Below are 57024 nucleotides of genomic sequence, written 5' to 3'. Positions count from 1 at the left end.
GCTGGTCCGGGCGCTGTCCGCCACGTCCATGGGGGCGTGAGGGCCGCCCAGCTCGGTCTTCACCCACCCCGGATGCGCGGAGTTGACCTTCACGTGGGTGTCCTTCAGCTCATCCGCCAGGTGCACCGTGAAGGCATTGAGCGCGGACTTCGAGGCGTTGTAGGCGAACGCCTTCGCGGCGGCGATGGGTGAGCCCTCCGCGGAGTGCAGCCCCAGCGAGCCGAGGATGCTCGAGACGTTGACGATGCGGCCCGCCGGGGCCTTCTTGAGAAGCGGCAGCAGCGTCTGCGTCAGCCGCACCACGGCGAAGAGGTTGGTCTCGAACGTCTCGCGCAGGATGTCCTCCGGGACGGTCGACGCGTTCCTCGCCAGGAGCTCTTCACGAATCAGCCCGGCGTTGTTCACGAGCACGTCCAGCCGGCCGTACTTTTCTTCGAGGTGCTTCTTCACGGACGCGTCGGTCTCCGGCCGCCGGGCATCGTAGAGCACGACCTCCGCCTTCACGCCGGCCGCACGAAGCTCCTCGAGCGCGGCCTGGCCCTTGCTCGGGTCGCGAGCGCCGATGACGACCTCGAAGCCGCTCTGCCCCAGCTCTCGCGCGGTCTGCAGCCCGATGCCACGGTTTCCACCCGTCACGAACGCAACCTTCTTCACGTCAGCCATCTCGACCTCCAGAGCGGAACGTCGTCCGCGATTTCTATACCGACCGGTATTGAATGCGGCCGTGGGCTGCTTTCGTCAAGTGAATTTCGTACCGTCCGGTATAGTTGTCGGAACATGGGACGACCCCGGAGCTTCGACGAAGAGGTGGCGCTGGACCGCGCGATGCGGCTGTTCTGGCGGCAGGGCTACGAGGGGACCTCCCTCGAGGACCTGACGTCGACGCTCGGAATCGCGAAGCCCAGCCTGTATGCGGCGTTCGGAAACAAGCGCTCGCTCTTCTCGAAGGCCGTGGAGCGCTACACCCGGGCAGTCAGGGAGAGTCTCCAGCGCGCGCTGGACGAGCCGAAGTCCGAGGACGTCGTCCGTCGCTTCCTCCGCCTCTACACCGAGCCCGGCCCCGACGCCCCGCCCGGGTGCTTCCTCGTCCAGGGCGCCCTGGCGTGCAGCCCCGAGTCGGCGGAAGTCCAACGGGAGGTCTCCGAGCGCCGGCAGGAAGCCGAAGTCCTGCTCGCCCAGCGGCTGGCTCGCGCCCAGAAGGAAGGCGACCTGCCGCCGGATGCGCGGCCGAACGACCTGGCGCGGTACGTGTGCACGGTCGCCCAGGGACTCTCCGTGCAGGCCGCTGGCGGCGCCACCGCCCCACAGCTGCGCCGCGTGGCGGAGCTCGCGCTCATGAACTGGAACGCGCTGGGGAGCCCCAAGCGCTAGTGCCGGGCGCCATCCCGATATAATTGACCGATTGGTCCGGAGTCGTTACACCTGTCCGCATGGCACGGACCAGGGAATTCGACCGAGAGGAAGCGCTCGACCGGGCGATGCACGTCTTCTGGGACAAGGGCTACGAGGCGACGTCGCTGAGCGACCTGCTCGACGCCATGGGCATCGCCCGGCAGAGCCTCTACGACACCTTCGGCGACAAGCATGCGCTGTTCCTGGAGGCGCTCGACCGCTACGAGACGCACCGGTTGGACCAGCTCCAGTCCTGCCTGGAGACCGCGCCCTCCGTGACGCGCGCGTTCCGCGACATGTTCGAGGGCCTCGTCGACGAGAGCGAGGCCGTGAAGCGCCGCGGCTGCATGGGCGTCAGCGCCGTGGTCGAGCTGGCGCCGCATGACCCGGAGCTCGCCAGGAGCATCGCCGCCCGGCAGCGCGGCCTCGAGGCCCTCTTCTTCCGGGCGCTCGAACGAGCCCGGGAAAAGGGAGAGCTGCCGCCGTCCAAGGACACCCGGGCCCTCGCGCGCTTCTTCGTGGGCGCCCTGCAGGGGCTGAGGGTCGCCGCCACGGCCGACCCGAAGTCCGCGGCCCTCCGCGACATGGCCCGAGTCACCTTGCAAGTCCTCGAATAGGACGCGCCCCTCGAGATGGGTGGCGCGTCTTCGGCCGGCTTATTTTAGACCAAATGGTCTGGAAAGGAAGCACGACATGGCAGGGAAGCTGGAAGGAAAGGTGGCGGTCATCACCGGAGGGACGAGCGGGATTGGCCTCGCGGCCGCGAGGCTGTTCCACGAGGAGGGCGCGCGCGTGCTCGTCACGGGGTCGAATCCCGTCACGGTGGAGAAGGCTCGCGCCGAGCTTCAGGGCATTGCCCAGGTGGTCCAGTCGGACGCCTCGGACGGTGCCCAGGTCCGCGCGCTGTTCGAGCACGTGAAGCGCGAGTTCGGAGGGCTGGACGTGCTGTTCCTGAACGCGGGCATCTCGAGGACCGCCCCCCTGGCCTCACTGGACGAGGCGATGTTCGACGAGGTCTTCCGCATCAACGTGAAGGGGCCATGGCTCGCGCTGGGCGCCGCCATCCCCGTGCTCCGCCGGGGCGGTGCCGTCGTCCTCAACACCTCGATGACGAACATCCTCGGCATGCCGGGGGGCAGCGCCTACGCCGCCTCGAAGGCCGCCCTGCGCTCGCTGGCGCGCACCGCCGCCGCCGAGCTCGTGGAGCACGGCGTGCGCGTCAACGCCGTCAGCCCGGGGCCGACGGACTCGGGCATCATCGCCAAGGGCGGGCGTCCACCGGACGCCGTCGCGGCCATCGAGCAGGCTCTCATCGCCAGGATTCCCCTGCGGCGCCTGGGCAGGCCCGAGGAGATTGCGCGCGCGGCGCTGTTCCTCGCCTCGGAGGACTCCTCCTTCATGACGGGCGAGGAAATCGTCGTCGACGGCGGAATGACACGCGTCTGACCTGGAGACGGTTGCGCCAGGCAATGAAGCTTCACGGTGGACGTCCGGCCGCGATAGTTTGGCGGCCAGGACAACCACCATGTTCCGAATCGAGACAGAGAAAGAGCTGCTGAGCGCATTCCGCTCGCGGGACCGCAAGCACGTGGAATTGCCCAGGGGCACCCGTCTTCCCCTCTTCGTCCGCGACTACCTCGCCTGGGTGGACCCGTATGGGGTTCGCGTCTTCCTGGTGTTCACCGCACCCGGCAGCACGCGCCTCACGGGTATCACCTTCCGGCGGGATCAGCAGGCAGACAAGAGCCTGCCGACCCGGGTGTGTGACTGGTGCCTCTCTCCTGGCGGGGGGGACCAGATTGGCCTGCTCACCACGGATGTCGATGCGAAGCGCCGGGTGGGCGTGAATCTCTGCCTGGACCTCCGCTGCCAGGAGAAGCTCGAGTCGGCGATGAACCTCGCCGGCCGGGACCTCGTGGACGCAACCCAGAGGGTGCTCGAGCGCATGTCCCGCTTCGCGAGCGAGGCGTTGGGAATGGAGGTCCGCTCGGAAACCTGAGTCGAAGACCCCGGTGCAAACCCACACACCGGGGCCTGACTTCATCCGCGGCGGGGCGTGTCTCTACCGCTCCGCCGGAGCGCCCTCGCCGCCGGCGGCCAGCCGGCACCCGGTGGGCACCGAGAAGCCGTTGGTCGGCGTGGTGCTGGCGGAGCCGCCGGAGACGGCGTTGGAGCCCAGGCCGAAGGCGGCGAAGGCCGTCCACAGCCGGCAGACATCCTCACCGTTGTGCAGGGCGGTGGCCGCCTGGATGATGCCGTCACGCACCTGGGTGAAGGTGGGGCTGCACGGCGTGTTCTTCAGGCCCTGGATGAAGTACTGCATGAAGCGCTGGTTACCCGCGCCACCCGTCGCGTTGTAGAGGTTGCTGTTCCACGCCCACTGCTGCACGAGCAACCAGTAGGCCTCCCACATCGCCTGGGTGAACACCGAGCCAACGCCGTGCGGCACGGCCATGCCGTTGATGCTGGCGTAGGTCCACGTGTTGACGGAGGAGCTGGTGCTGTAGCGCTGGGTGCGAATGCCCAGGCCGGTGGTGGCCTGGTTCAGCGCGTACGTGCCCATGCCGCGGCCCATGGGGCCCGTGTCCGTCGACCTCGCCGTGAACCAGAGCGCCAGGAAGTCGCTGATGCCCTCGCCCGGCTGCTGCCGGTTGGCGAGGCACGACACGTTGCTGGGGCCGCCGACGAGGCGGTTGGAGATGCCGTGGCCGTACTCGTGGACGACAATGCCCGAGTCCAGGTCTCCGTCCTTGTTCGGCGTCACCGTGTTCCACTTGTACATCTGCATGCGCGGCCGCTGACCGTCCGGCGGGGTGGAGAAGTTAGCGTTGTTGGTGCCGCCGCCGTCCTGCGCCTCCGCGCGCACGTCGTCGTTGCCCGCGCCGCCGCGGCCGTAGTTGTTCACCTGGAAGTTGCCGGACAGCTCGTCGAACCCGTACTGGTACTGGACGTCGTGGATGATGTTGTTCCAGTAGAACAGGTTGGTGACGGCCGCCGGGATGTACGTGGAGGGCGCGCCCGTGAGGCTGAGCGTGAAGCTGCAGTTGAGCGTGGTGCCGCACGCCGGCTGCGTCGTGGGCGGCAGGCCGTCGTTGTTGCTGTCCTCGTACGCGTGGACGTTGTTGCCGCGGGGAACGGTGAACTCGGCCCCGGCGACGCCGTTCGTGTCATGCCAGCCGTAGGGCGAGGCCAGCGCGTTGGCGGGGTTGGTGACCACCACGCGCCCGTCCGAGGGCGGCAGCGGCGAGGTGTGGTTGGGGCTCTCCACCGGCAACGGATAGACCTTGTACGTGTCGTCGGCCACCCAGTCGAAGCGCGTCCACACCTCGCCCGTCTGGGCGTCCACCGTCACGTCGTAGTCGTGCTGCTGGTCCGGGGTGTGGACCTGGAAGTGCCACACCAGGCGCGCCTCGCCGCGGCGCACCGGCAGCACCGCCAGCTCCGCGTCGATGGGCTCGCTCGAGAAGCCCGGCACCTCCAGGCGCGTGTGCTGCTTCACGCCGGGCTCCGACTTCAGCGCCCGGGGCACCTCCGCGAGCTGCACACCCAGATGCTTCGCCAGGCTCGCCACCGCGTCACCGGCGCCCAGGCGCGGCTCTACACTGGCGATGGCCGATTCGAGCGCGGGCAGGAAGTCGCTGTGCACGCCGAGGACGCGCCCGTCCCGGTCCACGTTGATTTGAAGCTGCGCGTTGTAGACGGGCAGCCCCTGGTACGACTGGCGCAGGTACAGGTTGGTGATGCCGCTGACCTTCGAGTAGACGCGGTCCGTCACCTCCAGGTGCGCCAGGTCCTCCAGCGCCAGCCCGAGCGCCTCGTGGTGCTTCTGGACGAAGTCCAGGCCGACGGCCAGCGCGTCGCCGCTGCTGGGGCCGGAGAGCGCGCCCAGGGGATTGGTGAGCGAGCGCACCAGCCCGCGCGACTCGTCCACCTCCACGAGCAGCTCCGGCACGCTCTGCCGCAGCGCCGCCTCGCCGGACTTCTGGCTCACGGAGAAGCCGAACCGGGCCTGCGCGTTGTACGTGTCGCGCGCGTCGTGGTTGCGGCCGCCACCGGACTCCTGGGTGACTGCCATTGCCGAGGGACCCGTGAGGGCTCCCATGAGAAACACCGCATGGAAGAGGCGCCTTCGGTAGGAACCAGTGGACATGTCGTGCTCCTGCGTTGCGGGGGACTGCCCCGGATGGGGGGGGCAGCCCTTCATAAACAAGGAAATCAGCTTTCACACGTAAATCATGAATGACGCGTTCACGGCTGATTTTTACGGCCGGAAGGGAACCCTCACGCACGCGGCCGTCGCGTCGCGGCATCCCATTGACGAGACGCGGCAATCCCGGGCCCGGACACGGACGCGCGGGGCGCCCATGCAACGAATGGGAGACGCCGGGCGTGCGGATTGCAGCCCTCGCGCGCATGACGTCCACCACCTCCCCTGCTCCGGCCGCGCCCACCGAAGCCCAACCCATCGAAGCAGCCGAGCGCCTGCCGCTGCTCGACACGCTGCGCGGCTTCGCGCTGTGCGGCGTCTTCATGGCCAACGTCTACCTCTGGTTCAGCGGGCGCATGTTCCTCTCCCGCGTCCAGTACGAGGCGGCCTACAAGGACCCGTCCTGGCTGGACAGCGTCAGCAACTACATGTTCAGCGTGCTGATTGGCGGCCGGTTCATCACCCTCTTCTCGTTCCTGTTCGGCCTGGGGTTCGCGGTGCAGCTCGGGCGCGCGGAGCGGCGCGGGGCTTCGGTGGTGCCGGTGTACGCACGGCGGCTCACGGTGATGTTGCTCCTGGGGCTCGCGCACCTGTTCCTGCTCTTCCAGGGCGACATCGTCAGCACCTACGCGCTGCTGGGCTTCACGCTGCTCGTGTTCCACCGTCGCGCGGACCGCACGCTGCTGCTGTGGGCGACGGCGCTCATCTTCCTCGCGCCCGTGCTGGAGAACGTGGCGCTGCGGCTGCCGCAATTGCTCGGCACACCGGGCGCCGAGGAGGCCGCGAAGGCGTCCGCGGAACGCGCCTCGGCGCTCCGGGCCCAGGTGCTGGAGGCGTTCATGCACGGCTCGTGGCCGGACACGGTGCGGGTCGGCGCGGCGTACTACCTGGGAGACCTGGGGCGAAACCTCAGCGTCTACTTCCCCGTCATCGTCGGCCGCTTCCTGCTGGGCCTGTGGGCGGGCCGCCGCCGCCTCTTCCACGACGCTTCCCAGCACCTGCCCTTCTTCCGCCGGCTGCTCGCGTGGGGCCTGGGGCTGGGGCTCCTCGCCAGCGGCCTGGGGGTGCTCGTCGGGCAGCTCTTCTCCCGCAAGGTCCTCCAGCCGGAGTCGGTGCCGTGGCTGCCGTTCGCCATGTCGCCGGTGCGCCACCTCGGGGAGATGGGAATCGCGGCGGCCTACGTCGCCATCATCACCCTGCTCTTCCAGCGCGAGGCGTGGCGGCGCTGCTTGTCGGTGCTGGCCCCGGTGGGCCACATGGCGCTGACGAACTACCTGCTGGAGTCGGTGCTGGGCGTGGCCCTCTTCTACGGGTACGGGCTGGGGTGGATGCACACGTTCGGCTCGGCGGCGCAGTTCGCGGTGGCCTTGGCGCTCTTCAGCCTCCAGGTCGTCTTCAGCCACCTGTGGCTGGCGCGCTTCCGCTTCGGCCCCGCCGAGTGGGTGACGCGCTCGCTCACGTATGGCCGGGCGCAGCCCATGCGCCGCGGCGCCGTGCCAGAGGACGGGGTGGTGAACGCCTGACCCACCTGTACTCACTGTGAGTCCGTACCGGGCGCCGCGGGGCTACTGGATGGTCAGGTTGAGGTGTTCCCCCGCGGTGACCGGCAGCTCCTGATCGCCGTTGGAGGCAGCGTCGGAGCCGATGGTCTCCAGCCGGAAGCGAATCCGGTCCACGTCGCGAATCGTCTGGTTGGGGATGACGAAGTTACGGGTCGACATCCCCGGGACGGTGCCCAGGCGGACCCGGCTCGTCCCGTTCATCACGTACACGAAGAGGTTGATGTCGACCATCTTGAGGTTGCGCACTTCGACCGTCGTATCCGGAGGCGGGGGCTTGGAGGGGTCCTCCGCCGTCTGGGCGCTGCTGCAGGAGACCGCGAGGACAAACAGGACGAGTGGGACGACCTGGGTTGCACGCATGGCACCTCTCCATCCGATGGAGGAGCCACGAGCCTAACAGCCCCCTCCGGTGGAAGCGGGCCGGGGCCGAGCGACTTGTCAGGACGTCATCAGGTCCGACGTCGGAGGAGCCAAACGAAAACCAGATTGAAGAGACGTCATGACCAGGCTGAACCAGATCATCGCTGTCGAGAAGGGCGTCAAGAACCGCTCGCAGCAGGAACTCACGCAGGCGCACCACGACCTGCAGAAACCGCAGCTCCTCGCCGGAATCTCGCGCACGTATCAGCCCCGTGACGAGGAGGGCGAGCGCTTTCCGCCCGAGTCCACGCGCGTCCAGGTGCGAACCGACGACGTGCTGAAGAAGACCCGCGAAATCCTCGCCCGGCTGTTCGATGTCACCGCCACCAAGGACCTCACCAACTGCCACGCCCGCGCGGACGTGAAGGTGGACGGCAGGGTGCTGCTCAAGGGGGCCCCCGCCACGTACCTGCTCTTCCTGGAGAAGCAGCTGGTGGACCTGCACACCTTCGTGCAGAAGCTCCCCACGCTGGACCCTTCGGAGAGCTGGGTGCCGGACCCCGCCCAGGGCCTGTGGGCGACCGAGCCGGTGCAGACGGCGAAGACGAAGAAGGTCCCTCGCAACCACGTGAAGTCCGAGGCCACGGAGAAGCACCCGGCCCAGGTGGAGGTGTATTACGAGGACATCGTCGTCGGTTACTGGAAGACGGTGAAGTTCTCCGGCGCCCTGCCCGCCATCCGCGTCAACGACATGCTGGAGCGCGTGGAGAAGCTGCAGCAGGCCGTGAAGTTCGCGCGCGAGGAGGCCAATGCCGTCGAGGTGGAGGAACTGAAGGCCGGCGACGCGCTGCTCGGCTATCTCTTCGGCCAGGCTTAAGGCCCTAAAAGTTTTCGGAGTACAAACTCAAGCTCAGCAGCAGACTCACGCGGAACGCTTCCGGATCGCCGTCAGTGCAGGTTCGAGTCCTGCCCCCGTCACCACTCCTGACGACGGGGTAGCCCAATGGGTAGAGGCACGCGACAGCCAGGAAGCGTGAGGCACCCCAGAATCAAGTTCTCACTCCAGACTCAGCATTCGCTGTCGCAGGTCCGATCAACCGTCTCCGCTCGCCCCCTCGAGATGCTGGTGCAATTCCAGCCCGCCGCTCCATCCGCCTTGCGCGGCGGTCGTTCAATCGCAGGACGCGAGGTCTCAACCTGAAGCGGGGACTTCAAACGTGCGGACCTCATCCATGGCAGCACCCCGAGCCCGGTCAGGAGGACACCCTGGCCGGGCTCACCATTTTTCGCAGCCCATGGCCGGCTGCCTGCCCGCACGAAAGGCGTGAATATCCGCACGGGCTGTCCGTCCAGGGGACGCAACACACCTCCCCCAAGGACCCACCCCATGCGCCATCCCTCCCCACGGGCGCACGCTGGCCTCGTGCTGGCTGCGACCCTGGTGCCCCTGTGCGTCTTCGCGGCCCCGCTGCGCCTCCAGCTCTCGAGCTTCGACAGCGCCGTGACGGACGTCCCCGACCTGAGCGCGCAGGCCGTGCAGAACCGCACCGCCTACGGGCTCACACAGGCCCTCGCGCTCGACCAGGGCCGGGCCACGCTGGTGGCTCCGGGCGCGCTGGAGGACGCGGACCTGCTGGTGGGAGGGAAGCTGGGGCGCAACGGGACGAAGTACCAGCTCATCTATGTCCTCCAGACGCGGCAGGAGCCGAAGCTGCGGACGCAGCTGTCCTACGAGTTCGTCAACCCGCGGCTCAGCGACCGGGGCGTCACGGTGATGGCACAGGACGTCATCTCCGAGGCCGTGAAGCTGGAGGAAGCCCGGAAGGCCCAGGCGGTGGCGCTGCAACCCATGCCCGCCCCCAAGCCCTCGGTGGCGCGCGCCCCTGCTGCGCCGCCTCCAGAGCCGGAGCGCGTGAGCAGCCCTCCCGCGCCCCAGGCGCCTCGTGAGCGTGAGCCCGTGGCGTCCCTGGCGCCGGAGGACCCGTCCGACACGTATGAGGCCCGGCAGCAGCCGCTCGTCGTCATCCACACCGGCCTGACGGGCCTCTATGTCCCCGGCTCGGGAGCAGCGGGCTTCGGCGCCGCGGTCGAACCGAAGTGGAACATCACCGACTCCCTCTCCGCGGGCTTCCGGTTCGACGCTGGCATCACGATGGGCGGCAGCATCGCGGCGCGGGGGACCACGTCGTTCTCGGCAGGGGCTTCAGCGGCGACGCTCGCCAAGGGCGAGTTCCTCCTCGGCCGCCGCGGGGTGCGCCCGTTCGTGGGCGTGGGCGCCGGCATGTACATGCTCGCGAATCAGAGCGTGGCCGCGAGCGTGGAGGGCGCCGGCCTCAACCAGTCCGGCGGCACGTTCTTCGGCGTGGCCCCGCAGCTCGGCGTCGACTTCGGCGGCGTCCGCCTCGGGCTGACGTACAACCACATCCTCGGCGCGGACGTCGTCGTCGAGCAGAACGTCAACGCGGGCATCGAGGCGGAGCGCATCCACCGCAACTACCTCCAGGTGGAGATTGCGTTCCGCGTCGCCAGGTTCGGCACGCCGCGGCGCCCCGTCGGCGCCAGCCGCTACTAGGGAGTCCCGGGGCGCCGTCCCAGCGGCAGCCGCACCGTGAAGAGCGCCCCCTGCCCCAGCTCGCTGCGCACGTCGATGGTGCCGCCCATGGCCTCGACAATCTGCCGGGAGATGTAGAGCCCCAGGCCCAGGCCGCCATAGTGGCGCTCGGAGACGCCCCGCTCGAAGCGGCCGAAGAGGCGCGGCAGTGTCTCGGCGGCGATGCCGATGCCCTCGTCGCGCACCCGCAAGCGGGCCTGGCCCTCGTCCAGGTCCACCTCGATGGAGACGGGCCTGCCGGCGCCGTACTTCGCCGCGTTGGAGAGGAGGTTCACCACCACCTGCTCCAGGCGGGAGCCGTCCCACTGCCCGCGCACCTCCGTCCCCAGCGACAGGTGCACCTCACATTCCGCCTGGGCGAACACCGCCTCCAGCCGCTCGTGGGCGTCCTTCACCACCTGCGCCAGGTCCACCTCCGACAGCTCCAGCGCGAGCTTGCCCAGCGACAGCCGGCTCACGTCCAGCAGGCTGTCCACCAGCGAGGCGAGCCGGTCCACCTGCCGCGAGGCCGCCGCCATCCTCGCGCGGACCTTGTCGGCCACCCCCTCCTCCACGGCCCGCTGGATGAGCGAGTGCTGCAGGCGCAGCGACGTGAGCGGCGTCTTCAGCTCATGGCTCGCCACCGAGAGGAACTCGTCGCGCAGGCGGACCGCCGCCTGGGCGGCCCGGTACAGCTCCGCGCGCTCCAGCGCCTGGGCGCACTGCCGCGTGAGCGCCACCAGGAAGGCCTTCTCCTGCGGACGGAAGGCCCGTGACTCCGTCCAGCGCAGCGCGATGAGCCCGAGCACCCGGTGCTCCGTCGCCAGCGGCAGCAGGGCCCGCGCACCCTCGCCGAGCTCCTCGGCGGTGGCGTCCACCTCCGGCACGCTGGCCATGTACTCCTCGCGAGTGGAGCACCACAGGGGCACCCGGTCCCGCACCACCGCGGCCAGCCCCGCGGACTGCTCCAGCACCCTCGGCTTCATGGTGGCGATGAGCACGTCGTTGTAGCCGAAGTGCCGCACCCAGCGCAGCGTGCCGTCCCGTAGCTGCAGGAAGGCGCCCCGCTGGGCCTGCGTGGACTGGAGCCCCTCGTGGATGATGACTTCCGCCATCTCCTCCTCCGACGCGGCCCGCGACAGCGCGGCGGTGATGCCCTGCAGCCGCTCGGTGCGCGCCTGGGCCTCCTTCGACTCCCGGAACAGGAGGGCATTGTCCAGGCAGAGGCTCGCGCGGCGGGCGAGCTCGCGCGCCAGCTCCAGGTCCCGTGCCCCGTAGCGCCGGGGGCCCGATTCGATGGTGAGCGAGAAGGCTCCCAGCACCCGCCCTCGCGCCTGGAGCGGCACGCTGAGGCTGGAGCGCAGGCCCAGCTTCCGGCTCAGGGCCAGGTGCTCCTCACCGCGCGCGAGCGCCGGCAGGGCCTCGTCCGGAATCTCCGGCAGGCAGCGGGGCTCTCCCGTCCGCAGCACCTCGGCGATGCCGCCGTGGGCGCTCACGTCGATGGGCCAGCGGCGGGCAATCTCGAAGGCCAGCGCCACCTTCTCCGGGTCCCTGTGCACCACCACCCGCCGCTCCACGGTGCCCCGCTCCGTGAGCATGTCCACCGCGCACCAGTCCGCCAGCTGCGGCACCGCGAGCTCCGCGAGGCGCTGGAGCACCGTCCCCTCGTCCAGCGAGGACGCCAGCACCTCGCCGGCCCGGGCGAGGAAGGCGAAGCGGTCCTCGGCCTCCTTGCGCTCCGTCAGGTCCTGGAAGCTCGCGGCCCGGTAGGTGACGTGGCCGTGCTCGTCCTTCAGCGCCACCCCGTCCACGAGGATGGGGACGCGGCTGCCGTCCCTGCGCACGTGGACGTTCTCATAGGTGTGGTGGCCCAGCTCGATGGTCCGCTCCAGCTCGGCGCGGTAGCTGGCGAAGGAGTCGGGGGCGACAATCTCCTGGACGTGCACGCCGATGAGCTGCTCGGGGCTGTCGTACCCGTGCATGCGCGCGAAGGCGGGGTTGGCCGCGTTGATGCGCCAGGTCTCCGGGTCCGTGCTCGCGATGCCCCAGCCCGCATGGTGGAAGAGCTGGTCCCACCGCGCCAGCTGCTCCGCGTTGCGCTTCAAGTCCCTCGCGAGCGACTCGGCGCGCTGGCGGGCGCGCACCTGCTCCGTCACTTCCACGGAGAAGTTGATGAGACCGTCCACCTTCCCCCGGGCGTCCCACGTGGGCTGGTAGGTGAGGTTGAAGAAGGCCTCCTCCAGTTCGCCGGTGCCATGGCGGTCCAGCAGCACCGCGAACTCCGTGCCCACGAAGGGCTCCCCCGTCTCCAGCACGCGGCGCAGCGCCGACATCACCGTGGGCTGAGAGAGGACCTCCGGCGCCACTTCCGACAGGGTGCTGCCGAGTGGAACGCGGCGGCCGATGAGCTTCTCGTAGAGGGGGTTGGCGAACTCGAAGACGAAGTCGGGACCGCGGGTGATGGCGATGGCCGCCGACGACTGCTGCATGAAGATGCGGTGCAGGTGCTCCTGGTGGGAGCGCTCCAAGAGCTCGCGCTCCCGGGCCTGGAACAGCACGGCCTGGCGGCGGATGTCCTGGCGGGCGCGATACAGCTCGATGAAGACGGACACCTTCGCGCACAGCACCTGGGGCACGAAGGGCTTGGTGAGGAAGTCCACCGCGCCGGAGCCGTAGGCCGCGAGCACCTCCTGCTGCGTCCAGGTGTGCGCGGTGATGAAGATGATGGGCACCTCGCGGGAGCGCTCGCGCTGTTTGATGAGCGCGGCCGTCTCCAGGCCGCTCAGCCCCTCCATCTGCACGTCCAGGAGGATGACGGCGTAGTCCTCCCGCATCAGGTGGCGCAGCGCCTCGCGGCCCGAGGCGGCCTTGTGCAGCCGCACCTGCAATGGAGCGAGGACGGCCTCCAGCGCCAGGAGGTTGGCCGGGTTGTCGTCCACCAGGAGGACCGCGGGGGGCGCGACGTCGGGGCCCTCCGCCTCGGGGCCCGGTTCCTCGGCCTCCGCCGTCTCCCGTTCAGGAGCCGGGGGCGACAGGGGTGAACGGGGCGCGGAGGACATGGCACCTCCGACTTAACGGTTGCCGCGTCCGAGAACAATCCGGGGTTGCCCAGGGCGGGGAGCCTCTCGCGGAAGGCCAGGCCGGAAGCGTTCTGGAAAAGGCAGTCGCAGGGGACCCGTCGCTCAATCCGACTGCGCGATGTCCAATCGGAGGTCAAACGAGACGTCCGGCGAAGTCCTCCCGTTCTGCTTCACCATGACGGCGATGGTGTTCTCCCCCGCGACGAAGACGGTGGCCGGAAGGGTGGCCTCCACGTGCTCGTTCTCCGCGGAGGCCGTCGCATACTTCGCGTGCGCCGTGCCCACGCCCATGTTGCGGGTCAGCACCAACGTGCCGTTCACCCACACGGCAATGCCGTCATCGAAGATGGCGCTCAGCGTGGCGTCCACGGCGGGCCGCTCCAGGGTGACCTTCTTCCGGAAGTAGAGGCTCGTCTGTGACGGCACCGTGGCGGACAGGACGGTGGCCTCGTCCTTGTCCCCGTAGCCCAGCTGCCCCGCGCCGGAGGCCCACCCGGAGTCGTCGAAGCCCGCCGTGGACCAGCTCGCTCCCGGGTCCACGCCGCTCGCTTCGTACTTCCACGTAGCACCGAAGGGAATGACGGTGCGCAGCGGGGTGAGGTCCACCAGGGCGTGCGCATCCATCGCAAGGGTGCCAGGACCGATGAGGGACAGCCCTACGCTGAGGGCCTTCGCCTCGGCCGGCGCCGGTGGCGTCGTCCACTCGGAGAGTCCGTAGATGGAGCTGTGTGGAAGCAGGGGCCCCTGGGCCCACCACACCCAGCCACCCGCGGCGGTGCGGTAGTACGCGGCGAAGCGCGCCGGCCCGTCCGTCCGGTACGCGGCGCTCACCCGGTAGCGGTGGCCCGGGCGCACGGGCGGCGCGCACGCGCCCAGGTCCTGTGCGGACACGAGCTTCACGTCGCCCGACACATGGCGCGTCACGGTGACCTGCTGCGCGCGGCTCCCCTCCCACACGTCCTCCGGCAGGCTCCATGCGACCGTCAGGTCGCCGTAGGACGTGCGCAGCCAGCAGTCCGGCGCGGTGTCCCCGTTGGCGTCGTCCTCCAGCGAGGGATTGAGCAGCAGCTGGCCCCAGGCCTCACGCTCCGGTGGAAGCGGCCCGGGCACCGGCGGCTTCACCGCGCCCCCGATGACCTCGTGCACCGTGCGGACCGTGGTTCCCAGCGACGTGCGCGGCGCGAGCCAGGCGAGGAACGCCTCCAGCGTCGCCGGGGAGATGGCGAGCGTGTCGCAGCCGTCACACACGTCGTGGATGACGAACATCACCCACCCGCCCCCACCCTGCTCGGCGCGCAGCACCGCGCCCTGCAAGTCCTGGAGCGTGGTGGTCGCCTCCACCGAGCTGACCGTCCGCAGCGCGTAGGGCTCCGTGGGAGGCAGCTTCACTGCCACCGGACAGCTCGTGCAGCTCTCCACGCCCCGCAGCCCCGCGCTGTCCCGGCCGGAGTTGTAGCCGCAGTCCTGGACCCACTGGCGCGTCGTCGCGTCCTGCGCGCCGTAGGGGTAGGCGAAGGACGTCACCGTCAGGCCCGCGCCCGTCAGCGCCACGCGCTCGTCGCAGATCTGCCGGGCCTGCTCGTCGGGGACCAGGTCGGTCAGGCGCGGGTGGCTGACGGTGTGCCCACCAATCTCGTGGCCGTCGGCCTGGAGCGCCTGGAGCTGCGCCAGCGTCAGCCGGGTGGCCTGCCCGATGCGCCCGCTGTTCACATAGAACGTGCCGCGCAGCCCGTAGCGCGCGAGCAGCGCCGCGCCCTCGGCCTGGTTGGCGCGGCCGTCGTCGAACGTGAAGGACACCGTCACCGGCGCGGAGGTCTGCGCCCCGGCCTCGGGCGTGCGTCCTCCGAGCAACACGAGCAACGTCGACAACCCGAACAACGCACGGACTCGGAGCATGGTGAGAGCCAAATTCCTCACTCCCACTGTCCTGACAACCCCGTGGGCCGAGCGCACTGTGCGCCAGTGACAACATCGCTCCGAGGAGGCGGGCGCGTGGCGCGAAGCGTCAGGCACGGCGGGCCCGCGCCACCGTGCGCAAGTGCTTGACGCCATGTGCGGGGAGGACTCGGATGCGCGCCCATATGACTGAGCTGCTCACCCGCGCCGAAGCCTCGAAGTACACGCAGACCTCGCGTCACTCGGATGTGCTCGCCTTCGTGGACGAGCTGTGCCGCCGCACGAAGCTCGCGCGGCGTGTGGACTTCGGGAAGAGCGGCGAGGGCCAGCCCCTGGTGGCGCTCATCGTGAGCGACCGCAACTGCTTCACGCCCGAGCTGGCGCGCAAGCAGAAGAAGGTCATCGTGCTGGTGGAGGCCAACATCCACGCCGGCGAAGTGGAGGGCAAGGAGGCGCTGCTCGCCCTGGCCAGAGACCTCACGCTCACGAAGCTGGGCAAGAAGCTGCTGGACAAGCTGTGCCTCGTGCTCGTGCCGAACTTCAACCCGGATGGCAATGACCGCATCAGCCCCAACAACCGCAAGCTCAACCTGAAGGACCTCGAGGGACAGGTGAACCCCGAGGGCGGCGTGGGCATGCGCTACACGGGCGAGGGCTGGAACCTCAACCGCGACAGCATGAAGCAGGAGGCGCCGGAGACGCGCGCGCTCGCGGCGCTGCACCAGACATGGTGGCCGCACGTGTTCATCGACTGCCACACCACCGACGGCAGCATCCACGCGAACGACCTCACCTTCGACACCTCGCACTCCAACGAGCCGCTCTTCACGGAGCTGCGCGAGTTCAACCGCGACATGCTGGAGCGCGTGTCGAAGGCGGTGAAGAAGGGCCATGACTTCGACAGCTACTGGTACGGCAACTACAAGGTGGAGGGCGACCCGAAGTCGGGCTGGCACACCTACCCGGCGCTGCCCCGCTTCGGCAGCCACTACCGGGGCCTGCTGGGCCGCATCGACGTGCTGCTGGAGACGTACAGCTACATCGACTTCCCGCGCCGCTGCGCGGTGGCGCGGGCGTGGCTGCTGGAGCTGCTGCGCGATGCCGCGAAGCATGCCACTGCCTACCGCACCATCACCGCCGCCGAGGAGGAGCGCATCGTCGCGCGCGGCAAGTCGCCGGACCCGCAGGCGCTCGTGGGCATCAACTACGGCGTCGCCACGCGTGACGACAAGGGCGCGCTCGTCTTCGAGTACCCCGCCCACGCGAAGCCCGGCGACGTGGCCCCCATCCTCGCCTACGACGAGGCGAGCATCGCCGCGCGCCGCTACCCGGGAAAGAAGAAGAAGACCTACCGCATCCCCCACCACCGGACGTTCATCCCCACGCAGGCGGTGAGCACCCCGGCGGCGTACCTCGTCCCGGCGGAGCTGGCCGCGCGTCTGGAGGGACACGGCATCCGCTTCGAGCGCCTGTCCGAGGCGAAGCGCTTCACGGTGGACAGCTACCGCGTGGCCCGGCGCGAGGAGACCTTCAGCCCCGACGTGGCGGCGAACGTCCCGCCGCCCGGCGAGGCCGAGGTGCCCCTCAGCCAGAAGCCCAAGCCCGTGCGCTTCGAGACGGTGCTCACCGTGGCCCCCGAGCGCACCACGCGCGAGTTCCCCGCGGGGACGCTGTACGTGCCCACCGCGCAGCGCACCGGCACGCTCGCGGTGTACCTGCTGGAGCCGCACTCCGATGACGGCCTGTGCCGCTGGCAGTTCCTCGACGGGATGATTCAGACGGGCGAGCTGTACCCCGTCCACCGCGTGGTGGAGGCGGCCACCGCGCCGAAGAAGGCCGAGTGATGGCGTAGGGCCCTCTGCTTCGAGGGCCCGGCTTCCCTCGCACGGTGGAGGCCACGGCGGACACGCGAAGGCGGTGCTGTCCCTGGTGCGACGGATTCAGCAACTGTAGTTCAAATACAATTTGCTTACCCGAACCCAGGTGGTGCCGTAGCGTCGTCCCTTCGCGCCCGTCGCGCGCAAGGAGACAGACGATGCGGCACCCTCAACTGAAGGCAGTGCTGAAGCTGGCGGTCATCGTGGCGGCCCTGGCCCTTTCGCCAGCGGCACACGCGCAGAACATCTTCGACGCGCGTGTCTTCAACTGGCTCTTCTACCTGAACAACAACGCGGACCTGTTGCGGGCGGGCATCGTCACGCCGCAGGCCGCGATGAACCACTGGCAGGCGAACGGCCTCCGCGAGGGGCGGCAGGCCAACTCCGGCTTCCACACGCTCCAGTACCTGGACCAATACCCGGACCTGCGCGCGGCCTTTGGCACCAACTATGCCGCGGCGCTGAACCACTACCTCACCTACGGCATCAACGAGGGCCGCAAGGGCTACTACTCCGGGGGCTACGGCCGCTGGACGGCGGAGAACGACCTCATCCGCATCAGCGCGTCCGCGCGCACGGCGGGCGCCATCGACAGCCTCATGTGGAACGGGCGCGAGTTCATCAACTCGTGGGACCACGGCCGCCAGCTCCAGCTGGCCGTCATCTCGAACAACTGGGGCGAGTGCTACAACCCCACGCAGGCGGGCAGCGCGAATGACGGCCTGTCCTCGGGCACCACGAGCGTCCTGGAGGGCACCTACCACGAGCCCTCACGCCTGGCCTTCCAGACGCGGCCCGCCTTCTGGCTCGCCGCGGGCCAGACAAACCCGGTCCCCGCCCCCAACTGCACCCGCGCCATCAACACGAGCAACCTCTCCAACTACGTGATGAACACGGACATCCGCGTGGGCTTCATGGGTATCCGCAACGCCATCGAGTTCCAGATGGCCATCCAGGTGCCGGAGGCCATCAGCGCCTTCCAGCTCGAGGGCCCCACCGGCTACCTCTCCGGCGAGTTCTCCAGCTTCCACGCGATGGACTTCAACACCGGAACCCTCGTCCCGCTGTCGCAGGCCAACGAGGAGCTGACCCGGCCCGTGGTGCTGTCCGTGCCGGACGGCTCGGCGGCCATGGGCGTCTGGGCTCCGGAGCTGCCCGGCCCCAACTTCAGCCAGTACGCGAAGTTCGCCTTCATCGACCCGGGCAACCCGGCCAACTCCACCACCAAGTGGAGCGCCGTGTTCCGCCGCGGCGCCCTCACTCCGGGCGGCTACGGCTTCCGGAGCTTCGTCTTCGTGGGCACGCGGGAGAACGTCCGCGTGGCCATGATCCAGGTACGCAACCTCTTCCTCACCGGACAGGCACAGTGAGGCGGACCCGGTGCGGCGCGCTCAGGTGAGCAGCCGCACCGGGGCACCGGCGTGCCACGCCAGGATGTCCTCCAGCGCGTCGCGGTAGAAGACGGCGTAGTTCTCCCGCGTCACGTAGCCCAGGTGCGGCGTCAGCACGACGTTGGGCAGCGCGAGCAGCGGGTGTCCCGCCGGCAGCGGCTCCACCGAGAAGACATCCAGCCCGGCCCCGGCGATGCGCTGCTGGCTCAGCACGGACAGCAGCGCCGCCTCGTCCACCAGCCCCGCGCGCGCGGTGTTGACGAGCCAGGCCGTGCGCTTCATGGCACCCAGCTCCGCTGCTCCAACGATGCCTCGCGTCCGCTCCCCGAGCACGAGGTGCAGGCTGACGACGTCGGACGTGGAGAACAGCTCCTGCTTCTCCACGCGGCGCGCGCCCACCTCCGCCGCGCGCGCGTCGGTGAGGTTCTGACTCCAGGCCACCACCTCCATGCCGAAGGCCGCGCCCACCCGTGCCATCTGCCCTCCGAGCTTCCCCAGCCCGAGCAGTCCCAGTCGTTTGCCCGCCAGGCCTTCCGTGAGCCCGGTCTGCCACGTGCCTGCGCGCAGCGCACGGTCCTCCGTGGGGATGCGCTTCACCAGCGCGAGGATGAGCCCCCACGCCAGCTCCGCCGTCGGCGCGCCCACGTTGCCGGTGCCACACACGGGGATGCCGCGCGCCCGGCACGCCTCCAGGTCGATGGCCGCGTTGCGCCCGCCCGTGGTGACGAGCAGCCGCAGCTTCGGCAGCCGCTCGAGGAGCGCGGCGGGAAAGGGCGTGCGCTCGCGCATGAGGACGATGACGTCGAAGGGCTGGAGCGCCTTCACCAACGCCTCACGGTCCGCGAGGTGCCGCTCGAAGACGTGGAGCCCGCTTCCCGCTGGCAGTCGCGCCCAGTCCGCGAGGCCCAGGGCAACGCCCTGGTAGTCATCCAGGATGGCGATGTTCATTGGCATACGCCTCGCCTACCCCACCCACCGGCGCGGTGCATAGGCGAACCACACTGTCCGGAGTATCGTGTTTTGCGGTCTACCCATGGAGCACTCCATGCGCTCACCGCGGTCCACTCCCATCGCGCCCAAGCTGCTCCAGGAACACCTGCGGCAGGGCGCGGCCTCGCGAGAGGCGACGCTGGCCCGGTTCATCAGCCTGGCGACCTCCGCGTGTGTGTTCTCCACGCTGAGCTTCGCGCCGCTCCTCGGCTGGGCCCATACCCTGGCCATCATCGCCGTCCTCGCGTGCTACGCCCTCTATTACGCGTGGGTCCACCGCCGGCTGAAGAAGACGGAGCCCACGGCCGCACTCCTGTGGCTCAACGTCGCCATCGAGAACTCGCTGGTCGGCATCCTGTGCCTGCTCGACATCTCCTTCGCGGGTCCGGAGATGGCGCTGGGCAATCCCAACCTCCTCATCGCCTCGGCCGCCATCGTGGCGTCGGCGCTCCGCTCGGACGCGCGCCTTCCCCTCTTCGCGGCGGGCGTCACCGCGGCGGAGCTGGTGCTGCTCTACGTCTTCGTCGCGTACCCGCTCCTGCCCACGCCGATACCGCTGATGCTGTCGCCCCCGCTGATGTTCCTGCGGGCGCTGTACATCGTGGTGGTGGGCTGGCTGGCCTGGCTCGTCGCCGCCCAGTTCCGCGGCATGGCCGAGGATGCGCTGCGTGCCATCCGCCAGCAGGAGTTGCTGGGCCGCTACTTCCTCCACGAGCGCCTGGGCGCCGGAGGCATGGCGGAGGTCTTCCGGGCGACCTACAGCCCCGAGGGCGGCATCGAGAAGACGGTGGCGGTGAAGCGCATCCTCCCGGCCTATGCGGATGACCCGCAGTTCATCGCCCTGTTCCGCCGGGAGGCCGAGCTGGGCTCCATCCTCCAGCACCCCAACATCGTCGCGGTGCTCGACGTGGGCCGCCTGGACAACACGCACTTCATCGCCATGGAGCACGTCGATGGGCTGTCGCTGCGCCAGCTCATCAAGCAGCACGGGCCGCTCCCCGTGGCCGCCGTCATGTACCTGGGCGCGGAGCTGGCATCCGCGCTCGACTACGTGCACCGGCGCACCTCGCGCGAGGGCGTGCCGCTGAACCTCGTCCACCGCGACATCAACCCGCCCAACGTCCTCCTGTCCCGCATCGGCGACGTGAAGCTCAGCGACTTCGGCATCGCCCGGGCCGTCACCCACGCGCCCGTCACCCGCCTGGGCCACGTGCGCGGGAAGTCGGACTACATGGCGCCCGAGCAGCTGTCGGGCGAAGCGCTCGACGGACGCGTGGACCTCTTCGCGCTGGGGCTGACGCTGCATGAGGCCCTGACAGGGCGCCGCACGCTGCGCGGGACGGAGCAGGTGACGAGAACCGCGTTCATGGAAGCGGTGAGGAGCCTGCCGCCTCCCTCCGAGATGCGCCGGGAGGTTCCCCCGGAGGTGGATGCCATCGTCATGGCGCTGCTCCAGGCCGTGCCGGAGGACCGCCCCCAGCGCGGCAGCCAGGTGGAGGACCTGCTCCGCGCGCTGCCCGCGCCCATGGCGCCCTACCCCCAGGGACAGACCGCGCTGGCCCACGCCATCCGCGATGTGCTGGAGCGCAGGCCGGATGACGCGCCCACGCCCATCGCCGTGCCCCTTGCCGTGGACGACTCCGAGGAGGCAACGCAGGACCGGGACGCCACCACGCGCACCCGCCCGAGCCGGAGAATGGGGACGTAGAAGGCAGGAGCGCCCGCCGGTGGCCTACAGGCTGCCGACCATCCAGGCGCTTCCCAGGACGATGGAGAGGGCGGAGGCCATCCTCGGCACCCGCGCACTCACCGCCGCGGAGAACCGGCGCTTCAGCGAGAAGCTGGCGATGCCGGCGGTGAGCCCCGCCATGGCCACGGTACTGCCGACGGAGAAGCCTCCCAGGTAGAGCACCTGGTCCGAGAGCGAGCCGGACACCGCGGCGGGCAGAATGAGCAGCAGGGCCGCCGCGCCCGTGAGGCCGTGCACCAGGCCCACCGTGAGCACGTTCCGCGTCTCGGCCCCGGAAGGCCCGGTGAGCGCACGCCGCTTCAGGCCCCAGAGGCCCATGCCCATCAAGGCGAGGGCGGCCACCCGCTCGGCCCAGCGCTCGACCCCTTGCAGGTGCACCGTGGAGAGAACCAGGAGCAGCACCGCCGACGCGGCGAGCGTCCCCAGCCCGTGGCCGATGCCCCAGAGCAGGCCCACGCGCCACGCCCCCTGACGCCGTCCCACCGACAGCGGCGCGAGGCTGAGCAGATGGTCCGGCCCCGCGAGCGCGTGGAGTGCACCTGAACCCAGACCTGCGAGCGCCATGACCATCGGGACGACTCCTTTCCCACCGGGGAACAGGGAAAGGATGCGGCTGGGGGCTGATATCCGCCAAGACATCGTTCGGATAACCTTGATAGTGCCGGCCTATCAACCAACCGAGAGCCCCCGGAGCCCCGTGGGAATGGAGCGCCCTACCCGCCCGTCGCGGGCCGCATCGCCAGCTCTACCGGGGCCACCTCGCGCCACCACGGCGTCGCCAGCTCCACGTGGGCGGGCTCGACGGCGGAGCCCAGGCGCGGCGTGAAGAGGCGCACGTTCTGCTCCGACGCGAGGCGCAGCAGCGTCTCCGCCGGCTCGTCCCAGGCGTGGAGCGCCAGGTTGAAGGTGCCCCAGTGCACCGGCATCAACCTGCCGCCCCCGAGCATGGCGTGCGCCTTGAGCGCGTTCTCCGGGCCCAGGTGGATGCCGCCCCAGCTCGGGTGGAAGGCGCCCACCTCCAGCATCACCAAATCAAAGGGGCCGTGACGGCGGCCAATCTCCTCGAACTCCGACGTCAGCCCGGTGTCGCCGCTGAAGAAGACGCGGCGCTTGTCCGTCGTCAGCACCCACGAGGCCCAGAGCGTCTCGTTCCTGTCGCCCAGGCCGCGGCCGGAGAAGTGCTGCGACGGAGCGGCGGTGAAGCCCACGGGGCCCACGCGGGTCTCCTCCCACCAGTCCAGCTCGGTGATGAGCTCCGGGGCCACGCCGTACGACTCCAGGTGCGCGCCCACGCCCAGCGCGGTGATGAAGGGCACGCGCAGCTTCGCCAGCGCGGTGATGGTGGCGCGGCACAGGTGGTCGTAGTGGTCGTGCGACACCAGCACCGCGTCCAGCTTCGGCAGGGCCTCCAGCGGCACCGGCGCCGGGTGGAAGCGCTTCGGCCCGGCGAAGGACATGGGCGAGGCGCGCTCGCCCCAGACGGGGTCCGTGAGGATGCGCGCGCCGTCCAATTCCAGGAGCATGGTGCTGTGGCCCAGCCACGTCACCCGGAAGCCGCTGTCCGCCTTGCGCGCCCACGCGTCCAGCGGGCTCTCCAGCGGCAGGGGCGCGGGGGGCGTGCGCTGGGCACCGCCGAAGAAGTACTCCCCGAGCAGCGGCAGCGGGTTGCCCTGGAGGCCCGGGCCCACGGGCGCGGTGTTGCGGAAGCGGCCGTCCGCGAACTGCCGGGAGGCACGCACCCGCTCGAGTCGGAGTCCTGAGAGAGACATGGCGCGTGTCTAACGGCTCGCGCCGTGTCTGGCCAGCCGGGCTGTGTAAAGAAGTGTGTTACCGGCTGTCCTTCCGTTTCTGCTGGCGGGCCTGCTCCGCCCGCAGCGCGCCCCCAATCCGCCTCCCCGCCACCTTCGTCAGCTTCGAGACCGGGTTGCCCTGCCGCTTCGGCCAGGGCGGCTGCCAGCTCGAGGTGGACGGCCTGCCGGGGAAGCTCTTGTTCTTCATGGGCTGGCTCCTCATGGAGGTGAAGGTCACACCAATCCCATCATGTGCACGCCCGCGAATGCCCGAAGCCCGGCGAGCGGCCCGGCGTGCGCCCGGGTCTTCCCTGGGCCGCAGGGAGCACGCGGCGTCGGTCAGCCCTTGGGGGTTGGCTGCTTGCGCATGGCCTTGAGAATCTTGATGGGCGGCGTGAGCTTCTGCTCGGTGCGCGGCGACTGCTGGATGGCCCGCACCACGTCCATGCCCTTCACCACCCTGCCGAACGCGGCGAAGCCCTGTCCGTCCGGGTTGCGCTTGCCACCGAAGTCCAGCTCCGGTTGGTCGCCGAGGCAGATGAAGAAGTCCGACGTGGCCGTGTCCGGCGTGTCACGCGCCATGGAGAGGACGCCGTCCACGTGCTTCAGGCCGGTGTCCTTCGTGCGCTCCAGCGGGATGGGGCCCTTGTCCTCGAACTGGCGCGCGGGGTTGATGCCGGCCTGGATGACCTCGATCTTCACCGGGCTGTTCGGCTGGTTGTCCGGCGTCACCGTGCGGTGGAACACGCCGCCCTCGTAGAGGCCCGCGTCCAGGTACATGAGGAAGTTGCGCACCGTCTTCGGCGCCCGGGCCTCGTCGAGCTCGATCTCGATGTCGCCCTTCTCCGTCCGCAGCACCACCGGCACCAGCCTGGAGGCCTGGGGCTTGCCGCCCTTCTTCGGCGCGGCGAGCGCGGCGGCGGGCAGGGTGAGCAGCACGGCGAGACAGGCGGTGGCGAAGGTCTTCATGGGCGGCACCTGGGAAGGAAGATGGGCCCGCGTACGATGCCCGCCCGAAGCGGTGAAGGGCCAGGAAATCCCCTTCCCTGCGTAACCTTCCCAGCAGCCCCTGCACGCTGCCACTCGTGCCGCACCCGGCATGAGCGGGGTTTGTTTATCTCGTGACCTGAAGCTCTTTAGAGTGGGCGGCATGTCCGAAGAAAAGACCTTCGTCTCCCGCGTCGCCTACGAGCACACGCACCCGACGGTGTTGGCCGTCTACTGCTCGGACGGTCGCTTCACGGATGCCGTCGAGGACCTCGCGCAGCACCTGGGGCACGAGCGCATCGACACGCTGACGATTCCCGGCGGCCCCGCCCTGCTCAACCGCTGGGTGGCGGACTACCTGGAGAGCGACGTCGTCACCCGCGCCGCCCGCTTCCTCATCGAGGGCCACCACATCACCGAGGTGCTGCTGCTGGCCCATGCGGGCTGCGGCTACTACGGGGCCCGGCACGGCAGCATGGGCCCGGACTTCATCGCGGAGCAGCAACTCACGGACCTGCGCCACGCCGCCGAGGAATTGCAGAAGGCCTACCCCGGCATCCACGTGCGCCTCTACTTCACCCGCCCCCATGACACGCGCATCCACTTCGAGCCCGTGTCACTGAAGGCGTAGCGGGCACGCTAGAGCGGGCCGCCCAGGTCCGCCGGCGGAGGCCCGGCGGCGGCGCGCTCTCCATGGCCGATGCGCGAGTGCTTGCGCCCATACCCGAAGTAGATGGCGAGGCCGATGGCCAGCCACACCAGGAGGCGCAGCCACGTCTCCAGCCCCAGGCCCACCATCAGCGACACGCAGATGAGGATGCCCAGCACCGGCACCACCGGAACGAACGGAGTGCGGAAGGGCCGGGGCAGCTCCGGGCTGCGGTAGCGCAGCACCAGCACGCCGCCGCACACGACGACGAAGGCGAACAGCGTGCCGATGGAGACGAGCTGGCCCAGCAGGCCGATGGGGAACAGCCCCGCCACCGCCATGGCCACCACGCCCGTCAACAGCGTGGACGCGTACGGCGTCTTGAAGCGCGGGTGCACGCGGGAGAAGAAGGGCGGCAGGAGCCCGTCACGCGACATGGCGTAGAAGATGCGCGGCTGGCCCATCAGCATGACGAGCACCACCGAGGCCAGGCCGGCGATGGCCCCCAGGCTGACGATGGGCCGCAGCCAGTTGAGCGCCGGGCCCGCCTTGGAGATGGCCACGTACACGGGCTCCGGCACGTTGAGGGTGCTGTAGTGCGCCAGCCCCGTCATCACCGCCGCCATCAGCACGTACAGCAGGGTGCAGATGGCGAGCGAGCCCAGGATGCCCACCGGCAGGTCCTTCTGCGGGTTGCGCGTCTCCTGCGCGGCGGTGGACACGGCGTCGAAGCCGATGAAGGCGAAGAAGATGACGCCCGCCCCCGCCAGCACGCCGCTCCAGCCGTACTCACCGAAGTGGCCCGTGTTCTCCGGGATGAAGGGCGTCCAGTTGGCGGGCTCCACGTAGAAGGCCCCGAAGCCGATGACGAGCAGCACCACCGTCACCTTCACGACGACGATGATGTTGTTGACCCGCGCGGACTCGTGCACGCCCACGCACAGCAGCACCGTCAGCAGCCCCACCAGCAGCGCCGCCGGCAGGTTGACGTAGGCGCCGGTGAGGTGCGGCACGTGCGAGCCCGCCGCCACCTCGAAGGGCGCGGTGATGAACGCCGCCGGCAGATTCACGTGCAGGTAGTCGCGCAGGAACGACGTGAAGTAGCCGGACCAGCCCACCGCCACCGTGGAGGAGGCGAAGAGGTACTCGAGGATGAGGTCCCAGCCGATGACCCAGGCCACCAGTTCGCCCAGCGTGGCGTAGCCGTAGGTGTACGCGCTGCCGGCGACGGGAATCATCGCCGCGAACTCCGCGTAGCACAGCCCCGCGAAGAGGCAGCCCACGCCCGCGAGGATGAAGGCCAGGATGATGGCCGGCCCGGAGTGCTGGGCCGCCGCCGTCCCCGTCACCACGAAGATGCCCGCGCCGATGATGGCGCCCACGCCCAGCAACGCCAGGTGGAAGCCCGTGAGCGTGCGGCGAAGCTCGTGCCCTGCTCCCTCGTCGACCTGGAGCTGGGCGATGCTCTTCTTCGACCAGATACCCATGCGCGGCAGTCAACACCGGCGCTTCCTCCAGCGGAAGCGCCGTGTGCGGCCGTCACGGGCGAATGTCACACAGGGGGAGCCTCCGGGCTCCCGGTGGGACTACGCCCGGTGCCAGCCCTGGCGCGGGGACACCTGGGTGCGGCGGTCCTCGCGCCGCTCGTGGCGGTCCTCCCGCTGCTCACGCCGGTCCTCGCGCAGCTCCTGACGCCCCTGGTTCAGCTCCTGCTGTCCCAGCTCGATGAGCTCCACGATGAGCGCGCGCTTGTGGTTGAGCGCCCCACCCCGCCGCTGCCCCTCCAGCTGGGCCAGCTCCCGGGCAATCACCTGGCGCGAGCGCAGCGCGGCGGCCTCCACCCGCGCGTCGCGGCGGTCATCGCGCACGTCGCGGCGGTCATCGCGCACGTCGCGGCGGTCATTCCGGTACGCCGCGCTCCGGCGCCACCCGGCGTCGTCACGCGCCTCCCACTGCTCGGAGCGCAGCTCGCGCTCGCTGCGGCGCGCCTCGCGCATGTCCGACGACAGCTCCGCGTGGCTCTCCGCCAGCTCCGCGCGCAGCAGCCCGCGCAGCGTGGACTCCACCGCGACCATGTCCCGCTCGCTCCGTCGCGCCCACGCGGCGTCGAAGCGCGCGAGCACGGCCTGCAGCTCCTGCACGTCGCGCTTGTCGTCCCGCTGCTCGCGGCGGTCCTGGCGCAGCTCCTGGTGGTCCTGCACGCGCTCCGTGCGGTTGCGGCGGGAGTCGGCGGCCTGGGCGCTGCCGGCGAGAAGAAGGGCGGCGACCAGTGCGGAAGAGAAGCGGTTCATGGGGGGTGTCCTCAGGGGCGCCAAGGCCCGTTGTCGCGTTCGGGAAGATGGACGGGAGCAGCCCTACTTTATTCGCGTCCCTGGCCTGGTCGTTCGAAGGCCCAGGAGTGCGCGCGCACGGCCCGTGAAGTCGCAAGACCTACACAGTCCCCACGAAGAAGGGCCCGGACCTCGTCGGTCCGGGCCCCCGGGGACTTCGGTCAGGAAGCGCCTGGGACTACGGCTGCAGCTCCCAGACGGAGCGGCCGAACGTGGCGGCGCGCACCAGGCTGGAGTCCGGCAGCACCTGCACGTCCGTCACCTCGACGAGCGGCATGCCGGCGCCGAAGCGCGTCCACGAGGCGCCCGCGTCGGTGGAGCGGTACACGCCCAGGTGCGTGGCGGCGTACAGCGTGGCGCTGCTGCCGGGGTCCACGGTGACGGTATTCACCGGCACGCCGGCGGGCAGGCCGTTCTCGATGACCGCCCAGCTGGCGCCGAAGTCCGTGGACTTCCACAGGTGGTTCTTCGTCCCGTCCGGGGCCACCGAGCCCACGTAGAGGATGTTGTGGTTGGCCGGGTCGAAGGTGAGGTCGCTCAGGCTCAGGCCGTTGTTGGGCAGCGCCGCGGGCGTCGTCCAGGTGGAGCCGCCGTTGCTGGACAGGAACACGCGGCCACCGCTGGCGACCACGCCGACGACGCTCGCGTTGGACTTCGCCGCGGCCACGTTGCGGATGAACAGGTTGGTGGTGGGCAGGCCGCTGACGCCGAGCGCCGTCCACGCGGTGCCGAAGTTCGTGGACTTGTACACCTTGGTGTTGGAGTGCGTGTAGACGGTGTTGCCCGTGGCATCCGCGAGGCCCAGGGCCAGGCGGGTGGTGAACGGCGCGGTGCTGCTGTTGTTGCACTCGGTGATGCCGCTGCACGCGGACACCCAGTTGAGGCCACCGTCAGTGCTGCGCTGGATGCGCGCGTAGTACAGCGAGCCCAGCATCAGGCTGCCGTTGGTCGGGTGGATTTCGCAGTCGAACCCGTCGCCGCCAATCTCCTGGTTGTAGACGGCGGTGTTGCTGACGCGCACGCGGGTGCCGTTGTCCTGCAGGCCCGCGATGACGGCGTTGCGGTTCGCCCCGGAGATGCCGATGTCGTAGATGAGGTGCGAGGCGATGCCCACGTTCATCGAGTCGCTGAAGGTGGCGCCGCCGTCAGTGGAGAAGAAGATGCCGCCGTCATTGCCGATGTAGAGCTTCGTGCCCGTGGGGTCGAAGGCCGCCGTGTGGAAGTCCGCGTGCACGTACGGCAGGGAGAACTGCCCCAGCCAGTTGGTGACCTGGGAGTACGTCGAGCCGCCGTCAGTGGTCTTCGCCAGGTGCAGCGCGCCGCCGAAGAACACGAGGTTCGGGTTCGTGGGGCTGACGATGAGCAGCTGGTCGTACCAGCCCTGGGTGTTGAAGAGGGTGCTGACGGTGCGCCCCTCCGCGTTGCCGTTCTTGTAGCGCTTGGCACCGGCGGACAGCGCCGTCCACGTGGCGCCGCCGTTGGTGGACTTGAAGAGGTCCGCCAGGTCGCCGCTGGGGTTGGCGGCCAGCGCGTAGACGACGTCCCGGTTGGACGGCGCCGCGGCGACGGTGATGCGCTCCATGCCCGCGCTGGCCGTCACGCCCGTGGCGCGCGTCCACGTGGCCCCGTTGTCGCTGGAGGACCAGATCTGCCCCTGGGACGTGCCGCTGGCGACGAGCGGGTCCGCGTCGATGGTGGCAACGAACTTCGTGCCGCCGGTCCACTCAATCGACCAGCCGTACGGCGCCCCGGCGAAGCCGGTGCTCATGGAGATGGCGGACCAGGTGGCGCCCGCGTCCACCGAGCGGAACAGGCCCGCGCTGGTGGCCGCGAGGACGACGTTGCTGTTGCCCGGGGCGACGATGAGATCGGCAATCTCCGTGGCGGCGCCCAGGTAGACGGGCGAGAACCAGGTGTTGCCGCCGTCGGTGGACTTCACCAGGCCCAGGCCCGTGCCGTCGAACGGGTCTCCGAGGCCCAGGTACAGCGTGTTGCTGTTGTTCGGGTCGATGGCCAGCGAGCCCGTGGACAGGCTGCCCAGCGTCTCCGACTTGGGAGTCCAGGTGGTGCCGCCGTCGGTGGTCTTCCAGACGCCGCCGCCGGAGAAGGCCACGTAGATGATGGAGGGGTTGTTCTTGTCGACGATGATGTCGCGCACGCGGCCCGCGTCCGTCTTGTTCAGGCTGGTGCCGCCGTTCTGCATGTAGTTGGCCTTGGTGGGGCCGATGTTCACCCACGTCGTGCCCGTGGCGGCGATGGACGCCGTCGGGTCACCCGACGCGGTGATGGTGGTGCTGGTGCCCGGCAGCAGGGAGCCGTACTTCGCGCGCTCCTTCGCCGCCGCGTCATTCATGAACTTGCGGAATGAAGGCGACCACGGGCCACCCTTGCGCAGCCCCTTGCCGTGCGGCTTCGCGTAGGACTCGTTGTACCACTCGTCCATGGCCCGCTTGCGCGCGTTGGGGTCGTCCTTCTCCCCCGCCAGCGACGCGCCGCTCATGGCCAGTACCGCCGCCGCAACCAACCGCTGCCACTTTCTAAGCTGAGACATCCGTGCTCCTGCGAGGTGAACGGGTGACGTGCTGCCCGGGGGGTTCAATGCTAGAGGATTTTTCTGTTTCTCAGAATATGGCCGGGAATCCGGGGGCTGATATGGAGTCAAAGCAACTGGATTGCCTTTGCTCGTCTCCAGCCGGTGGGACGCGGTCAGGCAGGACCCTCCGCGAGCGCCTGGAATATTCCGTACCGGAGAGGAGGACTCCGTCCTCCCGCGAGCGGCCACTTCACACTCGCAGCACGATTATGCTGACCGCCGACATGACCTCTTCGCTCGCCGCGCACTTTCCCGCCCTGCGTTCTGGCTTCAGCTACCTGGACAATGCCGCCGGGGCCCAGGTGCCCTCGCACACCATCGACGCCATCTCCCAATTCCTCTCCAGCGGGAGCTGCAACGTGGGTCAGCCCTACCCTGCCTCGGTGGTGGCGACGGAGTTGAAGGCGCGGGCGCGGGCGGCCACCGCGGAGTTCCTCCACTGCCAGCCCGAGGAGGTGATGCTGGGCACCAGCGCCACCTCGCTCACCTTCCAGCTCGGGCGCGCCTTCTCGCGCCTGTTCCGGGCGGGCGACGAGGTGGTCATCTCCGAGCTGGAGCATGAGTCCAACGCGACGCCCTGGCGGATGCTGGAGGCGCAGGGTGTGTCGGTGAAGACGTGGCGGGCGCGCTGGCCCGAAGGGCGCCTGGAGCCGGCGGACCTGCGCGCGCTGCTGACGCCGCGCACGCGGCTGGTGGCGGTGACGGCGGCGGCCAACTCGGTGGGGGCCACGCCGGACGTGGCGACCGCGGCGGAATTGGCGCACGGCGTGGGCGCGTGGCTCATCGTGGATGCGGTGCACTCCAGCCCGCACCACCTGCCGGACGTGAAGGGCTGGGGCGCGGACTTCGCCACCTTCTCCCAGTACAAGGTGTTCGGCCCGCACCTGGGCTGCCTGTACGTGCGCCGCGAGCTGCTGGCGGGGCTGCCTGCGGACAAGCTCTGGTTCGTGCCGGACGACAGCCCGCAGAAGTTCGAGCCGGGCACCGCCAACCACGAGGCCCTGGCCGGCTGGCTGGGCTCGCTGCGCTACCTGCGCGAGGTGCTGGGCGAGGGACAGCCGGGGCGCGCCGGGCTGGAGACGGCGTTCCGCCGAATCGAGTCCCTGGAGCGGCCGCTGCTGGAGTCCACGCTGGAGCGGCTGCTCGCCAACCCGCGCGTCCGGCTGTACGGCCCGCGCGAGCCCCGGGGGCGCGTGGCCACCTTCTGCTTCAACGTGCAGGGCGTGCCGCCGCGCGCGGTGGCGGAGCACCTGGCGGCGCGGGGCGTGGGTGTGGCCGCGGGCCACTACTACGCCACCCTGGCCGCCCAGGCGCTGGGCCTCATGCCCGACGGCGCCGTGCGCGCCTCGCTGCTGCACTACAACACCGCCGAGGACGTGGACCGGCTCATCGCCGGACTGGACTCGCTCCGCTGAAGGCCCCCGCCATGGAGCCCCTGCGGTCCTTCCTGGAGGGCGCGGCGCGCCCCGCTGCCCCCGACGAAGCGGACGCGCTCGCCCGCCAGCTCGTCGACGCGCTGGCCCGCGCCCGCGAGGCGTGGCCCGGTGTGGAGGTAGCGGCGGAGGACTTCGCGCGGCATCTGGGAGAGCGCGTGGCGCGGGAGGCCTCGCTTGCGGACGGGCTGCGCGCCCTGGCCGTGGAGGACCTCTACCTGGCGCGCGCATGCCTCGCGGGAGACAGGGCCGCGATGGACGGCCTGCAGCGCGCGGTGCTGGTGCCGGTGTCGCGCGCGGTGCGGCGGGTGGACGCGTCGGACGCCTTCGTGGACGAGGTGCTCCAGCTCACGCGGATGAAGCTGCTGGTGGGCGGGGCACGCCAGGAGCCGCGCCTGGCTGAGTACGCCGGGCGGGGCGCGCTGCGGCGCTGGACGGAGGCCGTGGCGCTGGGCGTGGCGGTGGGGCTCAAGCGGGGAGCGATAAAGGCCCTGCCGCTGGACGACGCGCCGCTCGTTTCGGAGCTGCGCACCGCGGACCCGGAGCTGGCGCTGATGCAGGAGCGCTACCGCCCCGCCTTCCGGGCCGCCTTCGCGGAGGCGCTGTCCGGCCTGTCGCCGCGCGACAGGAACCTCCTGCGGCTGAGCCTGGTGCAGAACCTGGGCGTGGAGTCGCTGGGCACGCTCCACCAGGTGCACGCCTCCACCATCTCCCGCTGGCTCGCGAAGGCCCGCCAGTCCCTCCTCGAGGACACCCGCGCCGCGCTCGCGCGGAGGCTGGCGCTCACGACGTCGCAGCTCGACAGCCTGCTGCGCGTCATGGACGCAAGCCTCGCGGTGAGCCTGTCCTCGCTGCTGGACGAAGGATGAACCCATGAGCCCGCCTCCCCTCTCCGGCTGCCTCGACGAGACGCAACTGCTCGACCTGGCCGACGGCGTGGCGCCGGAGTCCCTGCGCGTGAGCGCCGAGGCCCATGTGGATGGCTGCGCGTCCTGCCGCGAGCTGCTCGCAGGCTTCCTCCAGGCCCGGGCCCCGGCCGCGTCCGGAGGCGGGTCGGCGGCGGTGCCCACCCAGGCCGTCACCACCGTCGTCGAGGACACCCGTGTCTCCTCCGCACTGCGCCCGCGCGCGCTGGAGCGGGGCACGCTGCTGGGGCGCTACGTGGTGCTCGAGCGGCTCGGCGCCGGGGGCATGGGCGTGGTGTACGCGGCGTATGACCCGAGCATCGACCGGCGCATCGGCCTGAAGCTCGTGCAGGCCGCGTCCGGGGTGGAGGGCGCCACCGAGCGGCTGCTGGACGAGGCCCGTGCGGCGGCGCGCACCCAGCACCCGCATGTCGTCGCCGTGCATGACGTGGGCGTCGTCGGCAACCTCGTCTTCATCGCCCTGGAATTGGTGGACGGGGGCACGCTGCGCCAGCACCTCTCCGCCCGCCGCCCGGGCTGGCGCGAGGTGGTGCGCCTGTACCTCCAGGCCGGACGGGGGCTGGCGGCCGCGCATGCGGCAGGCGTCGTCCACCGCGACTTCAAGCCGGACAACGTCCTGATGGACCGTGCGGGACGGGCGCGGGTGACGGACTTCGGGCTGGCGCGCTTCGCCTCGTCGACGGAGCCCGCGCTCGCCTCCTCGGGCCCCCCTGGCAGCGGCCGGAGCAGCGGCAAGGCGGGCGTGGCCACGTCGGTGGCGGGCACGCCGGGCTACATCGCCCCGGAGGCGCTCGCGGGCGGGCTCGTGGACGCGCGCTCGGACCAGTACAGCTTCTGCGTGGCGCTGTACGAGGGGCTCTATGGGACGAGGCCCGGTGCCCCCGGAGAGCGCGCGGCGCAGGAGCGCGCCTCCGTGCCCCGCGCGGTGCACGCCGCCGTGGAGCGGGGGCTGGCCCCGGTACCGGAGGAGCGGCACGCGTCGATGGACGCCCTCCTCACCGCGCTGGAGCGGGCGGTGTCCCCGCGCGCGGCCCGGTTCGCCGGAGGGCTGGGCGCGGGCATCGGCGTGGCGGCCGCCATCGCCGCCGTCTTCGTCGCGCGCGGGCCGCAGCCCTGCACGGACAGCCTGCAGCGGCTTCAAGGCGCATGGGACACGGCACGGGGCGCGGCGCTACGGCGCACCTTTCTTGGCTCGGGGGCTCCGGGCGCGGCCTCGCTGCACACGGCCGTCCATCAGACGCTGGAGGCGTACGCGGCTGCCTGGGCGGGCGCACACCAGGATGCGTGCGAGGCGACGCGGGTGCGGGGCGAGCAGTCCGAGGCGGCGTTGGACCTGCGCATGCACTGCCTGGAGCGGCGCAAGCGCGAGCTGGGGGCCACGGTGGACCTGCTCCTCGCCGCGGACCCGGACGCGGTGCTGAGCGCGCCGCAGACGGTGCGGGGACTGGAGCCGGTGTCTGACTGCGCCGACGTGGAGGCGCTCGCCCGCCCCCTGCCGCTGCCCACGCGGGGGCCCGAGGCCGCGCGCATCCGCGCCGCGTACGACAGGCTGGCGGAGGCGATGGCGCGCGACAACGCGGGGCGCTGGAAGGAGGCCGCGGAGATTGCGGCCACGGTGGCCACCGAGGCGGAGGCCGTCGGGTACAAGCCGCTGCTCGGCGAGGCGCTGCTCACGGAAGGGCGCTCCCTCCAGCACCAGCGCCAGGAGAAGGAAGCGGCGGTGCGCCTGCGGCGGGCGGGCCTGGCGTCGCAGGCCGGCCGCGACGACGTGCACGCCGCGGAGGCCTTCATCAACCTCGTCTTCGTGGAGGGCGAGCTGGCGGAGCGCCCGGAGCAGGCGGAGCTGTGGCGGGAGCTGGCGCAGTCGCTGCTGGAGCGCATCGGCGGTGATGACCGGCTGGAGGGAAACCTGGCCTTCCAGCAGGGACTCGTGCTGGTGCGCCAGGGCCGCGCGGCCGAGGCCATTCCCCTGCTGCGCAGGTGCCTCGCCATGCGCGAGCGGGCCTTCGGGAAGGAACATGCCTACCTCGTGGACGCGCTGCTCACGCTGGGCACGGCGCTGCGGAGCGTGGGTCAGATGGAGGAAGCCCTCGCCGCCCAGCAGCGAACCCGGACGCTCATCGTGCGCAACTTCGGACCGGACCACCCGTACGTCGCGATGACGCTCAACAACATCGCGGGCACGTACGCCGCCATGCACCGGTACGATGAGGCACTCGCGGCCTTCGCGGAGAGCATGGCCACGTTCGAGCGAGCCTCTGGGCCCGGGCAGCCCGTGCCCTACGTCCTCGGCCTCTACGGCAACATGGGCGCGGTGCACCTGGGCCGCGGGGACTTCGAGCAGGCGCGGCGCACGCTGGAGCAGGGCTGGCGGCTGGCATTGGAGCACCGGCCGCCCGGCCACCCGGACCGCGCCTCGCTGGCGGGCCCGCTGGCGCTGGCGCTCACGAACCTGGGACGCACCGACGAGGCGCTGCGCATGGTGCAGTCCGTGCGCGGGGAGCTGGATGCGGCCGAGGCGGACGGGCGCAACAGCGTGCGCAGTGCCGAGCTGCTGCAACAGGAGGCGGAGGTGTTGCTGCGCGTGGGCCGCTTCGAGCCGGCCGCGAGCGCCGCGCGCCGAGCCGCTGCGATGCTGCGCACGCTGGGGGCTCAGGACGAGCTGGCGGGCGCCCTCTCCACGCTGGGCCTGGCGCTGCTCGGCGGGGGCCGCCTCCCCGAGGCGGAGCGCGTGGCGCGAGAGGCGCTGGAGCTGCGGCTGAAGCTGGCGGAGCCCCAGCCGTCCAAGCTGTCGGAGCCCCGGGCCGTGCTCGGCCGGGTGCTGCTGGCGCGAGGGGACGCGGCGGGCGCGCGAGTCCAGCTGGAGCAGGCCGTGGCGGGCTGGGAGGAGGACGGCGCGAGCCCGCTCGAGCTGGCCACCACCCGCTTCGCGCTCGCCCGAGCCCTGCGGCGGGACGGAGGTGATGCCACCCGTGCGCGGGCCCTGGCGCTCGCCGTCCGCGACGCGGTGGCCCCCACCGCCGAGCCGCGCCTCGTGCCGATCGACGAGGTGGACGCGTTTCTTGGCGTACACTCGGCCGCACGATGAACCGCGAAGAAGCGAACCAGGCCCTGGACCTCATCCGCCGCGTCGTCTCCCAGGCGAAGGATGACTCGGCGCTGCAGAACTGGGGCGTCATCTGGATGCTCCATGCCTTCGTCAACGCCGCGGGCTTCGCGGCGACGGACTGGCTGTGGACGGCGGGACACCACACCCCCGGCCCCTATGCCCTGCTGTGGGCCGGAGTGCTGGCCTTCAACATCGTCAGCATCTTCGTGCTCAAGCGAGGACAGACGGCGGGGGCGCGCTCGTTCGTCGAGCGGCAGATCTGGGCCATCTGGACCACCTTCATCGCCGGCATGTTGCTGGTGGCCGTCCTCAACTGGCTGCTCGGGCTGGACAGGCTCTTCATGCCCGCGGTGGCATGCGTCCTCTTCGGCACGGCCTTCGCCATGATGGGCGCACTGATGGGCCGCGTCTGGTACGCGGTGGCCGCGGGCCTCGCACTGGCCGCGCTGGGGATGACGCAGGTACCGGACCACGCCTTCGGCCTCCTGGGCGCGGTGTGGTTCGCCACGCAGTTCAGCGGAGGCTTCGCGCTGCACCGGGCCCGACGCCGCAGGCTGGCCGCCGGGGGCGCCGGGGCGCGGCTGGTATGAATCCCGAGCTGCTCGCCGCCCTGGTGGCCATCGCCGCGGAGCCGCTCGGGCTGGGCGGGGCCGAGCTGCGCCGGCGGCTGAGGGAGGCCGGGGTGAAGGTGCCGAGCCAGGCCATCCAGGACCTGGCCTCCTCTGGGCTGGTGCAGGCGCAACGCGAGGTGTGGTTCCTGACGCCCGCGGGGCACCAGGCGCTGCGCGACATGGAGGCCGCGCTCGCCGGGGCGCATGACCCGAGCCCCACGTCCCCCGGCATGGAGGAGTGCCCGTCGGTACCCTGGCTCACCCAGGTGCAGACGCACTGGGTGGAGGCGGTGTCCCTCAACTACGCGGTGGAGCCGGAGCGGCTGGCCCGGCTGCTGCCCGCCTCGCTGGAGCCGGAGGTGTTCCGCGGCACGGCGTGGGTGCAGGTGCTGATGTCGTCCTTGCGGGACATGCGACCGCAGGGTGTCAGCCCGCTCCTGGGCGTGTGCTTCTACCAGGTGAGCTACCGCGCGGCGGTGCGCTACCGGAACGCGAAGGGCGACTGGCGGCGCGGCGGCTACTTCGTGCGCAGCGAGACGAACGACCCGGTGATGCGCCGCGTGGGCAACGCGCTGAAGGAGTTCAAGTTCCACGAGTTCGGCGAGGCGCACATGGTGATGGCGCGCGAGGGGGATTTGCTCACCGCCGCGGTGGACCCGGAGCCGGAGTTCCCCGGAGGCAAGCTGGTGGGTGTCTTCGACACGCGCCCGAGCGCCCTCCCTCCCCCAGGCAGCGTGTGGAAGGGGCTGGAGGACCTGCACGAGCCGCTGGTGGAGTGCTACGACGCGCTCGGCGTGGCGGACGGGTATGTCTACGTGCTCACCATCGACCGCGAGCCGTGGAACGCGCGCTTCGTCAAGCCGGTCCAGCTCTACTGCGAGTACTTCACGGAGGGCCCGCTGGCCCCGGGCGCGAGGCTGGACTCGGTGCTGCACCTCACCGAGTGCGCCTACCGCTGGAGGCCGCTGCGGAGGGAGCAACATGCACGCTGAGCGACGTCGCGGGAACGGATGGGGCGGCGCAGGTGTCCCAGGCCGCATGAGGACTCTCGCCGCCTGTCTGCTGCTGTTCACCGCGCTCTCCGCGCACGCGGAGGACGCCCGGGTCGCCGCCGCGCGCAAGGCCCGTGCGCCCGTGGTCGCCGCGCTGTTCAAGGACGCGGGGGTGGCCTGGCCGCCGGAGCAGCTGTACGTGCGCGCCTTCAAGCACGAGCGCGAGCTGGAGGTCTGGGCGGGGCCGAAGGCGGGGCCGCTGGTGAAGGTGAAGACGTATCCCTTCTGCGCGGCGTCGGGGGAGCTCGGTCCGAAACGGCAGCAGGGAGACCTGCAGGTGCCCGAGGGCTTCTACGACATCGACCTGTTCAATCCGCGCAGCAACTACCACCTGTCCATGCGGGTCAGCTATCCGAACGCGGCGGACAGGCGCCACACGCCGCCGGGCACGGACCCGGGCGGGCAGATCTTCGTCCACGGCAACTGCGTGAGCATCGGCTGCATCGCCATCCAGGACGAGCCGATTGAAGAGCTGTACCTGATGGTGCTGGACACGCGCGCGAAGACGAAGCGCAACGCCCCCATCCACATCTTCCCGCGCAGGCTCGATGCCGAGGGCCTGAAGGCGCTGGAGGCGGGCCGGCCGGCCACGGACCCGCTCGTCGCCTTCTGGCGCAGCCTCCAACCGGCCTACAGCCTCTTCGAGGAGGCCCGGCACATCCCCGTCACGTCGGTGGATGCGAAGACGGGAGCCTACGTGGTGAAGCCGGCGCGCCCGGCCCGGACTTCGGGCAGCGCGCGCCGGTAGAGCCCACCACCGACTACGGGAACGGGTAGAGCAACCGGGCGCCCTGCTTGTCGAGCGCGGACAGGACGAGGTCTCCCGCCTGCCCGCCACCGCACTGCGGATAGTTCATGATGGAGTTGGGGTCATAGGGCGTCAGCCGGCACGTGACAGGACCCTCGTAGCAGGAGGAGTCCGACGGATAGTCGTGGCGGAAGCCAAGCGCGTGTCCCAACTCGTGCCGCAGCACCCCGGTCAACGTAAAGGGCGCGATGTTTCCGAACGCGTTGCTGCTGATGAGGACGTTGCGACCCGAGCGAGCGGTGTTCGGGAAGAACGAGCGCGCCAGGTACGAAGTGGCGGTGGTCTGGCGAACGTCGAAGACGACGCCGGTCTGCGACGCGGTGCAGTTGCTGTCGAACTGGCTCAGGTGCTTGAAGTTGACGTTGGCCGTGGCTTCCCAGGCGGCAGTCGCTGAGTTCATCGCGCTCACGACCGTGGCGTAGCGGGAGCCGAAACTGCTGGTGCTGATGCAGTAGGTCAGGTTCTGCGCGGCGGTGGCGGACCACTTGATGGGCATGCCCGTGCTGTCGCAATAGGCGGCGAGCGCGTCCTGGTGCGTGCCCAGCTCGGGGTTGACGAACGTGTCGTAGTACCGGCGGAGCCCGTCGACGCCTTCGACTGCCGTGTCACCGTTGACGACGAAGACGTCCGAGTCGGGCTCGTCGTAGGCCGTCGCCTTGAACTCGTCGAAGGACATGCCCTCCCGCGACGCCTCGGAGGGATGCTCGGGCCCAGCTTCGGGGCTTCCGCACGCCGAGCCCAGCAGGGACACACCAGCCAGCAACGCCATGGAGCGGATGTTGCGCATGGGCTTCCTTTCCAGAAACAGTCATGGGCAGGCTCCACCGAGGAACCCACGCCCAATCGGAAAGAATAGCCTAAACAGAAGAAGCCGTCAGGGAGTCACGGCAGCGGCGAACTTCCTCTTGCCGTCGTGGATGGTCAGGATGACGGCCGGCTTCACGGGGTTGCGGTTGGCGTCCAGCGACAGGGTGCCGGTGGCGCCGGGAAAGTCCTTCGTCGCGGCGAGCGCGTCGCGGATGGCGGGCCCGGAGAGCGAGCCGGCCCTGGAGATGGCGGCGAGGGCCACGCGGGCGGCGTCATAGCCGAGCGCGGACGCGGCCTCGGGGGAGCGGCCGTAACGGGCGCGGAACGCGGTGATGAAGCGCTGCAACTGCGGCGCGGGGTTGTCCTCCGCGTAGTGCGACGAGTAGTACGCACCTTCCAGCGCGCCGCCGGCCAGCTCGAAGATACGGTCCGACTCCCAGCCGTCTCCGCCGAGCAGCGGCTGCGTCATGCCCAGCTCGCGCGCCTGGCGGGCGATGACGCCCACCTCGCTGTAGAAGCCCGGGAGGTAGAGCGCCTGGGGCTTCACCTTCTTCACGGCCAGCAGCGGCGCGCGGTAGTCGGTGTCGCCCTTGGAGTAGGTCTCCACGGCGACCACCGTTCCGCCGAGCTTCTTGAAGGCCTCCTGGAAGGCCGCGCTGAGGCCGAGCGACGAGGCATTCTTCGCGTCGTGCAGCACGGCCACGCGGTCGAGCTTCAGGTTCTCCCGGGCGAAGCGCGCCATGGCGCCGCCCTGGAACGGGTCGATGAAGCAGGTACGGAAGATGTAGTCGCCCTTCTTCGTCACGTCCGGATGCGTGGCGGAGGGCGTCACCATGGGCACCCGCGCGGCCTGCGCCGCGTCCGCGATGGCGAGCGAGCCCGAGGACGTCACGTCTCCGAGGATGAGCACCACGCGGTCCTGCGAGAGGAGGCGCTGCACGGCGGCCACGGACTCCTCGATGCGGCCCTGGGTGTCATAGGAGCGCAGCTCCACCTTGCGTCCCAGCACCCCGCCCGCGGCGTTGGCCTCCTCCACCGCGAACTGGATGCCGTCGCGCACCACGGTGCCGAACGACGCCTCCGAGCCCGTGAGGCTGCCCAGGGTGCCGATGACGATGGGCCCCGTCTCCGAGGCAGCCTGGGGCTTCGACGTGGCCGCCGGAGCGGGGGGCGCGGCGGGTGGGGCCTTCCGCTCACAGGCGAGGGTTCCCAGGACGAGGGCAGCGAGGAGGGGGACGAGACGGGGCATGGGGACTCTCCGGGCGCGTACTCTCGCACGAGCGGGGGCGGAGGTCAGAACACCTTGCCCGGGTTGAGGATGCCGAGTGGGTCCATCGCGCGCTTGATGGCGTGGTGCAGGTGGAGCCCACCCGCGCCGAGCTGTTCGCCGAGAAAGGGCCGCTTGAGCGCGCCGACGCCGTGCTCGCCGGTGATGGTGCCTCCGAGCTCGAGCGCTGCATGGAGGATGTCATCGAACGCGGCGCGGGCCCGCTCCAGGGCCACGGAGTCACTCCGGTCGAAGACGACGGTGGGATGCATGTTGCCGTCGCCAGCATGGCCGAAGGTGCCGATGAGCACGCCCCGCCGCGAGGCAATCTCCTCCACCGCCGCGAGCAGATCGGTGATGCGCGACAGCGGCACACCCACGTCGTCGAGCAGCGTGGCGCCCTGCTTCTCCAGCGCGGGATAGGCGAGCCGGCGGGCCTGCATCAGCAGCTCGCCCTCGGCTTCATCGGCGGACTGCGCGACGAAGGTGGCCCCGGCGGCCTCACAGGCCGAGGCCATGCGAGCGATTTCCGCGACGCCCTGCTCTCCTCCCGCGTCGGAGCGGGCCAGCAGCAGGGCCGCCGCGTTGACGTCCAATCCCATGGGCCCATAGGACTCCACGGCGCGGACGGTGGAGCGGTCCATCAACTCCAGGAGCGAGGGACGCGTGGACGCCATGATGTCCGTCACGGCCACGCCCGCGCCCACGAGCGTGGGGAACGAAGCGACGAGCGTCGTCGCCTTCGGCGGCCGGGGCCGGAGCTTCAGCGTGGCCTCGGTGATGACGCCGAGCGTGCCCTCGGAGCCGACGAAGAGGCGGGTGAGGCCATAGCCGGCGGAGCTCTTCATCGTGCGCCCGCCGGTGCGGACGACGGAGCCATCCGCGAGGACGGCCTCCAGGCCGAGCACGGCATCCCCTGTCACGCCGTACTTCACACAGCACAGGCCGCCCGCGTTGGTGGCGAGGTTGCCGCCGATGGAGGAGAACTCCCAGCTCGCGGGGTCGGGCGCGTACCAGAGTCCCTGCTCGGCTGCGGCGGCCTTCACCGCGGCGTTGAGCGCGCCGGGTTGCACGACGGCGAACATGCCGCGCCGGTCCACCTCCAGCACGCGGTTCATGCGCGAGAGTGAGAGGACGATGCAGCCGTCCACCGCGTTCGCCCCACCCGACAGGCCCGAGCCCGCGCCCCGAGGCACCACGGGGACATGGAGGACGGAGGCCACGCGGAGCACTGCCTGGACTTCCGCGGTGGAAGCGGGGCGGACGAGGACGCGGGGCGTACCGGCGGGAGCCCACTCGGCCTGGTCGCGCCGGTGGGCTTCGAGCACGTCGGCGTCGGTGACGAGCGACTCCTGTGGCAGTACGGCCGCCAGCTCCCGCAACAAGTCCGCTGTCCCCTGGGTCGTCACCGTGCACCTCCGAGGCCGCACTGTGCTTCAACCCGGAGGCGCATCCCAGCCTTCCCGCTCAGCCTTCCCGCTTAGAGTTGGTCGAGGAACCTGAGCAGGTCCTCCTTCTGCGCGGGACTGAGCGACTCTGGGAGCCCGCCTGGAGTCTCCGGTGGGTGGACGGCCGGCAGGTTCAGCGAAGTCACGACGGGCAGGACGAACCGGCTGTAGGTATCCACGACGTCCTTCAACGTCTGGTGGCTGTTGTCGTGGAAGTACGGTGCCGTCCCCGCGACGCCTCGAAGCGTGGGGATGTCGAAGAGCTCGAAGTCCAGCGGGTCGCCGGTGATGAGCGCGCGGCCCGCATCCGTGGTGAACCACTGCGGGGCGAAATTGGGGCCGACAATCGGGGCGCCGTTCTCGTCCAGCTTCGGATTGCCATCGTACGGGTCCCCGCTGGCCGTCACGGGAATGGGCGGGAGGTCTGTCACCTGCTGCTGGCGCGTGCCATCCGTGTAGAAGCGGAAGCGATACCGGGGCAGCTCGACAGAGGCGTTGTAGGTGGGGAACTGTCCGAGCTGTCCCAGGTAGGAGAAGAACCCGAACCCCACGTTGAGGAACGTGTCATTCGCGCGCGGCACCGCCACGGGAACGGGGCCCACCTCCGGGACGATGGTGAACACGACGTTGCCATCGGGCTTCAGGAGCAATCCCTGTCGCGCGAGCTGATTCAGCCCCGGGTGCGCGACGTCCGTCAGCGTGGCGCCGCCGTGGCACCCTTCGCAGGCGGCCTGGAAGACCTTCCTGCCGCGCTGCTCCTGGGGACCGAGCAGCATGAAGTCCTCGGGAATGGGGACCTGGGCGCGGGGAACTCCGGCGGCGAGCCACTGCGAGACGAACCACGCGCGAGGTGACGAGAACACGCTCCGCTCGAAATCGGCGAGCTTGCGGAGCTGGGCCGGCGCCACCGGGCCGCCCTGGCTGTGGCTGGTGACGGCGGACTGGGCCTGCGCTTCCAGGTGGGCTTCGCGGCCGTCGTACTGGAAGGCGCCGGTGATGGCGGTGTCCTGGATGCTCGGCACCGCGCGCCACACGGCGATCTTCCGGTCGGCGGGGGTGATGACGTGGCCGTCGACGTCGATGACATCCATGTTGGCGGGAAGCGGCAGCACCACGCGCACAAGCCCCTTCCGGAGGTGCTCGTACGTGGGGACGGCCGCGTCCGGGTCGTCCGCGTCGATGCGGTTGAATAGCGGGTCCTTCGGGTTGGCGGCCAGACGCGCCTCGACATTCGCGGGCGGGAGGGCCGTGCTCGCGTCGAGGACGTGGCACGTGGCGCAGGAGCGTCCGTTGGTATTCGCGAACGCCTCGGTGAAGAGCTTCTTCCCCGCGGATGTGCTGCCCAGCTCGGACGTGGCCTGGGCCTCCACCGAGGGCTCGGGAGCCCGCGCTTCGTCCTGAATCGAATCCGTGCAGCCGGTAGGTCCGCCGAGTGCGAGCGCACCGGTCAGACACGCAATGAAGCGCCTGCGAACCATGGGTTTGTCTCCGCGGTGAGTGGCGGGACGAAAACACCGGGGTTCGTGGGAACTGTCACCACCGTGCAGGGCACCAGCTGGCATCATCCGGAACCGAGGAGGACGCATGCACCCGGGCGTTTCATTCACCGTCGACGACACCGAGGACTGGCACCTGCCCGTCGCGGGCCCGGGCCTGTTGCTGGACGTGCCCGCGCGGGGACGCTGGCTGCAGCGCCCCGCCCTGCACCTGGAGGCCGCACCAGGCTACCGGCTGCGGCTGTTGAGTGGAGGCCAGCCGCTGCTCTGGGCGCGCATCGCGGACTACTGGGACCAGTGCGTCCTGGTCCGAGGGACGCCGCACACGCCATGGCGCCTGCCGTCACTGTCAGCGCCCGAGGTGCGCACCGTGACGGACGCCCCCGGGACTCCGCCGTGGTGGGAAGCCTGGGCACGGAAGCTGGCGCGTGTGCTCGTGGAGGCTCCCGCGTCGCTGCTCCACACGGGCCGCTGGTGCTTGCGACCCGTACGGCCCCACCCGGCGGACCAGTCATCACGCCATGCCGTCAGCACGATGGAATGGTCGTTTGGCCAACCGCCCACACCGCCGCATTCACTGAACGCCGTGCTGCGCTTCCAGCCGGCATGGGCGGAGCACTGGTGGGAAGACCTGCCGCAACACAACCCCGGTGTCGTGCTGCCGCTGCGCCCGCCGTCCGACGCGGAGGACGGCCGCATCAAGAGCTGGCGCAAGCACGCGAGGGAAGGAACGCTGCCCCCGGCACTGCTGCTCTACGTGGACATCCTCTCGAAGTGGCTCGTGCTGGACGGGCATGACCGCATCCATGCGGCGCTGCTCGAAGGACGGGAGCCGCCCCTCCTGGGGCTCTGGCCCTACATCGAGACGCGGCGCCCCGAGAGCAAGGTCCGCGAGGAAGGCGCCCTGATTGGCGCGGAGCTTCAACTGCGCGCCGGGGCGACGCCGGAGGTCATCGACCGCGTCAATCGCCAGTTGCTGCGCAGCTTCAACTGGCCCGAGCGAGGCACCATCACCCGCGCATGGCCCCTCGCGGGAGGCGTCGAAGCCTGGCGTGCGGAGGTGCTCGCGTGGCGGGCGCGGAACACCGTTCCCCTGGCGGAGGACGACTGGGAGTGGTTCGTCTCCGCCAGGGACTGAGGTCCGGCAGGGCTCAGCGAGGCGCGGGCGTCACCTCGACCGCGCCAGCCCCTTCTGCTCCGCCCTGGCTCACCGCCACGGCCTTCGCGGGCGCGCGTGGAGTGCCATCGGTCTTCAGGATGTTCACCAGGGCCATCATCTGCGCCACCAACGTGGCCACGCCCTGCCCGTCCTGCGTCCCGCCGCTCCCGCCGATGGACACCGAGCGCAGCTCCTGGGGCTTCGGCAGCTTCTCCGCGATGTCCGGCAGCAGCTCCACCAGCCGCGCCTGCACGTTGGCCGGGGTGAGCTCATTGAGGATGCGCTGCCGCGTCTCCAGCATCTCCAGCTCGGCCTTCGCCTGACGGTTCCCCGCCGCGCGCTGCACGTCGGCGACCTCTGTCTGGGCGAGCACCTCGCGCTTGAGCTTCGTGGCCTCGGCCTCCTGCTTCAGCCGCGTCAGCTCCGCCTCCACCGCCAGCCGCGCCTTCTCCAGGTCCGCGGTCTGGAGCGCGGACTGCTGCCGCTCCAGCGCGAGCTTCCGTGCGTCCTCCTCCTCTCGCTGCTGCCGGCGCAGCCGCTCGGTCTGTGTCCGGTCGTACGCCTCCGCGTCCTTGTGCGCTCGGAGCATGGCCAGCTCGCCATCGCTCTCCAGCCGCGTGCGCTCCCGGGCCTGCTTCACCTCCAGCTCCCGGTGCGACAGCGCCTCTTCCGTCCCCAGGGACGCCAGCCGGGCCACGCGCTCGCGCTCGGAGCGGAACGGCGTCTGGAGGCTCTCCCACAGGCGCGCGGAGCTGACCACGGCCTCCTTGATCTGCACCGTGACGATGCGCAGCCCCAGTCCCTTGTCCCCGCCGCCGCCGCCCTCGGCCACGTGCCGCAGGCGCGCCGTCAGCTCCTCGATGATGGGCTGCTTGTCGGACAGCACCGCGTCGATGCTCATCGTGGCGACCTTGTCCTTGATGGCCGCCTCCGCCTGCTCGCGCAGCTGCACATTCACCACGCGCATCGGGTCCTCCGCGTCCGTGAAGTCCAGCTTCCGGTATGCGGTGCCGAAGTCCTCGATGATCCACTGCACGTAGCCCTGCACGAGCAGTCCCTGCAGCTCGCGGCAGATGCAGTGCGCGTTGATGATGATGGTCTGCATCGCGCCGGGCGCGACGAGGAACGAGTCCCGTGCCGGGTCGAACCGGAACGACACCCCGAGCCCGATGTGCAGCGGCTGGGCATGTCCCCGGCGCGTGTGCACGACGTAGGCGTTCGGCGGGACGATGACGGTCTTCCACCGCCAGAAGCCGGTGAGGCGCACGTCCACCGCGTTGCCCGTCCGCTCCACCACCACGGGCCCCGCGGCGCGCCGCATGGGCAGGGCGTTCTGCTGCATCTGCGCGGGGGCCATCACCTTGCGCGCCTTCAGGTCCACCTCCAGACGCTGCTGCTGCTCCCGCACCTGGTCCAGGTACTCGTTCTTCACCGGCTCTCGCGACGACATGGTCATGGCCCCCGTCTTCCTGAGTGGCGCCGCGCATTCGGCACACGACCTCTGGACTCAATGGAGCGGGAGTCTACCGGAACGCGTCGACGATGAACCGGTCAGGTAGGCTGCGACCATCGATGCGGCGCACCTCGAGGCGCAGTGGAGAAGCTGGTACGACAAGGCCCCACCGCTTGGCCCTACTTCGAGCGCAGCAGCACGAACTCGACGCGGCGATTCAGCTCACGCCCGCGCGGAATCAGGTTCGGTGCCTTGGGGCGCGTGTCGCCCAGGCCCGCCGTCTCAATCCGCGACGCATCCAGCCCCGCGGCCACGAGCAGCTCCGCCACCGCCTTCGCACGGGCCTCGGACAGCCCCTGCCGCGACGGGCCCGGGCCCTCCTGGTTGTCCGTGTGGCCTTCCAGGCGCAGGCGCAGCGACTCGTCGCGCACCAGCAGGTCCACCAGCAGCGCCAGCCCGTTGGTGGAGCCCTTCTTCGGAGCCGACTGCTTCTCCACGAAGCGCGGCGCACCCGGCAGATCCACGCGCTCGTTCTTCACGCTGGGCTGCTGCGTCTTCTTCGCCGGAGCCTTCGCCAACGTGAAGGCCAACGTGGGCTCCGCCTCGCGCGACAGCTTCACCCTGCGCGTCTGCGCCAGGTAGCCCCGAGACAGCACGTCCACCGTGTAGTCACCCGGCGGCAACATCACCTGCGTGGGCTTGCGCGCCTTCGCGTCCAGGAGCACCTGCTGCGGCGCACCCCTGCCGCGCACGTACACCGTCGCCGCCACCGGCTTCTTCCCCGCCAGCACCTTCAGGAGCAGCTTCGCGGGCGCCACCGGCCCCGCCTCGGGACGCTGCGACACAGGGACCACCACGGCGGCCGTGGCCGCCTGCGTCCCCGACGCGGGCTGCACCGGCGTCGTGACGGGCGGCGCCACCGGCGTCTGCGCCACCTTCACGGGCGAGCCCGCGTCCGGCGCATCCGGAATCGCCACGTCGGCGAGCTGCGCCGTCATCTCCACCGAGACGTCATGCGACAGCTTCAGCTTCAGCCGCGGATCCGGCGCGGTGGGGTTGATGCCCGGCATCACCTTCACGCGCACCCGCAGGCCCTTCTGCACCTGGAACGTGACGGACGCCGTCAGCTTCCAGAGGAAGCCGCTCTCCTCGCTGAAGAGGTTCCACGCGTCGCTGGTGTACGTGACGCGCGAGACGAGCGTGAAAGTGCCCTCGTCCACCTTCACCACCGCCACCCGGTGCTGTCCCGGGGCGTTGAGCTGCTCCGGCCCGGGGACGGCCAGCGGCTGGTTGTTGAGGGAGAAGTCCGCCTCCACCAGCTTGTAGCCGCGCGAGGTGCCGGCGCCGGGAAGGCCCTCGAAGGAGATGACCACCTCGGGAGGAGGTGTCTTCACCAGCGCCTGGAGCTGCCGGTCCAGGTCCTCGCGCGCCCGCTGCTCCACGGACGAAGGCTCGGCCGCGCGCGCGGTGGCGGCGAGCAGTCCCATGATGACAAGAAGCGGTGCCTGAAAGGTGGAGGAAGCCACGGGGGGCTACAGCATCTCACAACCGGGCCACATCGCGAGTTGTCCGCCACCCGGGCTGACGACCAGCCGACCCTCCGTCCGCCTCCCCGCCCTGGCCCCGCGTTACCATGCCGACATGTCCCAGCGTTACCGCTGCCTCCCGTGTGGACACGTCTACGACCTGGAGGAAGGCGACCCCACCTCGGATATCCCACCCGGCACCGCCAAGGCCGACTTCGAGCCCCTGTCCGACTGACCTCCCCCACCCTCGCTTTTGGCTCCCATCGGGAGAGATTCTCGGCCCCGGCCGCCGGGCCCTCCCGACAGGCGCCTTCCGGCTACCCAACCCCGCGCCAACAGCGCTACGCCTATGACCATGAACGACTTCCAGTTCCAGGAAATGTTGCCGCTGGGCAAGGACGAGACGCCCTTCAAGCTCCTCACGAAGGACCATGTCTCCACGTTCGAGGCCGCTGGCCGCACCTTCGTCCAGGTCGAGCCCGAGGGGCTCACCCTGCTGACCCGCCAGGCCATGCGCGACATCGCGCACCTGCTGCGCCCCGGCCACCTCGGGCAGCTCGCCCACATCCTGAAGGACCCCGAGGCGTCCGCGAATGACCGCTTCGTGGCGCTGGAGCTGCTGAAGAACGCCAACATCGCCGCCGGCGGCGTGCTGCCCTCCTGCCAGGACACGGGCACCGCCATCGTCATGGGCAAGAAGGGCCAGTACGTCCTCACCACCGGCAATGACGAGGAGGCCATTTCGCGCGGCGTGTTCGACACGTACCGCACGTCCAACCTGCGCTACTCGCAGATGGCGGCGCTCGACATGTACAAGGAGGTCAACACCAACAACAACCTCCCCGCGCAGATCGAGCTCTACGCCACCGAGGGCGACGCCTACAAATTCCTCTTCATGGCCAAGGGCGGCGGCTCCGCGAACAAGAGCTACCTCTTCCAGGAGACCAAGGCGCTGCTCAACCCGCAGAGCCTGCTCGCGTTCCTCGACGCGAAGATTCGCTCGCTGGGCACCGCCGCGTGCCCGCCGTACCACCTGGCCATCGTCGTGGGCGGCACCTCCGCCGAGTACGCGCTGAAGACCGCCAAGTACGCCTCCGCGCGCTACCTGGACACGCTGCCCCGCGAGGGCAACGCCATGGGCCGCGGCTTCCGCGACGTGGAGCTGGAGCAGGAGGTGCTCAAGCTCACCCAGCGCACCGGCATCGGCGCGCAGTTCGGTGGCAAGTACTTCTGCCACGACGTGCGCGTCATCCGCCTGCCCCGCCACGGCGCGTCCTGCCCGGTGGCCATCGCCGTGTCGTGCTCGGCGGACCGGCAGGTGCTGGGGAAGATTACGCGCGACGGCATCTTCCTGGAGCAGCTGGAGGCGGACCCCGCGAAGTACCTGCCCGAGACGACGGAGGCGGACCTCGACGGCGAGGTGGTGAAGATCGACCTCAACCGCCCCATGAGCGAGATTCGCGCCGAGCTGTCTCGCTACCCCATCAGGACGCGCCTGTCGCTCTCTGGCCCCATGGTGGTGGCGCGCGACATCGCCCACGCGAAGCTCAAGGAGCGCCTGGATGCCGGACAGGGGATGCCGCAGTACCTGAAGGACTACATGGTCTACTACGCCGGCCCGGCGAAGACGCCCGAGGGCTACGCCTCCGGCTCGTTCGGCCCGACGACGGCGGGACGCATGGATGCCTACGTGGACCAGTTCCAGGCCGAGGGCGGCAGCTTCGTGATGCTGGCCAAGGGCAACCGCTCACCCGCCGTCACCGAGGCGTGCAAGAAGCACGGCGGCTTCTACCTCGGCTCCATCGGCGGCCCGGCGGCGCGGCTGGCGCAGGACTGCATCAAGAAGGTGGAAGTGCTGGAGTACCAGGAGCTGGGCATGGAGGCCGTGTGGAAGATCGACGTGGTCGACTTCCCCGCGTTCATCGTCGTGGACGACAAGGGCAACGACTTCTTCGCCAACATCAACAAGCCGACGGCGAAGAAGGGCTGAGCTCCGGCATGGCCACGGAGGTCGTCACCTGGGATGCGCGCTACCGCGAGGACTTCGCGAGGCTCAACCGCGCGTGGATCGAGCAGCACTTCAAGCTCGAGCCCGCGGACGTGGAGAGCTTCGCGGACCCTCACGGCACCTTCGTGGCCGGCGGGGGCGAGGTGTTCTTCGCCCTCGTGGACGGGAAGGTGCTGGGCACGTGCGCGCTGCGCCGCGAGCCGGAGGACGGTGACACCTACGAGCTGTGCAAGATGGCGGTGGACCCCGAGGCCCGAGGGCTGGGCCTGGGGGACGTGTTGATGGAGGCCGTGCTCCGGTTCGCGAAGGAGCGGAGCGCGCGCCGGGTGTACCTCGTGTCGAACACGAAGCTGGCGCCCGCGCTCGGGCTGTACCGCAAGCACGGCTTCGTCACGGTGCGCGAGGGTGAAGCGGTGTCACGCGAGGCGGGCTACGCGCGCGCGGACATCGAGATGGAGCGGCGGTTCTGAGCCCTCAGGGGTAGATCCCAGAGGTCGCGCTGCTGCCCCTGAGCGATCCCCTCATTTCAGCAAGCTGATCGCCAATCGTCTGTCCGCCGGCTCCATGCAAGGCGGGGTGGTGCTGTCGCTGTCGCATGCAACGTTGGGCGTGGTGCATGCCGCGGGCGTCGTTCGGCCAGAGCGCTCCTGTTCCGAGAGAAAGGCCGAGCCCTCCCGGTAGGCGTCCAGGTCGTCAGGCCAGGTGCGAAGCGAGCCCGGAAGGCGGGCGGGAGGGACGGCGCTCGGAAGGCCTGGAGGGTGACGCGCTCCCGGAGGGCCTCCACTTCATGGACAGGGGGTGGAGCCATGGCCGCGCGGGGCCCTCCCGGTGCGCAACAGACGGTCGAGCGCGGAGTGCTCGACGTACTCAGCGGGCTCCTGTCCGAGCTGGGACAGCCGCGCGCCGCGGAGGACCTGAGCGCGGACGCTCCACTGGACACAGCGCTCGGGCTGGGCAGCCTGGAGCGGGTGGAGCTGCTCCTGAGACTTCAGCAGACGTTCGGCGTCACGCTGCCGGATGACGCGGTGGCCAGGGCCGCGTGTGCACGGGAGCTGACCCGCCTCGTCATGGAGGCACACCCGGCCATCGAGGAGGCACGCCCCGCGCTACGGGCGCCCCAGGCTCCCGCGAGGGCGGCCCCCGGGTCCGCGCACCTCCTGACGGACGTGCTGCGCTGGCACGCGGAAGCATGGCCCGAGCGTTGCCACCTCCTGCTGCGCGAGGAGGACGGCACGGAGCGCCCGCTGACGTACGGGACGCTGTGGGCGAGGGCCTCGGGGGTGGCCGCGGCCCTGGCGGACGCGGGCGTGGAGCGCGGTGAGCCGGTGGCCCTCATGCTGCGCACGGAAGCGGCCTTCTTCTCGTGCTTCTTCGGCACGCTGCTCGCGGGAGGAATCCCCGCGCCCCTCTACCCGCCGTTCCGGCTGGACAGACTGGAGGAGTACGTGGGTCATCAGGTGGGGATTCTGCGCAACGCGAGTCCCCGGGTGCTCGTCACCTTCGACGAGGCGCGCCGGGTGGGCGCGTTGCTCAGGGCCCGGGTGCCTTCGCTGCGGCGCACGATGACGCCCGCCGAGCTCGAATGGACGGACTCGAGCGCACCGGCGGTCCACGTGGAGGCCACGGACGGGGCGCTCCTCCAGTACACCTCTGGCAGCACGGGAGCGCCCAAGGGAGTGCTGCTCACCCACGCGAACGTGCTGGCCAACATCCGGGCCATCGGCCGGGTGCTGCGGGTGGGCCCCGGGGACGTGGCGGTGAGCTGGCTGCCGCTGTACCACGACATGGGACTCATCGGCGCGTGGCTGATGCCGCTGACGTATGGAGTCCCGCTCACCCTCCTCTCGCCGCTGGCCTTCCTGACGCGCCCTTCGCGCTGGCTGCACGCGCTGCACGCACACCGGGGGACGCTCTCCGCGGCGCCGAACTTCGCGTACGACCTCTGCGTGAAGAAGGTGCGGGACGAGGAGCTCGCGGGGTTGGACCTGAGCGCCTGGCGCGTGGCGCTGAATGGCTCGGAGGCGGTGAGCCCGGAGACGCTGGAGCGCTTCACCCGGCGGTTTGCCCCGTACGGGCTGAAGCCGGGGGCGCTCTTTCCGGCGTACGGGCTGGCCGAGGTCGCGGTGGCGCTCACCTTCCCTCCGCCGGGTCGGCCGCCGCGCATCGACGTGGTCGACCGCGAGCGCTTCGAGCGGAAGGGAGAGGCGCGGCCCACCGTGGAGACCACGAGGACGCTGCGCTTCGTCTCGTGCGGAAGCCCGCTGCCCGGCTACGCGGTGCGAATCGTCGATGAACAGCACCGCCCCGTGGAGGAGCGGGTGCGGGGCCACATCGCGCTGCGGGGCCCCTCCCTGACACCGGGCTACTACGGCAATCCGGAAGCGACGCGAAGGGCGCTGCGCGACGGGTGGCTGGACTCGGGGGACCTGGGCTACCTGGCAGACGGGGAGCTGTACGTGTCGGGGAGAAGCAAGGAGCTCATCATCAAGGCGGGGCGCAACCTGTACCCGGCGGAAATCGAGGAGCAGGTGGGCGAGGTGCCCGGGGTGCGCAAGGGCTGCGTGGTGGCATTCGGTCAGCCGGACCCGCGGGTGGGGACGGAGCGGCTGATGGTGGTGGCGGAGACACGCGAGCGCTCGCGCGAGGCACGCGAGCGGCTGCGAGCGGCCATCGTGAAGCGGGTGGCCGAGGTGCTGGAGCTGCCGCCGGACGAGGTGGTGCTCGTGCCGCCGGGGGCGGTGCGCAAGACGTCGAGCGGCAAGCTGCGGCGAGGCGCCACGCGAGAGGCCTGGAGGAGCGGAGCGCTGGCCCGGGGCCGGCGGGGAACGTGGGCGCAGCTCGCGCGGCTTGCGGCGAGCACAGCGCGGGCGCGAGCGGGGCGGCTGCTGGGGACGGTGGGAGCTGCGGCATACACGGGATACTTCACTGCGCTGGTGTTGCTGGCGGCATCGGTGCTGGAGGTAGCCCTGCGGGTGACGCCGGAGGGAGCGGAAACGGAACGGATGATGAAGAGAGGCTCGCGCTGGCTGCTGAGGGCGGCGGGCTGTCCGATGCGTGTCACGGGTGGAGAGCACCTGCGGGGCAAAGGGCCGTGGGTGCTGGTGGCCCGGCACGTGAGCTACCTGGACTCGGTGGTGATGCTGGCGGTGCTGCCGGTGGACTACCGGGCGGTGGCGCAGCGGGAGTCGGGGAGCTGGCCGGTCGTGGGAAGGGCGATGAAGCAGTCAGGGCAGCTGCTGGTGGACCGCTTCCACGCGGGGCCCGCGGCGGAGGCGGCGGAGCGCGCATCGCGGCTGCTGCGGGAGGGGACCTCGCTGCTCGTCTTCCCCGAGGGCACGAGGGCGCGGGGGCCGGGGATGCTGCCGCTGAAGCTGGGGGCCTTCAAGGCGGCGGTGGAGGCGAAGCGGCCGCTGGTGCCCGTGCACATCGAGGGGACGCGGCGCATCTGGCCGCGGGGCTGGCACCTGCTGCGGCCCGGACGCATCACCGTCGTCATCGGCGAGCCGCTGCTACCGGAGGGAAGAGGCTGGCCGGAGATGGTGCGGCTGAGGGAGCGGACGCGGCAGGAGCTGAGCGCGGGGACGCGTCCGGGCTGAATGGGATGCTGGTCATTCCGGGACTGAGGCTGAACGCCCGCCTGCCCGCAGGTGCCAACCGCGTCGCCCTGCCCTCCCGTCACTCCGGGGTGCACGTTCGTGCACGGAGCAGCACTCAGACCCGCGGCGACTCACCGCTCACAACGGCGGGAGCGGGCTCGCGCTTCTTCTTCGGGATGACGGAGCGGCGCGGCCCCTTGAGGGCCACGCTCAGCAGCATGGCCCCGGGGAGCATCATCCCGATGCCCTGCGAGATGTTGTCGGGCGGGTGCACGACGGCCCCCAGCACCAGCGCGGAGAACAGCAGGCCACAGACCAGCCGGATGACGAGGGAGCTCACACGGGACCTCTATCAGGAGTGTCGCCCAGCCTAAGCAGCCACGCGGCACTGTCCACCCGGCCCCTCGCTTTCCGGGCGGGCCCTACACAAGACGACCCGGCCTCACTCCGTGCCGGGTCGTCCGCTCGTCACGTCACCGCACGAGCATGCCGAGCTTCGGCGCCGGAGGCCCCGGCGGCGTCGCGGGCGGCTGCACCGGCACGGGCGCGACCGCCGGACTCACCGTCACGTCCTGTGACAGCGACTCCACGTCATGGAAGCCCTTCGCGCTCACGTCGGAGCCCTGGAAGCGCGCCCACCCCTGCAGGTTGCGCTGCCACGCGTGCGTCATCTGCCACAGCTGGAGCCCGCTGTTGGCCACGTACAGGTACATGGCCCGCTTCGGGTTCCACGGGTTGGGCAGTGCCAGCGCCAGGCCGTCATCCGGGCTCCCGTACGTCTTCCCCTGCCAGCGGAAGTAGCGCCGGCCCAGCTCCACCGGGAGCTTCTTCTCCTCGGCCAGCCGCGCCAGCACCGCGTTGTCCTCCGCGCCACCGAAGAGGACCAGGTCCCGCTCCGCCAGCTCCGCGTCCGTCACCTCGCCGTCCGGCTTCACCGGGGGCAGCACCTCCGTGAAGACGTCCGCCAACACATCGCGGTAGCCCAGCACCAGCGTCCGCATGGACTCCGTCTGCCGGGCCGTGCCGTGCACCAGCAGCAGCTTGTCGAAGGCGTCCGTCTGGTTGCCCATCACCTGGAAGCGCTCGCGCGGCACGGGGATGTCGTTGGACGCGTTGAACACCACGCGCACCGGCGCCTCGGCCGTGCGGAGCGTGAAAGTTTCACTCCCATTCTTCACCTCCACGCGCTCCAGCGTGGAGCCCTTCGCCGTCTTCACCTCCACCAGCGTGACGAAGTGCCACGGGCGCGAGCCCGGCTGCTCCACCTTCAGCGTCGTCTCGTACCCGTCCTTCACCTGCGCGGCGCTGGCGCGGATGCGCGGCTGGGGCAGGCCCGTGCGCTCCAGCCACTGCGCGACGAAGGCCCCCACGTCCTTGTTGGTGGCCTCCAGCACGGTGCGCTTGAAGTCCGCCGTGCTGATGTCCTTGTTCGCGTAGCGCGCGTGCACCGCGCCCATCGCCTTGCTGAAGTCCTTGTTGCCCAGCAGCAACCGGAGCTGGTGCAGCGCGAAGGTGCCCTTGATGCGCGGCACCAGATACGGGCCGTACTTGCCGTAGTCCGTCTTCGTGTTCACCGGCACCACGTCCTGCTCACGCGAGGTGACGAAGAGGTAGCGCGCGTTCAGCTCCGACAGCGCGTCCCGCTGCTGCTCGTAGGCCTTGTCCGTCCCCTCGGGCAGGTCCTTCAGCAGCTTCCAGTAGGCCGCCGTGCCGCTGGACAGCCAGTTGTCCCCATCCGTGGACGGGAACACCGTGTTGGCCCACAAGAGCGACTTGTCGAAGGCGACGGCGTCCTTCACCTTCGCCAGGTCGCGCTTCGGCGCGGCGGGCGCCTCGGGCGCCTTCCAGGTCTTGTGCGCTTCCTTCAGCTTGTCCGCGACGAAGATGGGGCTGAACGCCGTGTAGCCCAGCGACAGGTGCGGAATGGCGCCCGGCAGGTCCGGCATGAAGCGGCTGCCAATCATCTTCTCGCGCAGCGTCGTCTTCCCGTAGTGGGCGAGGAACATCAGCTTCTCGGCCATCTCGGACGTGGTCACCTTGCCGTCACACGCGTGCGGCCGGTTGATGGGCGTGGAGGCCATCATCCGGGTGGCCGTGTCCAGGTCGAAGCCCTTGTTGCCGTACTTCGCGTAGTACTCCTGGAAGGCGATGTCCCGGTTCCACGTGTTGAACGCCAGGTCCACCGGGGCGTTGTCCGGGTTGGGCGCGTACTCCTTGCGCACCTCCGGGTCGCGGGTGTTGTTGTTCGCCCAGATGAAGTCCTTCAGGTTGCCCGGCGTGTCCGAGGCGACGCCCTTGCTGCCCGTGCGCCACAGCCGCGTCTTCTTCGTGCCGAGCAGGAAGCAGGCGCCCTCGTCCGTCTTCGCGTCCGCCATCGTCCAGTCGTTGCTGTAGAGGCCGTTGTTCCCGTCCTTCAGGATGCGCGCCACGTCGTCGATGCTGGACGCGTACTGCGCCGCCTTGCGGATGCGGTTGCTCTGCGGCGAGCCATTCATGTCGAACGGCGTCTGCCCCACCGTCGTCTCGCCGATGACGATGCCCGCGGCGTTGACGTACCAGTCCGAGCCGCTGTGGATGCCGCCCGGGAAGGTCTGCATCACGAAGCGGTGGCCCTTCGTCGGCTGCACGTCCAGCATCACGTCCCAGTGGACGCCGGTGTAGCCGCTCCACATGAAGATCTGCCCGATGATGGCGCGCCCGTCCTTCGTCGCGGACTTCGTGGCCACGAACGAGGAGCAGTGGTCTCCCTTGCCGGCGCGCTCGGCCTCGTCCTCCGCCTTCAGGTAGGTGCGGCCGGACAGCGGCGTCGCCGTGGCACGGTTGGCCTCCTCCAACTGGCCCGCGTCCACCGCGGAGTTGAGGGTGACGATGTCCAGCAGATCCAGCTCGCGGTCCTTGAACTTCGCGCCGGCCTTGTTGGCGCCGTCGGCGATGCCCTTCATCTCCTCCAGGTACTCGGTGTCGTACTTGCGCAGGAAGAGCGCGTCCGCGAGCAGCCGCGCGTGGCTCCACCCCTTCACCGCGTCCGTCTTGTCCTTCTGGATGCCGAGCTTCTCGATGTAGCTGACGATTTCCGCGCCCGTGAGCTCACCGAGCTGCTGGCCGCGCTCGTACGGCTCGCCCTCGATGTGGACGTAGATCCACCCGCCTTCGTCGTAGCGGAAGCCCTTGCCGGCCCAGCGCACGGACTCCATGGGCACGTAGGCGGTGATGTCTTCCACCTTCTCCAGGCGCACGTCGTCGAACCACGCGGTGCCGGTGGCCTTGCCGTTGCGGCCCAGGTGCACCTGCACGCGGTCCGACGATTGGGTGGCGAAGAAGAGCGCCGACACGCGGCTGCCGCCCTCCGTGGCCGGCGCGGGCGTGCAGTTGGTGAAGGGGAAGCTCTTCATCGACAGGCAGGCGCCGTGCGCCGTGGGGTAGCGGGCCTGCGGGTCCGCCTGCACGCCGCGCGTGCGCACCCAGGCGCTGACCCGGTAGAGCTGACCCACCTGGAGCTTCATCGCCTCGGACTCGACGGTGGTCTCCGCGCCGCCCTGCGGGCTCTCGATGGCCAGGCCCTTCGCGCCCTCCGCCTTCGCCTCGGCCGAGGCGGACACCTTGCCCTGCCCCTTCGACGTCCAGAAGGCCGGCAGCGCCGAGGCTCCCCCGGCCAGCTCGAAGCCGCCGTTGGGCACGGGGATGGGAGAGGAAGCAGGCGCCGCCAGGGCGGGCGCCGCTTGGAGCGCGCCCACGGAGAGCAGGAGCGCGCCGAGGAGCTTCGACGTCTTGCGGTGGTCGGTCATGAGGAGGGTCCGGCCGGGCATCGGCGTGGGAAGGCGTAGGGAGCGCATGACACTTCCCCCTCCCCCATGCGTCAACCAGGACCAGCCAACCTGGCGCATGACGCGGAGCGGCTTGGCTTCCTACCCACCTGCCAGGGAGTCAGCGGAGCACGCGGGCACTCACGCGGAGCACCCCGCGCACGGCCCGGCGGAGCACATCCACCCTCCTCGCGGGGATGGCGGGCGGGTCCACCGGCGCGTCCCAGTCGAAGGTGCGCAGACGGGACAGGAAGCCCTGTCGCACACACCCCTCCAGGCTGAAGACGTGGAGGTCGTGCGTCCACCGCACCGCGAGCCGCAGGTCGCGAGACAGCTCGGCCCAGTCCAGCGGCTTCGGAGGGTGCAGGCCCGGCAATTCCACCCCGCCCCCGGTGATGCCCACCGCGAAGGAGGCCGCGCCCGGGCCGTAGCTCCACAGCATGGCCGCGCCGTGCGGACGCGCGAAGCTGGTGTAGAGCATCAGCACCTCGCGGTCCGAGGGCAGGTCCAACACGCCTGACACGCGCTGCAGCAGCGTGGAGCGCGACTGCCGCTCGTCCACGATGAAGGGGAACTGGTACGTGTCCACCCGGTACCCGTCCGCGCGGATGCGCCCCACCAGCCCGGTGTACGCGGCCCGCGCCTCCCGCACGCGCGCGCCCCGCCCCAGCCTGGGGAGCAGCTCCGGCAGCCGCCGCCAGCCGCCTTCGAGAACGCGCCGCAGCTCGCGGATGTCCGGCTCGATGTCCAGGCCCACGCCGTCCCACGCCAGCCCGTGCTCGGCCGTCCACGCGCGGAAGGCGTCGTAGCGCGCCGTGGCCTGCGCGACATTTCCCGCGTGGAACCAGTAGCCCTGGTCCTCGGGCAGCAGCAGCCATGCCGTGACGGGGATGCCCTCGCGATTCAGGCGGCGCACCACCTCCGCGCGCTCGGGGCCCAGGTCGAGCAGGCCCAGGCTCACGCCGGCCTGCAGCGCCACCAGGTCCTCGAGGACGCCTGGAGTGGCGAACAGTTCACGCAGCGGGCCGGCTTCCAGCTCACAGAAGAAGGTCAGCAGGCGGGGTTTCATGGCAGCTTC

44 protein-coding genes (1 of these 44 cut by a window edge) are annotated in these 57024 nt (G+C 70.4%); 22 read left to right on the top strand and 22 right to left on the bottom strand.

Translation table 11 applies throughout. The annotated features are described in order from the left end of the window. Nucleotides 1-663, bottom strand: partial view of an SDR family oxidoreductase gene (locus G4D86_RS30350; RefSeq protein ID WP_163997555.1) — the 5' portion only. It extends 75 nt beyond the left edge of the window; only the first 663 of its 738 coding nucleotides appear in the window; its start codon is at nt 661-663; its stop codon lies off the left edge, out of view. 114 nt (nt 664-777) lie between these two features. Between G4D86_RS30350 and G4D86_RS30345 the strand changes: the two genes are divergently transcribed. From G4D86_RS30345 to G4D86_RS30330, 4 genes are all read left to right on the top strand, one after another. Next, nucleotides 778-1371, top strand: a complete 594-nt coding sequence (locus tag G4D86_RS30345; RefSeq protein ID WP_163997554.1) for a TetR/AcrR family transcriptional regulator — start codon at nt 778-780, stop codon at nt 1369-1371. Nucleotides 1372-1478: 107 nt separating this feature from the next. Continuing rightward, nucleotides 1479-2009, top strand: coding sequence for a TetR/AcrR family transcriptional regulator (locus G4D86_RS30340; RefSeq protein WP_163997553.1), 531 nt, complete (start codon nt 1479-1481; stop codon nt 2007-2009). A 76-nt stretch (nt 2010-2085) separates the two neighbouring features. Further along, nucleotides 2086-2838 carry an SDR family oxidoreductase gene (locus G4D86_RS30335; protein ID WP_163997552.1) on the top strand — a complete coding sequence of 251 codons (753 nt, stop codon included), beginning with the start codon at nt 2086-2088 and terminating at the stop codon, nt 2836-2838. 79 nt (nt 2839-2917) lie between these two features. Further along, complete coding sequence (locus G4D86_RS30330) at nt 2918-3391, top strand: FBP domain-containing protein (RefSeq protein WP_163997551.1); 474 nt, start codon at nt 2918-2920, stop codon at nt 3389-3391. A gap of 63 nt (nt 3392-3454) precedes the next feature. Here G4D86_RS30330 and G4D86_RS30325 read toward each other — a convergent pair whose 3' ends face one another. Continuing rightward, on the bottom strand, nt 3455-5467 hold the full coding sequence (locus G4D86_RS30325) for a M36 family metallopeptidase (protein WP_240360547.1): 2013 nt from the start codon (nt 5465-5467) through the stop codon (nt 3455-3457). A gap of 314 nt (nt 5468-5781) precedes the next feature. Between G4D86_RS30325 and G4D86_RS30320 the strand changes: the two genes are divergently transcribed. Further along, complete coding sequence (locus tag G4D86_RS30320) at nt 5782-7122, top strand: DUF418 domain-containing protein (protein ID WP_240360546.1); 1341 nt, start codon at nt 5782-5784, stop codon at nt 7120-7122. 42 nt (nt 7123-7164) lie between these two features. Here G4D86_RS30320 and G4D86_RS30315 read toward each other — a convergent pair whose 3' ends face one another. Then, complete coding sequence (locus G4D86_RS30315) at nt 7165-7521, bottom strand: hypothetical protein (protein ID WP_163997550.1); 357 nt, start codon at nt 7519-7521, stop codon at nt 7165-7167. Nucleotides 7522-7660: 139 nt separating this feature from the next. Here G4D86_RS30315 and G4D86_RS30310 point away from each other — a divergent pair, with 139 nt between their 5' ends. Both G4D86_RS30310 and G4D86_RS30305 read left to right on the top strand, forming a co-directional pair. After that, entirely contained in the window at nt 7661-8398 is a 738-nt protein-coding gene (locus G4D86_RS30310) for a DUF7873 family protein (RefSeq protein ID WP_163997549.1), read from the top strand. A gap of 510 nt (nt 8399-8908) precedes the next feature. Next, nucleotides 8909-10093, top strand: coding sequence for a hypothetical protein (locus tag G4D86_RS30305; RefSeq protein WP_163997548.1), 1185 nt, complete (start codon nt 8909-8911; stop codon nt 10091-10093). Here G4D86_RS30305 and G4D86_RS30300 read toward each other — a convergent pair. Next, nucleotides 10090-13170 (bottom strand): ATP-binding protein, encoded by a 3081-nt coding sequence (locus G4D86_RS30300; protein WP_163997547.1) that lies wholly within the window; start codon nt 13168-13170, stop codon nt 10090-10092. The two genes, G4D86_RS30305 and G4D86_RS30300, sit on opposite strands and share 4 nt — an antisense overlap. Before the next feature lie 123 nt (nt 13171-13293). Beyond that, a complete protein-coding gene (locus tag G4D86_RS30295) occupies nt 13294-15087 on the bottom strand; it encodes a polysaccharide deacetylase family protein (RefSeq protein ID WP_163997546.1) in 1794 nt (597 codons plus the stop codon). Nucleotides 15088-15272: 185 nt separating this feature from the next. Here G4D86_RS30295 and G4D86_RS30290 point away from each other — a divergent pair, with 185 nt between their 5' ends. Next, nucleotides 15273-16931: a M14 family zinc carboxypeptidase gene (locus G4D86_RS30290; RefSeq protein ID WP_163997545.1), complete on the top strand. Its 1659-nt coding sequence runs from the start codon at nt 15273-15275 to the stop codon at nt 16929-16931. A 191-nt stretch (nt 16932-17122) separates the two neighbouring features. After that, nucleotides 17123-18334, top strand: a complete 1212-nt coding sequence (locus G4D86_RS30285; protein ID WP_163997544.1) for a hypothetical protein — start codon at nt 17123-17125, stop codon at nt 18332-18334. A 21-nt stretch (nt 18335-18355) separates the two neighbouring features. On the opposite strand, the gene G4D86_RS30280 is transcribed toward G4D86_RS30285, so the two are convergent. Next, nucleotides 18356-19303 (bottom strand): D-2-hydroxyacid dehydrogenase family protein, encoded by a 948-nt coding sequence (locus G4D86_RS30280; protein WP_163997543.1) that lies wholly within the window; start codon nt 19301-19303, stop codon nt 18356-18358. Nucleotides 19304-19400: 97 nt separating this feature from the next. On the opposite strand from G4D86_RS30280, the gene G4D86_RS30275 reads away from it, so the two are divergent. Further along, nucleotides 19401-21053 (top strand): serine/threonine-protein kinase, encoded by a 1653-nt coding sequence (locus G4D86_RS30275; RefSeq protein WP_163997542.1) that lies wholly within the window; start codon nt 19401-19403, stop codon nt 21051-21053. Between the two features lie 24 nt (nt 21054-21077). Here G4D86_RS30275 and G4D86_RS52255 read toward each other — a convergent pair whose 3' ends face one another. The 4 genes from G4D86_RS52255 to G4D86_RS30255 all read right to left on the bottom strand — a co-directional run bounded on the left by G4D86_RS52255 (nt 21078) and on the right by G4D86_RS30255 (nt 23854). After that, entirely contained in the window at nt 21078-21659 is a 582-nt protein-coding gene (locus G4D86_RS52255) for a HupE/UreJ family protein (RefSeq protein WP_240360545.1), read from the bottom strand. Nucleotides 21660-21808: 149 nt separating this feature from the next. Then, on the bottom strand, nt 21809-22864 hold the full coding sequence (locus G4D86_RS30265; RefSeq protein ID WP_163997541.1) for an MBL fold metallo-hydrolase: 1056 nt from the start codon (nt 22862-22864) through the stop codon (nt 21809-21811). 58 nt (nt 22865-22922) lie between these two features. Then, complete coding sequence (locus tag G4D86_RS30260) at nt 22923-23093, bottom strand: hypothetical protein (protein ID WP_163997540.1); 171 nt, start codon at nt 23091-23093, stop codon at nt 22923-22925. A gap of 131 nt (nt 23094-23224) precedes the next feature. Beyond that, on the bottom strand, nt 23225-23854 hold the full coding sequence (locus tag G4D86_RS30255; RefSeq protein WP_163997539.1) for a peptidylprolyl isomerase: 630 nt from the start codon (nt 23852-23854) through the stop codon (nt 23225-23227). Nucleotides 23855-24035: 181 nt separating this feature from the next. Here G4D86_RS30255 and G4D86_RS30250 point away from each other — a divergent pair, with 181 nt between their 5' ends. Then, on the top strand, nt 24036-24503 hold the full coding sequence (locus tag G4D86_RS30250) for a carbonic anhydrase (RefSeq protein WP_163997538.1): 468 nt from the start codon (nt 24036-24038) through the stop codon (nt 24501-24503). Nucleotides 24504-24511: 8 nt separating this feature from the next. Here the strand turns inward: G4D86_RS30250 and G4D86_RS30245 are convergent, their stop codons facing one another. The 3 genes from G4D86_RS30245 to G4D86_RS30235 all read right to left on the bottom strand — a co-directional run bounded on the left by G4D86_RS30245 (nt 24512) and on the right by G4D86_RS30235 (nt 29402). After that, nucleotides 24512-26008: an amino acid permease gene (locus G4D86_RS30245; protein WP_163997537.1), complete on the bottom strand. Its 1497-nt coding sequence runs from the start codon at nt 26006-26008 to the stop codon at nt 24512-24514. Between the two features lie 99 nt (nt 26009-26107). Then, nucleotides 26108-26812 carry a hypothetical protein gene (locus tag G4D86_RS30240; protein WP_205519835.1) on the bottom strand — a complete coding sequence of 235 codons (705 nt, stop codon included), beginning with the start codon at nt 26810-26812 and terminating at the stop codon, nt 26108-26110. Between the two features lie 217 nt (nt 26813-27029). Next, a complete protein-coding gene (locus tag G4D86_RS30235) occupies nt 27030-29402 on the bottom strand; it encodes a WD40/YVTN/BNR-like repeat-containing protein (protein ID WP_163997536.1) in 2373 nt (790 codons plus the stop codon). Between the two features lie 266 nt (nt 29403-29668). On the opposite strand from G4D86_RS30235, the gene G4D86_RS30230 reads away from it, so the two are divergent. The 6 genes from G4D86_RS30230 to G4D86_RS30205 are packed head-to-tail and all read left to right on the top strand — an operon-like array spanning nt 29669 to nt 37323. After that, the gene (locus G4D86_RS30230) at nt 29669-30859 is read left to right on the top strand and encodes a cysteine desulfurase-like protein (protein ID WP_163997535.1); all 1191 of its coding nucleotides are present in this window, start codon (nt 29669-29671) and stop codon (nt 30857-30859) included. Nucleotides 30860-30870: 11 nt separating this feature from the next. Continuing rightward, the gene (locus G4D86_RS30225; RefSeq protein WP_163997534.1) at nt 30871-31746 is read left to right on the top strand and encodes an RNA polymerase subunit sigma-70; all 876 of its coding nucleotides are present in this window, start codon (nt 30871-30873) and stop codon (nt 31744-31746) included. A 4-nt stretch (nt 31747-31750) separates the two neighbouring features. Further along, nucleotides 31751-34891 (top strand): serine/threonine-protein kinase, encoded by a 3141-nt coding sequence (locus G4D86_RS30220; RefSeq protein ID WP_163997533.1) that lies wholly within the window; start codon nt 31751-31753, stop codon nt 34889-34891. Then, a complete protein-coding gene (locus G4D86_RS30215; protein ID WP_163997532.1) occupies nt 34888-35502 on the top strand; it encodes a hypothetical protein in 615 nt (204 codons plus the stop codon). Before G4D86_RS30220 ends, G4D86_RS30215 begins: the two co-directional genes overlap by 4 nt. Further along, entirely contained in the window at nt 35499-36515 is a 1017-nt protein-coding gene (locus G4D86_RS30210) for a DUF2071 domain-containing protein (RefSeq protein WP_163997531.1), read from the top strand. The genes G4D86_RS30215 and G4D86_RS30210 overlap by 4 nt, the downstream gene beginning before the upstream one ends. Before the next feature lie 46 nt (nt 36516-36561). Continuing rightward, on the top strand, nt 36562-37323 hold the full coding sequence (locus G4D86_RS30205) for a L,D-transpeptidase family protein (RefSeq protein WP_163997530.1): 762 nt from the start codon (nt 36562-36564) through the stop codon (nt 37321-37323). 13 nt (nt 37324-37336) lie between these two features. Here the strand turns inward: G4D86_RS30205 and G4D86_RS30200 are convergent, their stop codons facing one another. The 4 genes from G4D86_RS30200 to G4D86_RS30185 form a co-directional block, all read right to left on the bottom strand. Beyond that, complete coding sequence (locus G4D86_RS30200) at nt 37337-38170, bottom strand: M57 family metalloprotease (RefSeq protein WP_163997529.1); 834 nt, start codon at nt 38168-38170, stop codon at nt 37337-37339. Nucleotides 38171-38257: 87 nt separating this feature from the next. Beyond that, nucleotides 38258-39439 carry an ABC transporter substrate-binding protein gene (locus tag G4D86_RS30195; RefSeq protein WP_163997528.1) on the bottom strand — a complete coding sequence of 394 codons (1182 nt, stop codon included), beginning with the start codon at nt 39437-39439 and terminating at the stop codon, nt 38258-38260. A gap of 44 nt (nt 39440-39483) precedes the next feature. Further along, nucleotides 39484-40866: an FAD-binding oxidoreductase gene (locus G4D86_RS30190; RefSeq protein WP_163997527.1), complete on the bottom strand. Its 1383-nt coding sequence runs from the start codon at nt 40864-40866 to the stop codon at nt 39484-39486. Nucleotides 40867-40937: 71 nt separating this feature from the next. Continuing rightward, nucleotides 40938-42383, bottom strand: coding sequence for a cytochrome c peroxidase (locus G4D86_RS30185; protein ID WP_163997526.1), 1446 nt, complete (start codon nt 42381-42383; stop codon nt 40938-40940). Between the two features lie 106 nt (nt 42384-42489). Between G4D86_RS30185 and G4D86_RS30180 the strand changes: the two genes are divergently transcribed. Beyond that, nucleotides 42490-43539: a hypothetical protein gene (locus tag G4D86_RS30180; RefSeq protein ID WP_163997525.1), complete on the top strand. Its 1050-nt coding sequence runs from the start codon at nt 42490-42492 to the stop codon at nt 43537-43539. A gap of 13 nt (nt 43540-43552) precedes the next feature. Here G4D86_RS30180 and G4D86_RS30175 read toward each other — a convergent pair whose 3' ends face one another. Continuing rightward, nucleotides 43553-45016: an SPFH domain-containing protein gene (locus G4D86_RS30175; protein ID WP_205519834.1), complete on the bottom strand. Its 1464-nt coding sequence runs from the start codon at nt 45014-45016 to the stop codon at nt 43553-43555. 176 nt (nt 45017-45192) lie between these two features. After that, nucleotides 45193-46500: an OmpA family protein gene (locus G4D86_RS30170; RefSeq protein ID WP_205519833.1), complete on the bottom strand. Its 1308-nt coding sequence runs from the start codon at nt 46498-46500 to the stop codon at nt 45193-45195. Nucleotides 46501-46654: 154 nt separating this feature from the next. On the opposite strand from G4D86_RS30170, the gene G4D86_RS30165 reads away from it, so the two are divergent. From G4D86_RS30165 to G4D86_RS30150, 4 genes are all read left to right on the top strand, one after another. Beyond that, a complete protein-coding gene (locus G4D86_RS30165) occupies nt 46655-46774 on the top strand; it encodes a rubredoxin (RefSeq protein WP_163997523.1) in 120 nt (39 codons plus the stop codon). Between the two features lie 120 nt (nt 46775-46894). Beyond that, complete coding sequence (locus tag G4D86_RS30160; RefSeq protein WP_163997588.1) at nt 46895-48529, top strand: fumarate hydratase; 1635 nt, start codon at nt 46895-46897, stop codon at nt 48527-48529. An 8-nt stretch (nt 48530-48537) separates the two neighbouring features. Next, nucleotides 48538-49017 carry a GNAT family N-acetyltransferase gene (locus G4D86_RS30155; protein WP_163997522.1) on the top strand — a complete coding sequence of 160 codons (480 nt, stop codon included), beginning with the start codon at nt 48538-48540 and terminating at the stop codon, nt 49015-49017. A gap of 336 nt (nt 49018-49353) precedes the next feature. Beyond that, entirely contained in the window at nt 49354-52143 is a 2790-nt protein-coding gene (locus G4D86_RS30150; RefSeq protein ID WP_163997521.1) for an AMP-binding protein, read from the top strand. Nucleotides 52144-52258: 115 nt separating this feature from the next. On the opposite strand, the gene G4D86_RS30145 is transcribed toward G4D86_RS30150, so the two are convergent. The 3 genes from G4D86_RS30145 to G4D86_RS30135 form a co-directional block, all read right to left on the bottom strand. Further along, nucleotides 52259-52483 carry a hypothetical protein gene (locus G4D86_RS30145; protein ID WP_163997520.1) on the bottom strand — a complete coding sequence of 75 codons (225 nt, stop codon included), beginning with the start codon at nt 52481-52483 and terminating at the stop codon, nt 52259-52261. A 133-nt stretch (nt 52484-52616) separates the two neighbouring features. After that, the gene (locus G4D86_RS30140) at nt 52617-55928 is read right to left on the bottom strand and encodes a C45 family autoproteolytic acyltransferase/hydrolase (RefSeq protein ID WP_163997587.1); all 3312 of its coding nucleotides are present in this window, start codon (nt 55926-55928) and stop codon (nt 52617-52619) included. A gap of 139 nt (nt 55929-56067) precedes the next feature. After that, nucleotides 56068-57015, bottom strand: coding sequence for a hypothetical protein (locus G4D86_RS30135; RefSeq protein WP_163997519.1), 948 nt, complete (start codon nt 57013-57015; stop codon nt 56068-56070). Nucleotides 57016-57024: the final 9 nt, after the last annotated feature.

This window comes from Pyxidicoccus caerfyrddinensis (assembly GCF_010894405.1).
GTDB classification, from domain to species: domain Bacteria; phylum Myxococcota; class Myxococcia; order Myxococcales; family Myxococcaceae; genus Myxococcus; species Myxococcus caerfyrddinensis.
Note: the sequence above shows the minus strand (reverse complement) of the source record. Positions and strands in the feature narration are given on the sequence as shown.

Coding starts and splice junctions, on each gene's coding strand:
- G4D86_RS30345 (WP_163997554.1), top strand. CDS start 778: ATGGGACGACCCCGGAGCTTCGACGAAGAGGTGGCGCTGGACCGCGCG.
- G4D86_RS30340 (WP_163997553.1), top strand. CDS start 1,479: ATGCACGTCTTCTGGGACAAGGGCTACGAGGCGACGTCGCTGAGCGAC.
- G4D86_RS30335 (WP_163997552.1), top strand. CDS start 2,086: ATGGCAGGGAAGCTGGAAGGAAAGGTGGCGGTCATCACCGGAGGGACG.
- G4D86_RS30330 (WP_163997551.1), top strand. CDS start 2,918: ATGTTCCGAATCGAGACAGAGAAAGAGCTGCTGAGCGCATTCCGCTCG.
- G4D86_RS30325 (WP_240360547.1), bottom strand. CDS start 5,467: ATGGCAGTCACCCAGGAGTCCGGTGGCGGCCGCAACCACGACGCGCGC.
- G4D86_RS30315 (WP_163997550.1), bottom strand. CDS start 7,521: ATGCGTGCAACCCAGGTCGTCCCACTCGTCCTGTTTGTCCTCGCGGTC.
- G4D86_RS30310 (WP_163997549.1), top strand. CDS start 7,661: ATGACCAGGCTGAACCAGATCATCGCTGTCGAGAAGGGCGTCAAGAAC.
- G4D86_RS30305 (WP_163997548.1), top strand. CDS start 8,909: ATGCGCCATCCCTCCCCACGGGCGCACGCTGGCCTCGTGCTGGCTGCG.
- G4D86_RS30300 (WP_163997547.1), bottom strand. CDS start 13,170: ATGTCCTCCGCGCCCCGTTCACCCCTGTCGCCCCCGGCTCCTGAACGG.
- G4D86_RS30295 (WP_163997546.1), bottom strand. CDS start 15,087: ATGCTCCGAGTCCGTGCGTTGTTCGGGTTGTCGACGTTGCTCGTGTTG.
- G4D86_RS30290 (WP_163997545.1), top strand. CDS start 15,273: ATGACTGAGCTGCTCACCCGCGCCGAAGCCTCGAAGTACACGCAGACC.
- G4D86_RS30285 (WP_163997544.1), top strand. CDS start 17,123: ATGCGGCACCCTCAACTGAAGGCAGTGCTGAAGCTGGCGGTCATCGTG.
- G4D86_RS30280 (WP_163997543.1), bottom strand. CDS start 19,303: ATGAACATCGCCATCCTGGATGACTACCAGGGCGTTGCCCTGGGCCTC.
- G4D86_RS30275 (WP_163997542.1), top strand. CDS start 19,401: ATGCGCTCACCGCGGTCCACTCCCATCGCGCCCAAGCTGCTCCAGGAA.
- G4D86_RS52255 (WP_240360545.1), bottom strand. CDS start 21,659: ATGGCGCTCGCAGGTCTGGGTTCAGGTGCACTCCACGCGCTCGCGGGG.
- G4D86_RS30265 (WP_163997541.1), bottom strand. CDS start 22,864: ATGTCTCTCTCAGGACTCCGACTCGAGCGGGTGCGTGCCTCCCGGCAG.
- G4D86_RS30260 (WP_163997540.1), bottom strand. CDS start 23,093: ATGAAGAACAAGAGCTTCCCCGGCAGGCCGTCCACCTCGAGCTGGCAG.
- G4D86_RS30255 (WP_163997539.1), bottom strand. CDS start 23,854: ATGAAGACCTTCGCCACCGCCTGTCTCGCCGTGCTGCTCACCCTGCCC.
- G4D86_RS30250 (WP_163997538.1), top strand. CDS start 24,036: ATGTCCGAAGAAAAGACCTTCGTCTCCCGCGTCGCCTACGAGCACACG.
- G4D86_RS30245 (WP_163997537.1), bottom strand. CDS start 26,008: ATGGGTATCTGGTCGAAGAAGAGCATCGCCCAGCTCCAGGTCGACGAG.
- G4D86_RS30240 (WP_205519835.1), bottom strand. CDS start 26,812: ATGAACCGCTTCTCTTCCGCACTGGTCGCCGCCCTTCTTCTCGCCGGC.
- G4D86_RS30235 (WP_163997536.1), bottom strand. CDS start 29,402: ATGTCTCAGCTTAGAAAGTGGCAGCGGTTGGTTGCGGCGGCGGTACTG.
- G4D86_RS30230 (WP_163997535.1), top strand. CDS start 29,669: ATGACCTCTTCGCTCGCCGCGCACTTTCCCGCCCTGCGTTCTGGCTTC.
- G4D86_RS30225 (WP_163997534.1), top strand. CDS start 30,871: ATGGAGCCCCTGCGGTCCTTCCTGGAGGGCGCGGCGCGCCCCGCTGCC.
- G4D86_RS30220 (WP_163997533.1), top strand. CDS start 31,751: ATGAGCCCGCCTCCCCTCTCCGGCTGCCTCGACGAGACGCAACTGCTC.
- G4D86_RS30215 (WP_163997532.1), top strand. CDS start 34,888: ATGAACCGCGAAGAAGCGAACCAGGCCCTGGACCTCATCCGCCGCGTC.
- G4D86_RS30210 (WP_163997531.1), top strand. CDS start 35,499: ATGAATCCCGAGCTGCTCGCCGCCCTGGTGGCCATCGCCGCGGAGCCG.
- G4D86_RS30205 (WP_163997530.1), top strand. CDS start 36,562: ATGAGGACTCTCGCCGCCTGTCTGCTGCTGTTCACCGCGCTCTCCGCG.
- G4D86_RS30200 (WP_163997529.1), bottom strand. CDS start 38,170: ATGCGCAACATCCGCTCCATGGCGTTGCTGGCTGGTGTGTCCCTGCTG.
- G4D86_RS30195 (WP_163997528.1), bottom strand. CDS start 39,439: ATGCCCCGTCTCGTCCCCCTCCTCGCTGCCCTCGTCCTGGGAACCCTC.
- G4D86_RS30185 (WP_163997526.1), bottom strand. CDS start 42,383: ATGGTTCGCAGGCGCTTCATTGCGTGTCTGACCGGTGCGCTCGCACTC.
- G4D86_RS30180 (WP_163997525.1), top strand. CDS start 42,490: ATGCACCCGGGCGTTTCATTCACCGTCGACGACACCGAGGACTGGCAC.
- G4D86_RS30175 (WP_205519834.1), bottom strand. CDS start 45,016: ATGACCATGTCGTCGCGAGAGCCGGTGAAGAACGAGTACCTGGACCAG.
- G4D86_RS30170 (WP_205519833.1), bottom strand. CDS start 46,500: ATGGGACTGCTCGCCGCCACCGCGCGCGCGGCCGAGCCTTCGTCCGTG.
- G4D86_RS30165 (WP_163997523.1), top strand. CDS start 46,655: ATGTCCCAGCGTTACCGCTGCCTCCCGTGTGGACACGTCTACGACCTG.
- G4D86_RS30160 (WP_163997588.1), top strand. CDS start 46,895: ATGAACGACTTCCAGTTCCAGGAAATGTTGCCGCTGGGCAAGGACGAG.
- G4D86_RS30155 (WP_163997522.1), top strand. CDS start 48,538: ATGGCCACGGAGGTCGTCACCTGGGATGCGCGCTACCGCGAGGACTTC.
- G4D86_RS30150 (WP_163997521.1), top strand. CDS start 49,354: ATGGCCGCGCGGGGCCCTCCCGGTGCGCAACAGACGGTCGAGCGCGGA.
- G4D86_RS30140 (WP_163997587.1), bottom strand. CDS start 55,928: ATGACCGACCACCGCAAGACGTCGAAGCTCCTCGGCGCGCTCCTGCTC.
- G4D86_RS30135 (WP_163997519.1), bottom strand. CDS start 57,015: ATGAAACCCCGCCTGCTGACCTTCTTCTGTGAGCTGGAAGCCGGCCCG.